General features: G+C 60.3%; 57 protein-coding genes and 2 pseudogenes (1 of these 59 only partly in view). 50 read left to right on the top strand and 9 right to left on the bottom strand.

Annotation, left to right across the window (positions count from 1 at the left end):
- The 12 genes and pseudogenes from ACTHXA_RS11620 to ACTHXA_RS11675 all read left to right on the top strand — a co-directional run.
- Positions 1-2294, top strand: a pseudogene (locus ACTHXA_RS11620) (DNA-directed RNA polymerase subunit beta'); the annotation flags it as partial.
- A gap of 128 nt (positions 2295-2422) precedes the next feature.
- Positions 2423-3925: a hypothetical protein gene (locus tag ACTHXA_RS11625; protein WP_441672530.1), complete on the top strand. Its 1503-nt coding sequence runs from the start codon at positions 2423-2425 to the stop codon at positions 3923-3925.
- A 2-nt stretch (positions 3926-3927) separates the two neighbouring features.
- Positions 3928-4383 (top strand): hypothetical protein, encoded by a 456-nt coding sequence (locus ACTHXA_RS11630; protein WP_441672532.1) that lies wholly within the window; start codon positions 3928-3930, stop codon positions 4381-4383.
- A gap of 256 nt (positions 4384-4639) precedes the next feature.
- Complete coding sequence (gene rpsL, locus ACTHXA_RS11635) at positions 4640-5011, top strand: 30S ribosomal protein S12 (protein ID WP_026937634.1); 372 nt, start codon at positions 4640-4642, stop codon at positions 5009-5011.
- Entirely contained in the window at positions 5011-5481 is a 471-nt protein-coding gene (rpsG, locus tag ACTHXA_RS11640) for a 30S ribosomal protein S7 (protein WP_441672534.1), read from the top strand. Before rpsL ends, rpsG begins: the two co-directional genes overlap by 1 nt.
- Before the next feature lie 120 nt (positions 5482-5601).
- Entirely contained in the window at positions 5602-7716 is a 2115-nt protein-coding gene (gene fusA / locus ACTHXA_RS11645) for an elongation factor G (RefSeq protein ID WP_441672536.1), read from the top strand.
- A 129-nt stretch (positions 7717-7845) separates the two neighbouring features.
- The gene (gene tuf, locus ACTHXA_RS11650; RefSeq protein ID WP_441672538.1) at positions 7846-9036 is read left to right on the top strand and encodes an elongation factor Tu; all 1191 of its coding nucleotides are present in this window, start codon (positions 7846-7848) and stop codon (positions 9034-9036) included.
- Between the two features lie 745 nt (positions 9037-9781).
- Complete coding sequence (locus ACTHXA_RS11655) at positions 9782-12367, top strand: SpaA isopeptide-forming pilin-related protein (RefSeq protein ID WP_441672540.1); 2586 nt, start codon at positions 9782-9784, stop codon at positions 12365-12367.
- Between the two features lie 72 nt (positions 12368-12439).
- Positions 12440-13912 (top strand): SpaH/EbpB family LPXTG-anchored major pilin, encoded by a 1473-nt coding sequence (locus ACTHXA_RS11660; RefSeq protein WP_441672542.1) that lies wholly within the window; start codon positions 12440-12442, stop codon positions 13910-13912.
- A gap of 107 nt (positions 13913-14019) precedes the next feature.
- Positions 14020-14235: a hypothetical protein gene (locus ACTHXA_RS11665; RefSeq protein WP_441672544.1), complete on the top strand. Its 216-nt coding sequence runs from the start codon at positions 14020-14022 to the stop codon at positions 14233-14235.
- Positions 14236-14303: 68 nt separating this feature from the next.
- On the top strand, positions 14304-15188 hold the full coding sequence (locus ACTHXA_RS11670) for a class C sortase (RefSeq protein WP_441672650.1): 885 nt from the start codon (positions 14304-14306) through the stop codon (positions 15186-15188).
- Between the two features lie 139 nt (positions 15189-15327).
- Positions 15328-15534, top strand: coding sequence for an Rv0909 family putative TA system antitoxin (locus ACTHXA_RS11675; protein WP_441672546.1), 207 nt, complete (start codon positions 15328-15330; stop codon positions 15532-15534).
- Positions 15535-15710: 176 nt separating this feature from the next.
- On the opposite strand, the gene ACTHXA_RS11680 is transcribed toward ACTHXA_RS11675, so the two are convergent.
- Positions 15711-16481 carry an isocitrate lyase/PEP mutase family protein gene (locus ACTHXA_RS11680; RefSeq protein WP_441672548.1) on the bottom strand — a complete coding sequence of 257 codons (771 nt, stop codon included), beginning with the start codon at positions 16479-16481 and terminating at the stop codon, positions 15711-15713.
- Between the two features lie 176 nt (positions 16482-16657).
- On the opposite strand from ACTHXA_RS11680, the gene ACTHXA_RS11685 reads away from it, so the two are divergent.
- The gene (locus ACTHXA_RS11685) at positions 16658-16864 is read left to right on the top strand and encodes an Rv0909 family putative TA system antitoxin (RefSeq protein ID WP_441672550.1); all 207 of its coding nucleotides are present in this window, start codon (positions 16658-16660) and stop codon (positions 16862-16864) included.
- A gap of 176 nt (positions 16865-17040) precedes the next feature.
- A complete protein-coding gene (locus ACTHXA_RS11690) occupies positions 17041-18894 on the top strand; it encodes a hypothetical protein (protein WP_441672552.1) in 1854 nt (617 codons plus the stop codon).
- A gap of 118 nt (positions 18895-19012) precedes the next feature.
- Here ACTHXA_RS11690 and ACTHXA_RS11695 read toward each other — a convergent pair whose 3' ends face one another.
- Positions 19013-19648 (bottom strand): TetR family transcriptional regulator C-terminal domain-containing protein, encoded by a 636-nt coding sequence (locus ACTHXA_RS11695; protein WP_441672554.1) that lies wholly within the window; start codon positions 19646-19648, stop codon positions 19013-19015.
- Between the two features lie 145 nt (positions 19649-19793).
- On the opposite strand from ACTHXA_RS11695, the gene ACTHXA_RS11700 reads away from it, so the two are divergent.
- The 29 genes and pseudogenes from ACTHXA_RS11700 to ACTHXA_RS11840 all read left to right on the top strand — a co-directional run bounded on the left by ACTHXA_RS11700 (position 19794) and on the right by ACTHXA_RS11840 (position 40722).
- On the top strand, positions 19794-20837 hold the full coding sequence (locus tag ACTHXA_RS11700; RefSeq protein WP_441672556.1) for an agmatine deiminase family protein: 1044 nt from the start codon (positions 19794-19796) through the stop codon (positions 20835-20837).
- Positions 20834-22582 carry an amidase gene (locus ACTHXA_RS11705; protein WP_441672558.1) on the top strand — a complete coding sequence of 583 codons (1749 nt, stop codon included), beginning with the start codon at positions 20834-20836 and terminating at the stop codon, positions 22580-22582. The genes ACTHXA_RS11700 and ACTHXA_RS11705 overlap by 4 nt, the downstream gene beginning before the upstream one ends.
- A gap of 127 nt (positions 22583-22709) precedes the next feature.
- The gene (locus ACTHXA_RS11710; protein WP_441672560.1) at positions 22710-24113 is read left to right on the top strand and encodes an APC family permease; all 1404 of its coding nucleotides are present in this window, start codon (positions 22710-22712) and stop codon (positions 24111-24113) included.
- Between the two features lie 410 nt (positions 24114-24523).
- Positions 24524-24832: a 30S ribosomal protein S10 gene (gene rpsJ, locus ACTHXA_RS11715; RefSeq protein WP_026935977.1), complete on the top strand. Its 309-nt coding sequence runs from the start codon at positions 24524-24526 to the stop codon at positions 24830-24832.
- A gap of 8 nt (positions 24833-24840) precedes the next feature.
- The gene (gene rplC / locus ACTHXA_RS11720; protein ID WP_441672562.1) at positions 24841-25494 is read left to right on the top strand and encodes a 50S ribosomal protein L3; all 654 of its coding nucleotides are present in this window, start codon (positions 24841-24843) and stop codon (positions 25492-25494) included.
- Between the two features lie 4 nt (positions 25495-25498).
- Positions 25499-26149: a 50S ribosomal protein L4 gene (gene rplD, locus ACTHXA_RS11725; RefSeq protein WP_441672564.1), complete on the top strand. Its 651-nt coding sequence runs from the start codon at positions 25499-25501 to the stop codon at positions 26147-26149.
- Entirely contained in the window at positions 26146-26445 is a 300-nt protein-coding gene (gene rplW / locus ACTHXA_RS11730; protein WP_441672566.1) for a 50S ribosomal protein L23, read from the top strand. Before rplD ends, rplW begins: the two co-directional genes overlap by 4 nt.
- 20 nt (positions 26446-26465) lie before the next feature.
- Positions 26466-27305, top strand: a complete 840-nt coding sequence (gene rplB, locus ACTHXA_RS11735; protein ID WP_441672568.1) for a 50S ribosomal protein L2 — start codon at positions 26466-26468, stop codon at positions 27303-27305.
- A 15-nt stretch (positions 27306-27320) separates the two neighbouring features.
- Complete coding sequence (gene rpsS / locus ACTHXA_RS11740; RefSeq protein WP_026935972.1) at positions 27321-27602, top strand: 30S ribosomal protein S19; 282 nt, start codon at positions 27321-27323, stop codon at positions 27600-27602.
- Between the two features lie 24 nt (positions 27603-27626).
- Positions 27627-28010 (top strand): 50S ribosomal protein L22, encoded by a 384-nt coding sequence (gene rplV, locus ACTHXA_RS11745; RefSeq protein ID WP_441672570.1) that lies wholly within the window; start codon positions 27627-27629, stop codon positions 28008-28010.
- Positions 28010-28759, top strand: a complete 750-nt coding sequence (rpsC, locus tag ACTHXA_RS11750) for a 30S ribosomal protein S3 (protein ID WP_441672572.1) — start codon at positions 28010-28012, stop codon at positions 28757-28759. Before rplV ends, rpsC begins: the two co-directional genes overlap by 1 nt.
- Before the next feature lie 2 nt (positions 28760-28761).
- On the top strand, positions 28762-29178 hold the full coding sequence (gene rplP / locus ACTHXA_RS11755) for a 50S ribosomal protein L16 (RefSeq protein WP_441672574.1): 417 nt from the start codon (positions 28762-28764) through the stop codon (positions 29176-29178).
- Positions 29179-29181: 3 nt separating this feature from the next.
- Positions 29182-29484: a 50S ribosomal protein L29 gene (gene rpmC / locus ACTHXA_RS11760; RefSeq protein WP_441672576.1), complete on the top strand. Its 303-nt coding sequence runs from the start codon at positions 29182-29184 to the stop codon at positions 29482-29484.
- Entirely contained in the window at positions 29484-29789 is a 306-nt protein-coding gene (gene rpsQ / locus ACTHXA_RS11765; protein WP_441672578.1) for a 30S ribosomal protein S17, read from the top strand. The genes rpmC and rpsQ overlap by 1 nt, the downstream gene beginning before the upstream one ends.
- A gap of 42 nt (positions 29790-29831) precedes the next feature.
- Entirely contained in the window at positions 29832-30200 is a 369-nt protein-coding gene (rplN, locus tag ACTHXA_RS11770; RefSeq protein ID WP_441672580.1) for a 50S ribosomal protein L14, read from the top strand.
- Between the two features lie 2 nt (positions 30201-30202).
- Positions 30203-30547 (top strand): annotated as a pseudogene (rplX, locus tag ACTHXA_RS11775) (50S ribosomal protein L24); the annotation flags it as partial.
- A gap of 93 nt (positions 30548-30640) precedes the next feature.
- Positions 30641-31225, top strand: coding sequence for a 50S ribosomal protein L5 (rplE, locus tag ACTHXA_RS11780; RefSeq protein ID WP_441672582.1), 585 nt, complete (start codon positions 30641-30643; stop codon positions 31223-31225).
- Positions 31226-31327: 102 nt separating this feature from the next.
- Entirely contained in the window at positions 31328-31726 is a 399-nt protein-coding gene (gene rpsH / locus ACTHXA_RS11785; RefSeq protein WP_441672584.1) for a 30S ribosomal protein S8, read from the top strand.
- Between the two features lie 6 nt (positions 31727-31732).
- Positions 31733-32269 (top strand): 50S ribosomal protein L6, encoded by a 537-nt coding sequence (gene rplF, locus ACTHXA_RS11790; RefSeq protein ID WP_441672586.1) that lies wholly within the window; start codon positions 31733-31735, stop codon positions 32267-32269.
- A 2-nt stretch (positions 32270-32271) separates the two neighbouring features.
- Entirely contained in the window at positions 32272-32631 is a 360-nt protein-coding gene (gene rplR, locus ACTHXA_RS11795; RefSeq protein ID WP_441672588.1) for a 50S ribosomal protein L18, read from the top strand.
- On the top strand, positions 32628-33368 hold the full coding sequence (rpsE, locus tag ACTHXA_RS11800; RefSeq protein ID WP_441672590.1) for a 30S ribosomal protein S5: 741 nt from the start codon (positions 32628-32630) through the stop codon (positions 33366-33368). The genes rplR and rpsE overlap by 4 nt, the downstream gene beginning before the upstream one ends.
- Positions 33368-33556 carry a 50S ribosomal protein L30 gene (gene rpmD / locus ACTHXA_RS11805; protein ID WP_441672592.1) on the top strand — a complete coding sequence of 63 codons (189 nt, stop codon included), beginning with the start codon at positions 33368-33370 and terminating at the stop codon, positions 33554-33556. The genes rpsE and rpmD overlap by 1 nt, the downstream gene beginning before the upstream one ends.
- Positions 33556-34026, top strand: a complete 471-nt coding sequence (gene rplO / locus ACTHXA_RS11810) for a 50S ribosomal protein L15 (RefSeq protein WP_441672594.1) — start codon at positions 33556-33558, stop codon at positions 34024-34026. The genes rpmD and rplO overlap by 1 nt, the downstream gene beginning before the upstream one ends.
- Before the next feature lie 74 nt (positions 34027-34100).
- Positions 34101-35462 (top strand): preprotein translocase subunit SecY, encoded by a 1362-nt coding sequence (gene secY / locus ACTHXA_RS11815; protein ID WP_441672596.1) that lies wholly within the window; start codon positions 34101-34103, stop codon positions 35460-35462.
- A complete protein-coding gene (locus tag ACTHXA_RS11820; protein ID WP_441672598.1) occupies positions 35459-36061 on the top strand; it encodes an adenylate kinase in 603 nt (200 codons plus the stop codon). Before secY ends, ACTHXA_RS11820 begins: the two co-directional genes overlap by 4 nt.
- A gap of 425 nt (positions 36062-36486) precedes the next feature.
- Entirely contained in the window at positions 36487-37737 is a 1251-nt protein-coding gene (locus ACTHXA_RS11825) for a hypothetical protein (protein WP_441672600.1), read from the top strand.
- A gap of 50 nt (positions 37738-37787) precedes the next feature.
- Entirely contained in the window at positions 37788-38366 is a 579-nt protein-coding gene (locus ACTHXA_RS11830; RefSeq protein ID WP_441672602.1) for a sugar transferase, read from the top strand.
- Between the two features lie 118 nt (positions 38367-38484).
- Complete coding sequence (locus ACTHXA_RS11835) at positions 38485-39624, top strand: hypothetical protein (RefSeq protein ID WP_441672652.1); 1140 nt, start codon at positions 38485-38487, stop codon at positions 39622-39624.
- 57 nt (positions 39625-39681) lie between these two features.
- A complete protein-coding gene (locus tag ACTHXA_RS11840) occupies positions 39682-40722 on the top strand; it encodes an ATP-grasp domain-containing protein (RefSeq protein WP_441672603.1) in 1041 nt (346 codons plus the stop codon).
- Between the two features lie 62 nt (positions 40723-40784).
- Here the strand turns inward: ACTHXA_RS11840 and ACTHXA_RS11845 are convergent, their stop codons facing one another.
- Together ACTHXA_RS11845 and ACTHXA_RS11850 are read right to left on the bottom strand one after the other, a co-directional pair.
- Positions 40785-41945 carry an acyl-CoA dehydrogenase family protein gene (locus tag ACTHXA_RS11845; RefSeq protein ID WP_441672606.1) on the bottom strand — a complete coding sequence of 387 codons (1161 nt, stop codon included), beginning with the start codon at positions 41943-41945 and terminating at the stop codon, positions 40785-40787.
- 51 nt (positions 41946-41996) lie between these two features.
- Positions 41997-43178, bottom strand: coding sequence for a CaiB/BaiF CoA transferase family protein (locus ACTHXA_RS11850; protein ID WP_441672608.1), 1182 nt, complete (start codon positions 43176-43178; stop codon positions 41997-41999).
- Between the two features lie 506 nt (positions 43179-43684).
- On the opposite strand from ACTHXA_RS11850, the gene ACTHXA_RS11855 reads away from it, so the two are divergent.
- Entirely contained in the window at positions 43685-45274 is a 1590-nt protein-coding gene (locus tag ACTHXA_RS11855; RefSeq protein WP_441672610.1) for an APC family permease, read from the top strand.
- A 137-nt stretch (positions 45275-45411) separates the two neighbouring features.
- On the opposite strand, the gene ACTHXA_RS11860 is transcribed toward ACTHXA_RS11855, so the two are convergent.
- The 4 genes from ACTHXA_RS11860 to ACTHXA_RS11875 form a co-directional block, all read right to left on the bottom strand.
- A complete protein-coding gene (locus ACTHXA_RS11860) occupies positions 45412-46122 on the bottom strand; it encodes a cache domain-containing protein (protein WP_441672612.1) in 711 nt (236 codons plus the stop codon).
- A 47-nt stretch (positions 46123-46169) separates the two neighbouring features.
- Entirely contained in the window at positions 46170-46919 is a 750-nt protein-coding gene (locus ACTHXA_RS11865) for a FadR/GntR family transcriptional regulator (RefSeq protein ID WP_441672614.1), read from the bottom strand.
- Positions 46920-46986: 67 nt separating this feature from the next.
- Positions 46987-47460, bottom strand: a complete 474-nt coding sequence (locus ACTHXA_RS11870; protein ID WP_441672616.1) for a flavodoxin domain-containing protein — start codon at positions 47458-47460, stop codon at positions 46987-46989.
- A gap of 82 nt (positions 47461-47542) precedes the next feature.
- Positions 47543-48832: an FAD-dependent oxidoreductase gene (locus ACTHXA_RS11875; RefSeq protein ID WP_441672618.1), complete on the bottom strand. Its 1290-nt coding sequence runs from the start codon at positions 48830-48832 to the stop codon at positions 47543-47545.
- A gap of 278 nt (positions 48833-49110) precedes the next feature.
- Here ACTHXA_RS11875 and ACTHXA_RS11880 point away from each other — a divergent pair, with 278 nt between their 5' ends.
- From ACTHXA_RS11880 to ACTHXA_RS11905, 6 genes are all read left to right on the top strand, one after another.
- Positions 49111-50319: a cytochrome P450 gene (locus tag ACTHXA_RS11880; RefSeq protein ID WP_441672620.1), complete on the top strand. Its 1209-nt coding sequence runs from the start codon at positions 49111-49113 to the stop codon at positions 50317-50319.
- A 78-nt stretch (positions 50320-50397) separates the two neighbouring features.
- The gene (locus tag ACTHXA_RS11885) at positions 50398-51891 is read left to right on the top strand and encodes a glutamine synthetase family protein (protein ID WP_441672622.1); all 1494 of its coding nucleotides are present in this window, start codon (positions 50398-50400) and stop codon (positions 51889-51891) included.
- Between the two features lie 29 nt (positions 51892-51920).
- Entirely contained in the window at positions 51921-52640 is a 720-nt protein-coding gene (locus ACTHXA_RS11890; RefSeq protein ID WP_441672624.1) for a substrate-binding periplasmic protein, read from the top strand.
- The gene (locus ACTHXA_RS11895) at positions 52637-53371 is read left to right on the top strand and encodes a gamma-glutamyl-gamma-aminobutyrate hydrolase family protein (RefSeq protein WP_441672626.1); all 735 of its coding nucleotides are present in this window, start codon (positions 52637-52639) and stop codon (positions 53369-53371) included. The genes ACTHXA_RS11890 and ACTHXA_RS11895 overlap by 4 nt, the downstream gene beginning before the upstream one ends.
- Before the next feature lie 34 nt (positions 53372-53405).
- Positions 53406-54272 carry a gamma-glutamyl-gamma-aminobutyrate hydrolase family protein gene (locus tag ACTHXA_RS11900; protein ID WP_441672628.1) on the top strand — a complete coding sequence of 289 codons (867 nt, stop codon included), beginning with the start codon at positions 53406-53408 and terminating at the stop codon, positions 54270-54272.
- 6 nt (positions 54273-54278) lie between these two features.
- Positions 54279-55652 carry an NAD-dependent succinate-semialdehyde dehydrogenase gene (locus ACTHXA_RS11905; RefSeq protein ID WP_441672630.1) on the top strand — a complete coding sequence of 458 codons (1374 nt, stop codon included), beginning with the start codon at positions 54279-54281 and terminating at the stop codon, positions 55650-55652.
- 170 nt (positions 55653-55822) lie between these two features.
- Here the strand turns inward: ACTHXA_RS11905 and ACTHXA_RS11910 are convergent, their stop codons facing one another.
- A protein-coding gene (locus tag ACTHXA_RS11910) for an APC family permease (RefSeq protein WP_441672632.1) crosses the window boundary here: on the bottom strand, positions 55823-56799 show its 3' portion. The gene runs 511 nt beyond the window's last position; the window shows 977 of its 1488 coding nt (coding positions 512-1488); the start codon falls outside the window, past its right edge — the gene reads right to left on this strand; the stop codon is at positions 55823-55825.

Consider the following 56799-nt stretch of genomic DNA (forward strand, 5'->3'; position numbering starts at 1 on the left):
GCTCGGCGTTCAACGCTGACTTCGACGGTGACCAGATGGCTGTGCACCTGCCGCTCTCGGTTGAGGCACAGGCTGAGGCCCGCGTGCTCATGCTCGCGTCGAACAACATCCTCAAGCCTTCGGACGGTCGCCCGGTGACCCTGCCCTCGCAGGACATGGTCGCGGGTCTGTACCACCTCACCTTCGAGCTTCCGGATGCCGTGGGTGCCGGTCGTGCCTTCGCGTCGATTGCCGAGGCGATCATGGCTCAGGATGAAGGCTCGCTGCACCTCAACGCACCCATCACGGTGCGTGTGGAGAACGTCACGCCGCAGCGCGGTCAGGAGCCGGAAGGCTTCGAGCTGGGCCAGGCGCTCACGCTCAAGACCACGCTTGGTCGCGCACTGTTCAACGAGTTGCTGCCGACCGAGTACCCCTACCTTGAAGACACGATGACCAAGGGTCGGCTGTCGGATGTCGTGAACTACCTTGCCGAGCGTTTCGACAAGGATGTGGTGGCCGCCACCCTCGACAAGATCAAGGACGCCGGTTTCTACTGGGCAACTCGCTCGGGAATTTCGCTTTCGGTTGCGGACGTCATCGTCCCCGACACGAAGGATGCGATCATCGCCGAGACCGAGACCAAGGTCGCGGAGCTCCGTGAGGACTACGCGATGGGTCTGTCCACGCAGCAGGAATACCGCGAGAAGACGATCGCGCTGTGGGAAGCGGCAACCGACCGGGTTGCTGAAGACACCCGCGAGCAGTTCCCCGAGAGCAACTCGATTCACCGCATGGTGACCGCAGGTGCAAACGGTAACTGGCTGCAGGTTCGTCAGATCGCCGGTATGCGAGGCATCGTGGCAAACCCGAAGGGTGAGAAGATCGCTCGTCCGATCATCCACTCCTACCGTGAGGGCCTCACGGTGCTCGAGTACTTCTCATCCACGCACGGTGCCCGTAAGGGTCTTGCTGACACCGCTCTGAAGACCGCCGACTCGGGTTACCTGACCCGTCGTCTGGTGGACGTCTCGCAGGATGTCATCATCCGCGAGGAAGACTGCGGTACTCGCAAGGGCCTCAAGCTGCCGATCGCACAGACCAACGCTGCCGGTGAGCGCGAGCTCGCCGAAAACGTGGAGAACTCGGTCTACGCGCGTACCCTCGCAACCGACGTGACCGACGCATCCGGTGAGGTGCTCGGCCAGGCTGGTGAGCCAGTGGGTGACGTACTTATTGAGCGCCTCTACAACGCCGGTGTCTCGGAAGTGCTGATCCGTTCGGTACTGACCTGTGAATCGCAGGTCGGTGTCTGCTCGAAGTGCTACGGCCGCTCGATGGCGTCCAGCCACCTTGCGGACATGGGTGAGGCTGTCGGTATTATCGCCGCGCAGTCCATCGGTGAGCCCGGTACCCAGCTGACGATGCGTACCTTCCACACCGGTGGTGTGGCTTCGGGTACCGACATCACGCAGGGTCTGCCGCGTGTGCAGGAGCTCTTCGAGGCACGTACCCCTAAGGGTGCTGCGAGCCTCGCGAAGTTTGCCGGTACCATCTCGATCCAGGACACCGAGCGGTCGCGCAAGATTGTGCTGACCCCGGATGCTGAGGATGAAGAGGTACTCACGTACCCCGTTTCGAAGCGTGCAGAACTGTACGTTGAGGACGGCGAACGCGTGGAGCCGGGCACCCAGCTCGTTGAAGGTCCGCTCGACCCGAAGGAGGTGCTCGAGGTTCTCGGTACCACCGCGGTCCAGAAGTACCTCGTCAAGGGCGTGCAGGAGGTTTACAACAGCCAGGGTGTGCCGATCCACGACAAGCACATCGAGGTCATCGTTCGCCAGATGCTCCGCAAGGTCACCATCAACGACTCCGGTGAAACTGTGATGCTCCCAGGTGAGCTGGTCGACCGCCAGCGCTTCCAAGCACAGAACCGTCAGGCAGTGCAGGAGGGGCAGCGCCCCGCATCCGGTCGCCCCGAGGTCATGGGTATTACCAAGGCGTCGCTCGCTACCGAGTCGTGGCTGTCGGCCGCTTCGTTCCAGGAAACCACCCGCGTTCTCACGCAGGCGGCTATGGAACAGAAGACCGACCCGCTGCTCGGCCTCAAGGAGAACGTCATCATCGGTCGCCTCATCACCGCGGGTACCGGGCTCCCGAGCTACGGCAACCAGGTCGTGGAACCGACCGAAGAGGCAATCGCCGAGCGGTACCCCTACGTCGAGTCAACGGAAGAGTTCGGGGAGACCCTCTCCTTCGCGGACTTCGACAGCTACAGCCAGGGTGAAGACTTCGGTCTCGACCTGAGCAACTAGCAACATTCCATAACTCACTGGCTGGGTAGCCGCCGATCGCGGCTACCCAGCCAGTTTTTGGTTTCCGCAATGCCGCGCGCGCCGTGTGAATGCCAAGGATCGGCCAGATTCTCTCTTACAGTGACCGTATGAACGATCAGCAGCGCTCGACTCCGCAGCCATTCGATGACGGACCACGGATGGACGTGGACCCGCACCTGCTGCCGCCTGCAGCAAGGAAACCGCGCCCGGCCGCGACCGGTACCGCTACGCCCGAATCTGATCGACAAGATTCCGCCGCCCCCGAATACACGCGTGATCATGCGGCAGTGCACGACACCGATGCGATCGACACGAGCGAATTCGAGCACGCTGATGCTCACGCGGGGGCCCATGCCGATCGCGGTGCTCCTATCGAGCGTGAAATCCCCGTCGATCGCGGTGCTAACGCCGAGGCCCCCGGTGCCTTCAGCGCATCCGCACCCGAGCAGCCGGTACCGGCCACCGATATTCCGCCCGAGCCGGGGGAGCAGGATGCGGTGCATCACGAACCCGAGGTCCAGGCCGCTGAGAGCCAAGCGGCCGACCCCAATTACATTGCCGAATCGGATGTCGCCGAGGAACCTGCGGCGGATGCATCCGCGGATACCGCAGTTGCCGGTGCGGCAGCCGCCGGTGCCGCGGGAGCAGCGGGCTCGCAAAGTCGGCTAGACGAAGCAGTCCAGCGCTCGCGCGCGATTCCGTATGAGGAACGCGCAACGCGAGAGCGGACCACGGACACTAACGAGTCCGTCTCGGACGTGGCAGCCACCGATACCGACGCACTCGATGACCAGGACGCAGCCACCCGTGACGGTCACCGCCACGATACGGATGCTGACGGCGCAGCGCTGGTGACTGCAGACGGCACCGACGCGGACCGCACCGACCGCGCGGATGCTGACACCGCGGAAGCCGAAGACCCCACCGCGGTCTACTCCACGGTCACCGAAGAAGAACTGCGCGAGGACGAACGCCGTCGCGAAGACGATGAGTTTAGCGAAACGATGCTCGGCAGTACCTCGACCGAGGGGCTCATCATTCCGCCCCAAAAGCGTGGCAACCGCACGTTCGCGCTCATCGGGGCCGTGATCACGACAATCATCTTTGCCGTGCTCTACGCCCTGGTATTTGCCGGTGCCCGATTCCTCGTCACCTCGGGAGCTGATTTCCTCGGTGATGCCTGGGCCTTCGTTGGCACGGCGGCGTTCTACGTACCAGTCGCGTTCTTTGGCATCGTGATGATTCTCTGGTCTGTACTCTCCAACCGCGCCGGCTGGTGGTCGTTTATCCTCGCCAGCTTCTTCCTCGCAGTCATCGCATTCGGCGGACACTATGTGGGACTCGCCGGGCAAGAAGTTATCAACGGACAGCCCTGGTCAAATGAACACTTTCTTAACTTGTTGACCTCGCCCGAGCACCTGCCGGGGGCACTGATCGCCTTCATTACCGCACGCGAGTCGGCGAACTGGGTTGGTGGCCTGATCGCAGCGCGCGGGCGTCGCGTCAAACGCCTGAACCAGCGCGACCAGGATGAGTATGATCGTCGTGTTGAAGAAGAACGCAAGGCAAGCGCCATCGCCAACAATGAACCGATCGAAGTTGAGCGCTAGACATGACCACAGGTCCGCAGATCCGAGCCACCTTTGATCTCCCCACCAATTGGGAAAATTTCGATTGGGAAAACACCATCGGGGGAGCACGCCACACGGTAAGCTCCCACGGTTTCGTGCCGAATATCCTGGTCACCCTGGATAAATGGCCAGGGAACGTGAGCCCCGACGAAGCGATTGAAATCGTCGCGGCACAACTCAAGAACGCTGGCGCACGCATCCTCACTAGCAGTGACTTGGGCGGCGAGCCCCCGCAGGTAGAACTCCAGAGCGAGACCACCGATGAGAACGGGATGCTCATGCGCACCCGCTATCGACTGCAGTTGCTCGCGGTTGCGGAGAACACGCTCGTGGCCACCGCGATCGCGACCTATCTCAAAATTCAGGAACCCGCGATCGAGAGTGACCTTGACCGCATCCTTGATTCGACCACGTTGAGCACAAGCTCGGGCAAGTAGAGCTTGACCGCATTTTGCTCTATGGGTAAGCTGGTTCGGTACATCAATTATCGGCGTGCCTGAAACGCGCGCGGTCGTCGCTCTCGTGCGAGTCTGCGTGAGCCGGAGCTACGGAGAAATTTCCGAAGCCGCGGGCGTTACCCGATTCACAGAATCACATTATGGATGTGATTCTTGAATTCTGGGTGAGGGCACCTGCCGCCGCTGCAAATGCAGCATTGCGAGAAGCACCAAATAACCCAAGGAGATCAAACAAGTGCCAACGATTCAGCAGTTGGTCCGAAAGGGCCGCAAGCCCAAGGTATCGGGCTCGAAGTCGCCCGCCCTTAAGGCAAACCCGCAGCAGCGCGGAGTGTGCACGCGCGTCTACACCACCACGCCCAAGAAGCCGAACTCGGCGCTGCGTAAGGTAGCTCGCGTGAAGCTGTCGAACGGCACTGAGGTCACCGCATACATCCCCGGTGAGGGTCACAACCTCCAGGAGCACTCGATGGTGCTCGTGCGTGGCGGTCGTGTGAAGGACCTCCCCGGTGTTCGTTACCACATCGTCCGTGGCGCACTGGACACCCAGGCAGTCAAGGACCGCAAGCAGGCCCGTAGCCACTACGGCGCGAAGAAGGAGAAGTAATGCCTCGTAAGGGTCCAGCACCCAAGCGCCCGGTCGTCACCGACCCGGTATACGGTTCACCCATCGTTACGCAGCTCATCAACAAGGTGCTCGTACACGGCAAGAAGTCCCAGGCTGAGCGCATCGTTTACGGTGCACTCGAGGCTGTTGCTGCCAAGAACGGTGAGGATGCAGTTGCAACCCTCAAGAAGGCACTCGACAACGTTCGCCCGACGCTCGAGGTTCGCTCGCGTCGTGTGGGTGGTTCGACCTACCAGGTTCCGGTTGAAGTAAAGCCGGTTCGTGCGAACACCCTCGCGCTTCGCTGGCTCACCTCGTACGCGCAGGCTCGTCGTGAGAAGACCATGACCGAGCGTCTCACCAACGAGATTCTCGATGCCTCCAACGGCCTCGGTGCCGCGGTGAAGCGTCGCGAAGACATGCACAAGATGGCCGAATCCAACAAGGCCTTCGCCCACTACCGCTGGTAGTACACAAACCGGTCAACACGAGCAGTTAAAAATCCTGCGTAATAATGCGTGTTGGCCGGTCGGTTGTTTCGACTCGATCGCATCCCCTCATCCAGAAGCTACAAGTAACGGGAGATATCCGTGGCACAGGACGTGCAAACTAACCTCAAGAAGGTTCGCAATATCGGCATCATGGCCCACATTGATGCCGGTAAGACCACAACTACAGAGCGCATCCTGTTCTACACGGGCGTCAACCACAAGATTGGTGAAAGCCACGACGGTGCGGCCACCATGGACTGGATGGAGCAGGAGCAGGAGCGTGGTATCACCATTACCTCGGCTGCGACCACCTGTTTCTGGAACGACACGCAGATCAACATCATTGACACCCCCGGTCACGTTGACTTCACCGTTGAGGTAGAGCGCTCGCTGCGCGTGCTCGACGGTGCGGTCGCAGTGTTCGACGGCAAGGAGGGCGTTGAGCCCCAGTCGGAGACCGTGTGGCGTCAGGCTGACAAGTACGAAGTTCCGCGCATGTGCTTCATCAACAAGATGGACAAGCTCGGCGCTGACTTCTACTACTCGGTTGACACGATCAAGTCGCGCCTCGGCATCAAGCCGCTCGTGCTGCAGCTGCCGATCGGTGTTGAGAACGACTTCGTCGGTGTGGTTGACCTCATCAAGATGGAAGCGCTCACCTGGCGCGGTGACGCCAAGGGCGTCGTTGCTCCCGGTGCAGATGCCGTTGTTGAAGAGATCCCCGCCGACCTCAAGGAGCGTGCGGAGGAATACCGTGCCGAGCTCCTCGAGTCGGTCGCCGAAGCGAATGACGAACTGCTCGAGAAGTACCTCGGTGGCGAAGAGCTCACCGAAGAAGAAATCTACGCCGGAATCCGCGAGCTGACGATCAGCACGCAGGCCTTCCCCGTGATGTGCGGTACCGCGTTCAAGAACCGCGGCATCCAGCCCATGCTCGACAACGTGGTTCGCTTCCTGCCTTCGCCCCTCGACGTGCCGCCGATGATCGGTCACGACGTCAAGGACGAAGAGATCGAGATCACTCGCGAGCCATCAGAGGATGCTCCATTCTCCGCTCTCGCGTTCAAGGTCGCGGTGCACCCGTTCTACGGTCGTCTCACCTACATCCGTGTGTACTCCGGTCACGTCGGTGCGGGTACCCAGGTACTCAACTCGACCAAGGGTAAGAAGGAGCGCATCGGAAAGCTCTTCCAGATGCACTCGAACAAGGAAAACCCGGTTGAAGCAGTTCACGCGGGGCACATCTACGCGGCGATCGGTCTGAAGGACACCACCACCGGTGACACCCTCTCGGCACTCGACCAGCCCGTCATCCTTGAGTCGATGACCTTCCCCGAGCCCGTAATCTCGGTTGCTATCGAGCCAAACTCGAAGGCTGACCAGGAGAAGCTCGGTACCGCGATCCAGAAGCTCGCTGAAGAAGACCCGACGTTCCGCGTCGAGCTCAATCCGGAGACTGGCCAGACCACGATCTCGGGTATGGGTGAGCTGCACCTCGACGTGCTCGTTGACCGCATGAAGCGCGAGTTCAAGGTTGAGGCGAGCATCGGTAAGCCGCAGGTTGCCTACCGTGAAACCTTGCGCCGTACCGTCGAGAAGTTCGACTACACGCACAAGAAGCAGACCGGTGGTTCCGGTCAGTTCGCGAAGGTCCAGATCAAGCTCGAACCCATGGAGGTTGAGGGCGACAAGATCTACGAGTTCGACAACGCCGTTACCGGTGGTCGCGTTCCTCGCGAGTACATTCCTTCCGTCGACGCAGGTATCCAGGATGCGATGCGCGTCGGCATTCTGGCTGGCTACCCGCTGGTCGGTGTCAAGGCAACCCTCCTTGATGGTCAGTACCACGATGTTGACTCGTCTGAAATGGCGTTCAAGATTGCTGGATCCATGGCCTTCCGGGAAGCTGCTCCTAAGGCAAGCCCCGCGCTGCTCGAACCGCTGATGAAGGTCGAGGTGCGCACGCCTGAGGAGTACATGGGTGATGTGATCGGCGACCTGAACTCACGTCGTGGTCAGATCCAGTCGATGGAGGATGCTTCCGGCGTCAAGCTGGTGAGCGCACTGGTTCCGCTGTCCGAAATGTTCGGCTACATCGGCGACCTTCGCAGCAAGACCTCCGGTCGTGCTGTGTACTCGATGGAGTTTGACTCCTATGCGGAGGTCCCGAAGGCTGTTGCCGACGAGATCATCCAGAAGAGCAAGGGCGAATAAGCTCAAGCTCAATCGCCCGGAGATTCGCCAGTGAATCGCCAGGTAACATAATCATCTGTCCAATTTCCAAGACTCGTTTCACGCTACCGCGTGAGTCGAATCCAAGAAACTGTCCTGAGGAGGACCACAGTGGCCAAGGCCAAGTTCGAGCGGACCAAGCCGCACGTAAACATCGGAACCATCGGTCACGTTGACCACGGTAAGACGACGCTGTCCGCAGCGATCTCGAAGGTACTTGCTGACAAGTACCCTTCGGAAACCAACGTCCAGCGTGACTTCGGCACCATTGACTCGGCTCCGGAAGAGCGCCAGCGTGGTATCACGATCAACATCTCGCACATCGAGTACGAGACTGAGAAGCGTCACTACGCACACGTTGACGCTCCTGGTCACGCCGACTACGTGAAGAACATGATCACCGGTGCCGCACAGATGGACGGCGCAATCCTCGTTGTTGCCGCCACTGACGGCCCGATGGCGCAGACCCGTGAGCACGTTCTGCTCGCAAAGCAGGTTGGCGTTCCTTACCTGCTCGCAGCGCTGAACAAGTCGGATGCAGTTGACGACGAAGAGATCCTTGAGCTCGTTGAGCTCGAGGTTCAGGAGCTCCTCGCTTCGCAGGGCTTTGACGAAGAGGCTCCGATCGTTCGCGTATCGGCACTCAAGGCACTCGAAGGCGAAGAGAAGTGGGTCAACTCGATCCTCGAGCTCATGGACGCAGTCGACGAGAACGTACCCGACCCGGTACGTGACCGCGACCAGCCATTCCTCATGCCTGTTGAGGACGTCTTCACGATCACCGGTCGTGGAACCGTTGTAACCGGTCGCGCCGAGCGCGGTACCCTCAAGATCAACTCTGACGTTGAGATCGTTGGTATCCGCCCCACGCAGAAGACCACCGTTACCGGTATCGAGATGTTCCACAAGCAGCTCGACGAGGCATGGGCCGGCGAGAACTGTGGTCTCCTCCTCCGCGGTCTCAAGCGTGAAGACGTAGAGCGCGGCCAGGTTGTTGTTGAGCCGGGAACCACCACCCCGCACACCAACTTCGAGGGCACCGCGTACATCCTCTCGAAGGAAGAGGGTGGCCGTCACAACCCGTTCTACTCGAACTACCGCCCGCAGTTCTACTTCCGCACCACGGACGTAACCGGCGTTATCACCCTTCCTGCTGACAAGGAAATGGTTATGCCTGGTGACACCGTTGACATGACGGTTGAGCTCATCCAGCCAATCGCTATGGAAGAGGGCCTCGGCTTCGCTATCCGTGAGGGTGGCCGCACCGTAGGCGCCGGTACCGTGACCAAGGTCACCAAGTAGTCTTCGTGACTCTGTAGCTTCCAGCTACACACTCTTCGGGGTCGAGCAGTTTTACTGCTCGGCCCCGTTTTTGGTTTCCACAGCGGGGTGGGCGGGTGGGTGTGTGGGTGTGGTCGGGGAGCGTGCCTGCCAGGTGGTTGCTCGTGGATGCGCTTCGATGGTCGCACGGTTCACTGTGGACGAATACTGACGCGTCTTATGACAAGCCGTCCTAGGTAAACCTATTAATTAAACAGAGAGAACCTATAAGAAATACTGGTTATACCCAATACATTAATCAATGGAACTACTAGGTAATTCGAATACCAATTGGGATAAAGGCTATGACTGTCCATATTCTTGGAACACAAAAGCCAATAGTTTCTTCTCTGCATCTTGGGTGAAATTTGCGCCACAGAGAAAGGCCACCTTCGGTCATTCTGTGAAAAACGCCCACACTCGTCATGGTGCACATAGCAGCAAAGCGACTTTCCGCGCCGCGACAGATCGAGTCCAACCACTGATCTGACCAAAAAGTGTGAACAAACGGCATGAAACTTGTAGAACAGCGCAATAAATTCCAATAAGTACAACATTCATTTACATACATGGAACTCACACGCTACGCTCATGGTTGTGTCGAGTTGATAACGGATCTGACGGCCGGATTAACAAAAATTACTGGCCAGCCTGGGTTCGTGGCTTAACAAATAGGCCCTCTACTCGGCCGTAATTGTGGCGCCCTTTTGAATCACAGGAGCTTTTTATGCGCGTTTCGCTCAGTCGCTGGTGGAGGCCCGTCGCGGCCGCAGCGGCAATGGTGCTCGCTTCAACGATCGCCGTGCCGGCGACGGCGCTGGCAACGGAAACTGAACCTCCCGAAATTGACGAAACTTCCACGCAGGCTCCGGTCGAGAAGACGGAAACAGAGACTCCAACGCCTGAAGAGGGATCTGTTGACCCTCAAGCTGAAGACGACTTCGAGGTAGAAATCACCCCATTCAGCGTCCCGCAGCCGAATAACAGCCAGTCAGTCGTGACTGTCAAAGTCGGTAGTCACAGGACCGGTACAGACAACGGGACGATTCAACCGTTGGCCGGCGCCACTCTGGGACTTTTCTCATCCCAGAACGCGAACTCGCCAGTCAGCGACACCTGGGCAAGGTGTACCTCTGATGCGGACGGGGACTGCAGCTTCACCATTCCAAACACAAATAGCGGCGGTACCAATCGTGACAGGGCACTGTACGTAAAGGCCATCGAGGCTCCCGAGGGATATCACATTGCTGGAAGTAACCGTTTAGGGACGGGAAACCCACCGAGCGCGGACGGCAGTACCTATAGCTTCCGTGTTGGTGAGCCAGGTGGGTTTTTTCAACCGGATTGGATCCTCCGCGGGGGGCAAACATACAGGTCAACACAGCATTTCATGATCAGTAGTGACAACGGTTCGAACACAGCCTCGAACGGCGTCTTTCAATTTGTGAAAGACAACCCGGTCATTAAACAGTGCGGTATCGATGTAGCGCTCATCTTCGACCTGTCTGGTTCTGTAGCTGGAAGCCAAAATCAGTTGGTCCAGGCATCAAACACCTTCGTTGATGCTCTGACCGGCACGGACTCAAGCGTCTCGCTTTACACCTTCAGTACTCTCTCGCCGGCAACTGCCTGGGGCAGCAATAGCAATACTGATACCGTCCTAGTGCCGAACCACCCTGTACAGCAAAGCGTGTCCACCACAAGTGGAGCAGACGAAGTCAAGGCCTGGTACACCAACAACAACGGCAATGCGAACTTCACGCCGAGCGGTGGAACGAACTGGGACCGAGGCCTTTATCAACCTGTTCAATCGAATAATGACTACGACGTGGCTATCGTGCTCACCGACGGTAACCCTACATTCCACGGTACGAACCACGCGGGCAATGGAAACCTTACGCGCTTCACTGAGGTGGAAGAGGGTATTTTTTCCGCAAACGCCTTGAAAGAGAAGGGCACACGAGTTGTCGCAGTCGGAGTTGGGGGAGGTGTAACGTCAGCCGCTTCAGGACTCAACCTTTCTTCTATCTCTGGCCCGAACAAGGGTAGTGACTACTTCCAAACTCAGAACTATGCCGAGGCAGCGGCCGCATTGCAAGCAATGATCGCGGAAAGCTGCGCTGGCAACATCACAGTGGTCAAGCAGGTCGTCGACTCAAACACAACAGGTGAAGACATCACGGGTGCAACGCCCGCTGCGGGCTGGGAGTTCTCCGCTGAGTCTTCGAATTCATCCGTAACATTCGATCCCAATTCTGCGCAGTCGACGACGGGCGAAACATCCGAGACAGGTGCGGTTGAATTTAGCCTCGATTTCAGCAACCCGTCGGACCTCACTGATGTAACGATAGAGGAGACGATAAGGGACGACTACTCGCTCGTTACACAGGATGGTCAGAATGCTGTTTGCGTAGATATTTCGAACGGCAACGCCCCGGTTGAAGTGCAGAACGACGGTGAATTTGGATTCACGCTTGCAGACATTGCCAGTTCAGCCAATATATCCTGCACGGTCTACAATCGGCCACCGGTCCCACACGGTTCGTTGACTCTAATCAAGGACTTCGACATCAACTACGGCGGATCTGACAGCACTGATCCTTGGACACTGACTGCAACGAAATCGGACGAAGACATCGCTCTCCAGTTTGAGAGTGGCGAAACCAACGAGCAAGTTGAACCGGGCGACTACGTCATCGGTGAATTCTATGGCGAGGGAAGCGAAGGCTCTGTCGCCAATGCAGGTTACGAGCATCGATCGACTGTGTGCACTGTTGACGGCAACGACGCGGAAATCAGTGACGATAGTTCTGTCACTGTTGCCGCCGGCACCGATGTGGTTTGTACACTCACCAACGCAGATCTCCCGGGAAGTGTGGAGTGGCTCAAGGTAGCGGATAACGGTTCGGCGCTGAACGGTTCGGTCTGGCTGCTACAAGGGCCCGGGCTTCCCGACGGTGGCGTCGAGATCGGTGACGATCACGAGCGAAACAACGGGACCGAGACCGGTGTGTTCATTATCGACGAGCTTTGGTGGGGCGACTACAAGCTCACCGAAGTCCAGGCGCCGGCTGGCTTCGTGAAGAGTGATGCTGAGTACACCTTCACAATCTCAGGCGAGGAACTGCACTGGGCCTTCGACGAGAACTTCGTCAACAAGCCTGTGCAACCCGGCACGTTGCCGCTAACCGGTGCGTTTGGAGGGGGACTGCCTTACATCGCTGGTGCCGCCGCGATTATTGCACTCATCGCGGTCGGTTGGTACACGCTACGACGCAAGCGTGCGACCGGCGATACGCTCCTCGATTCCTAGCCATCATTCTTCCACGTCACTTAACCAACTCGACAAGCAACACTCCTCACAAAAATTGAAAGGGAACAAACCATGGGTGTAACACCACTCGCGCTGGGCAAGCGCATCCTTGCCGGGCTTGGCGCGGTAGCACTTGCATCGGCGGGCCTCTTCGGAGCCGCGACCGCTGCAAACGCCGACGACCTGCCTGATCTTGGCAACATCAACTTCGAAGCGACAGGCTCGATCACCATCCACAAGCACGCCCAGCCCGAGACTGATGGGCCCGTCGGTGACGGCTCGGTCTTGGACCCGGCACCGGGTAACCCACTGCAGGGCGTCCAGTTCTCGGTGCAACCGGTCACGAGCATCGACCTCACGGATCCTGCGGTTTGGGATACTCTCGAGAATCTTGACCCGAATGACAGCACTCTTACCTTTGGTGAGACCGTTGGGCCGCAGGTGACCGGGGCCCAAGGTACAACCACTTTCGACAATCTCGGCGTGGGTGTGTACCTAGTCACTGAAGGTGAGAACACCGGTGAGAGCCACATCGTGAAGAAGGCCGAGCCATTCTTCGTGGTGATACCGTCGAATATCAACAACCAATGGGTTTACGGCATTCACGCGTATCCGAAGAACTCGGTTGCAACACTCGAGAAGACGGTTGAAGATGCCGACGCTCGTGTGCCAGGCGACCTCATCACCTGGCCGATCGCCGCAACAATGCCGACGCTCGCCGAAGGCGACTCGATTGACGCAGTGTCAATCGAAGACACAATTGATGACCGTCTTGCTTTCCTTGCGTTCGATGGCGGAGCAATCGAAAGCGCAGTCCAGAACGTGACATACGACGGCACGGCGCTAGCTGCAGGCGACTATAACGTCGACATCACTGGTCAGAAATTGACGTTCTCGCTGACCGACAATGGTCTCGGCAAGGTTAAGGCTAACTCCGGTGGCATTCTTGCATTGGATGTGCGTACCACGATCAAAGCGGGCGCAGACATTGACAATGGCATCATCCCGAACCAGGCCTTCCTCAACACCACGATCAATGACAACGAAACAAGTCGTATTCCTTCAACAGAGCCAGAGACATACTGGGGCCACGCAAAGGTGATCAAGGTTGACGGCACAAACGATGAGACGCTGGAAGGCGCAAAATTCCGGATCTATGACAATGAGACGGACGCATTGGCTGACAATGACGACAATGCACTTGTTGTCCCGGGCGCTGCGGCTGACAAGACCCTCACAACTGGTGCAAATGGCGAACTCACGTTTGGTCCTCTGAACGCGACCGAGGCGGGCAAGACCTACTACCTCGTTGAGGTGCAGGCGCCCGCTGGCTACCAGCTTCCTGAAGCAGCTGCCGACCGAGTCCACGAAGCAAAAGTCACCGCGGGCACGACGATTGCAGTAACAGTCGACAACAACAAGCAGCCGAACTTCGAGCTGCCACTCACCGGTGCTGGTGGTACCACGATGTTCATTCTTGGTGGCCTTGCGCTCGTTGCCATTGCTGTCGGTGCGGTGCTCCGCAATCGCCGCGCACACGCTTAGTCGGGACAACGCTAGCGTTGCTTGCTAACGGCAACGCCGAGGAGTGACACCACGCGGGGTACGCCATCGAGGATGGCGTACCCCGCGCTCCCATTAACACGAATGGCATGTCGCGCTATTCCGACCATGCTGTAGAGGAGACCGCCATGTTCCCACTCGGGCAACGCATCCACTCGTTTCTGCCGAATGGCACACAAACCGTCATTGACCAGGCTCCGAACTACGGAGGGCCGACCGCACTCGCCTTCTACGTGGGCGGTGCCGTTCTAGTGCTTGGAGTCGCGACGCTCTGGATTGTGTTAAATCGAAGAGGACGGCAGTGACTGAAAGATTGCAAGTCGCGCACCTGCGCCGTCAAGGAACGCCGTTGCGAAGCAGAATTTTGCTCGCGGTGATTGCGGTTCTTGGGATATTCATTATGTTGTATCCGATGACCGCACGCTGGGTGTCGCAGTTGAACCAGTCTTCGATGATCGACAATTACAGTGCCGAAGTTGACGAGATCGCGCTTGCCGAGCGAACCAAGGCGCTTGAAGACGCCCGCGAATACAACGATTCGCTACAGGCTGGGGCTGCTTTCGATCCATTCACTCAGAGCATTGCCGACATCGACAGCGCGCAGTATGACGAATATCTCAGCACGCTTGAGGGCGTGCCCACTGGGGTAATGGCTCGAATTCGCATTCCTAAGATCGATGTCGATTTGCCGATCTATCACGGCACAACAGAAGATACTCTCGAGGACGGAGTCGGTCACCTATATGGCACCGCGCTGCCAGTCGGCGGGGTCGGCACCCATTCCGTACTCACTGCGCATTCAGGGCTCGCCGACGCCGTTCTTTTCACATTCCTCGACCGCCTCGTGCCCGGGGACACCTTCGAGATCGAGGTGTACGGCGAGCGACTGACCTATGAAGTGCAAGAAATGCGGACGGTGCTGCCACACGAAACCGAATCACTGGTACCCGACCCGCTGCTCGACCAGATGACGCTCGTGACCTGCGCACCTATCGGGATCAACAGCCATCGGTTGCTCGTGACTGCTGAACGGATCCCCACGCCCATTGAAAGTGAAGGAGAAGATTACCCCGCAAAGGTCGATCTTCCAGGATTCCCTTGGTGGGCCGTCTGGGCTGGCACCGCGGTGTTGCTTGCCGTGACATACGTATTATTCAGCGGTGGTGCGCGAGGACGCCACGTGTCACAACCGAATTTGGAAGTAAGTTCGGCACCCGTCGAAGACTCCACAGTTCTTGAACCGACGCAATCTGGGTAGTGGGTGCCATGCGAGCCTCACCTGAACCAGGGCACTAGACGCCGCAATAAGCGAGTATGGCCGATCTGCAGCGAATAGAAAACTCCGCTGCCTAATGTCAACTACAGGCTCAAGTGCAGCCGCAAGGAAAGGAACACCAATGGTAGATTTCGGCAAGCTCGGCGAGCAACTCGGCGACGCGATGAAGAACGTAGACCCCAAGCAGGCTGACCAGGCGATCGACCAGGTTGCGGGCGGTGCGAAGAAGGTCACCGGTGGCAAGTTCGATGAGCAGATCGACACGGCCGCCGACAAGGTCTCGGACCTCTTCGACAAGAACGACGGCGACGCAAAGAACGCGAAATAGCCACACCGCAGCGAACATTCACGCTGCGCCCACCCCAACCTCAGTTGGGGACCACCGAAAACGCGGTTTACTACTTTCGTGAAAGTAGTAAACCGCGTTTTCGGTGGTAGCCGGCGTGCAGCGCTGAAATGCCCGCGGCGGATGCAGCTCAGGCGGTACCTATTCCCGCCGATGAGCTAATTCAGCGCCGGGGTGTCTTCGGGAATCACACCATTGCCGTAGAGATCGGTCGCGAGATCGCGGTAAGCACGCAGAGCAACGCGCTGCGTGGTCGGGCCGTAGGAAATCCGCGCGACACCGAGCGACTCGTATTCCGCGGCGGAGAGCGCTCCCGGTAGCCCGATCACGCTGAGCTTACCGCGGCCAAGACCGGCCACCAGCGTCTCGGTCGCTTCCCGGTCGAGCACTCCCGGCACAAACACGAGCGAGGCGCCCGCATCCAAGAACGCCTTGCCGCGTTCGATCGCATCCGCGAGGCTCTCGCTCAGTGGCCGGTCACCACCTCGGACAATCGCATCGGTACGGGCATTGAGCTGGAACTCGACACCCTCCGCCTCACCTGCGGCGACGATCGCCTGCACATTTGCGACGGCTTCTTCGAGCGGCACCAGTCGGTCTTCGACATTCGCACCGACCACGCCCACGCCGATCGCGCGACGAATTGTCTCGCCGGGGTTGCCGAACCCGGCGTCGAGGTCCGCGGTCACCGGCAGGTCGGTGGCCTGCACGATTCGCTCCACGGCGGCAAGGGCGAGGTCCAGGGGAATCTCGCCGTCGGCGAATCCGTGGGATGCGGCGATCGAGTGGCCCGCAGTCGCGATCGCCTTGGTCTCGGGGAGGTCTGAGACGACCTTGGTGGTGATCGCATCCCACACGTTGACCACGCGCAGGATGGTCTCGGATTCGTGGAGCTGTTTGAGGGTCTGTGCCTTATCGGATGTGCTCATGGCAGCGACCGTACGGAGCGAGCATCATAGTTGTCTGGATAGCCGGGATTGTGTGTGGATGCACGGGGAATACGAACGGGACGCCAAAAGTCCTGCTCAATACTGTTCCAGGTGTGGGTGGTCCCGCCCGCAGCAAAGAAGTGGTCAGTCGGCCACAGACGAAAGGAACCAGATTCATGGCAGATTTCGGCAACATCGGCGACAACATTTCCAACGCAGCAAAGAACATCGATGGCGAGCAGGCGGGTGAGTTCATCGACAAGTCGAGCGAGCGCGCCAAGGACGCCACCGGCAACAAGTATGACGAGCAGATCGACGGCGCCGCGGACAAGGCTTCGGGCTTCTTTGACAAGGGCGGTCAGCAGGACGACCAGCAGCGTTAATCACTACGCTGCAGCGAAAAGGGTGGAGGGGCCGAGTCTCAGTACTCGGCCCCTCCACCCTTGAGTGGATTAAGCAGGCCTAGGCGTACACCTCGGGTATAAAACGGCCCTGCAGCGCCCCCTTTCGTTGCTAAGGTCAGGAAATCGTCGGCGCATTCTGACTGAAATGGGGACCCATGACCAACGACCCGAATAATCCGCAGCAACCTGGATTCCCCGAACAGTCTGGGCAATCTTGGCAGTCCGGATCGCAAGGAGGCGATCAGTACGGCGCCGAGTCCGGCGGCGGCGCATACGGCAGTGGCACTTACGGCCAAGGTTCGTACGGCCAGGATGCTTCGGGTCAGGGTGTCTACGGGCAGGATACGTCCGGACAATCGAGTTACGGGCAGGGCAATCAGAGCCAAAGCAACTATGGCCAGGGCGACCAAGGCGAAGGCAACTACGGACAAGGGACCAACGGCCAAGGCTCCCAGGGACAGGGCTCCCAGGGCCAGGGCACTTACGGTCAGGGAACCTATGGACAAGGTACTTATGGGCAGCAAGCAGAGGCCCAAGGTGCTTACAACCAGGGCCCGTACAACCAAGGCACGTACGGGCAGAGTCATCCCGATCAGGGGCAATCCGGTCAGGGCGAGACCAACCAGGGTCAACCCAGCCAGGGGCAATACGGCCAGCCGCCAACAGCCACCTACGGTCAGGGTTATGCACCCGGCGGCCAACCACCGCAAAAGAAGTCGGGCCGCAAAAAGTGGTGGATTATCGGCGTGGTCGGTGTCGTGGTTATCGGGCTCCTCGCCTGGGGCGGCATCGCACTCTTTGGCAAATTTGGGGGCGCGAATAGCCCCGAAGCTGCCGTCGAGAACTACCTGACCTCGGCCGCATCCTTTAACATCATCGACACCGCGCTGAGTACGGCACCGAGTGAGCGGGCGATTATTCAGGATGCGGCGATGCAGCTTCGTGACGCCGACCTCGGCAAATCGAGTGGCGATGAAGACTCGGAAATCCCCTCCATCTTCGAATCTCTTGAGGACCTCGAAGCCGCGATCGACGTATCCCGTGACAACTTTGAATACGAAACGGAAGAGATTGTCGAAGGGGTTGAAGTCGTGACGATCACCGAGGGTGTGATCACCTTCGACGGCGACGAAGAAGCCTTCAAAGAAGCAATGGTCAACCTCGCGCGAGGGTTGCGCTACGAAGCTGAAGTTTCCAGCGGAATGAGTGAGGAAGAAGCACTTGAGCTCGCCTTCGAAGTCACCGATGAGGACCTCGACGTCGAGTTCCCCTACGAATACGACCTCGTCAACGGTGGCGATGACATGGAACCGCTGCCCGACTGGTTCGGCATCGTGACCGTTAAAGAAGGTAATGGCTGGTACATCAGCCAGTTCATGACCGGTGCACATTTCGCTGCGGCAGCCTTTGCCAACGGCATGGGTACGGGCACTGTTGACGTGAATATCGGGGATGAGGTGCTTGAGTCGGCACCGGCCGACAGTCCCGAAGCCGCAGGACTGCAGTTCACCGAGGGACTCATGGAATTCGTCTCGCTCGTCAACGGGCAGACCGACGTGGATGTCGAACTCGGTGTGAGCACCCTCACCGAAGCCGAGCGAACCCTCGTATCCCTGTTCCTGCTCCCGATTGTTGATGAAATGTCCGGTGGCTCGTCCGGGCCTGCATGGGGCGAGTTCGAGTTTGAAATCTCCGGTGGATTTGAGGAATTTGAGTATGGCGGTAAGACGATGATTCTTCCCGACGGGCTCCAACTCAGCGTCGAAGGCGATGACAGCGTCGAACTGGACGGCTATTGCGCCTCGATCATGGGGGAGGAGCCGGCGTGCCTCACCGACTGGGCGCCGTATTCAGAGCTCGGCTTTGACGAGCTCGGCCTCGTCGTTGTCCAGGAAGACGGCGGTTGGCTGGTGAGCCCGTACCAGACGGTCGAAATCTTCCTCGAGACCGCGACCGAGCGCTACCTCGAGCTGCGCGAAGAGGGCAATCTGGATGTCCTGTACGGCTGAGGCGGTCGGCTAGCGGTTTTCGCGATAAAAGGGGCGGCTTCGGTCGCCCCTTTTTCGTGTCTTCGGATGCGTCGAGGCGTGATGCCCGGGCGCATCGAAGAGGGGCGAAAGGATGCGGTCAGGACGCAAGCCAGCTGACGATCGTTTCGGCTTCGGCGCCCACGAGCGTTTCTGAGGCCTGCGCTAATCGCTTTGCGAAGAGCGCTGCATCGGTGCCGCGAGTCAGGGCGTGGGCGGCGATTCCATCGAGCATCGCGAGGAGTTGCCAGGCCACTGCGGCGGCATCATCCACCCGAAAGATGCCTTCGGCCTGACCCTGCCGGATGATCTCGGTGATGCAGTCCTGCCACGCCGCCATCTGTTCCTCAATCGCCGCGGCAAGCGCCGGGTTATTGCGGCCGAGTGACCAGGCGTCGACCCACACGAGTGTGATGTCGTTGTGGTCCCGGCGCAGCACCGTTGCGATCATCCGTGCGAGGCGCGCCGCCGCCCCGTCTTCGCTCTCGATTTCGGCACGGACTTCGGCAAGTTCGGCGCCGACGAGGTCGTGGAATGTTCGTGCGACCAGCTCATCCATGCTGCTGGCGTAATGCGCGACAAGCCCCGAGGCCACACCGGCTCGCGCTGCCACCGCGCGCAAGGTGAGGGCGGATAAGCCCGCTTCGCGCGCCAGGGAAGTGGCTGCGTCGTGTATTTCCTCGGAGCGCTGTTCGGGACTCTTGCGGACGCGTGGTCGGGAAGGGGCTGTTGACATGGTGCCTCCAGTGTAAGATCATAGTTATTGATCGAGTGATCAATAACTTGAAATCAGGATGGAATTCACGGGACAGCGACGTTCCGATTTCGAACCCGGATCGCCGCCACTCAGCAACAAGCAACCCAGTGACAAAGGAGACGACATGGCCTGGCAGATGCCACACGAAGCGGATGCGCACGAGCGCACCTGGATGGCCTTCCCTCGGGCGGGCAAGACGCTCGGCGAAGGTGCCGAGTATCAGGAGACCGCGTACCGCGCGTGGAGTGAGACAGCGCTTGCAATTGCCGAGTTTGAGCCGGTCACGATGGTGGTCGATCCGACTGAGATGACTCGCGCGAAGAATATGCTCGGCGGGGCGATTGAGATCTTCGAGGCTCCGCTCGATGAATTTTGGATGCGCGACTTCGGCCCGACATTCGTGCTCGACGAACAGCGCCCCGGCGTCCTCGGCGCGGTCGACTGGATCTTCAACGGCTGGGGAGCACCCGCCTGGGCCGAGTGGCAGGTCTCCGCCCAGATCGCGCGGATCATCACGGAACACCTTGGCGCACAGCTCGTGAGCTCTGTGCTGGTGAATGAGGGCGGTGGCATCCACGTGGACGGGGAAGGCACGGTGCTGCTCACCGACACGGTACAGCTCGACCCGAATCGCAACCCCTTCGCGGACAAGCCCCGAGTCGAAGCCGAAATGGCCCGCACCCTCGGAACTGAAAAAGCGATCTGGCTGCCTCGCGGACTCACCCGCGACTATGACGAGTACGGTACAAACGGCCACGTCGACATCGTTGCCGCCTTCGCGTCACCGGGACAGGTGCTGTTGCACCAGCAAAATGACCCCGCGCATCCCGACTTCGAGGTAACCCGCGAGCTCAAAGCGCAACTCCAGGCCGAGACCGATGCCGCCGGACGACAGCTTGAAGTGATCGATGTCCCCGCACCGACGACGCTGCGCGACGACGAAGGCTTCGTTGACTGGAGCTATCTCAACCACCTCGTGGTCAATGACGGCATCGTCGTCTGCGGCTTCGGGGAAGATGAAGCGGATGCTCGCGCCAGAGAGATCTTGGAGGGCGCCTACCCGGGTCGTCGGGCAGTGACCGTGGATGCGCGGCCCATCTTCGATCGCGGTGGTGGCATTCACTGCATCACGCAGCAGCAGCCACGGGTGACGGGAGCTGCGCAATGAACGATGCAGCGCGCAATCCGGCGCGAGATGAAGTAACCAGCAGCACGGACGACACGTTCGACGTGGTGGAAACCTCGATCGCCGACCTCCGAGCCGCACTCGAAGCAGGCGCCGTGACGAGCGTTGAGCTCGTGCGTGCCTACCTCGCGCGCATCGACGCCTACGACGGGCCCAAAACCGAAACCGCGTTGAACTCCGTGATCGTGCGAAATCCCGCGGCGCTCGCGGAAGCCGAGGCCGCCGATGCGCGTCGTGAGGCTGGGGAGGTGCTCGGACCGCTGGACGGCATCCCTTATACGGCGAAGGACAGCTACCTCGTCGAAGGCCTCACCGCTGCCGCCGGTTCACCCGCGTTCGCGGAGCTTGTCGCGCAACGCGACGCGTTTACGATCGAGCGACTTCGCGCGGGTGGTGCGATTTGCCTGGGGCTCACGAATATGCCGCCGATGGCGAATGGCGGGATGCAGCGCGGCGTCTACGGTCGAGCAGAAAGTCCGTACAGTGCCGAATGGCTCACCAGCGCATTTGCCTCCGGTTCCTCAAACGGATCCGGCACCGCAACCGCGGCAAGCTTCGCGGCATTTGGACTGGGGGAGGAAACCTGGTCGAGTGGCCGGGCCCCCGCATCCTGCAACGCGCTCTGTGCATACACCCCGAGCCGCGGCGTGATTTCCGTGCGCGGCAACTGGTCGCTCGTGCCAACGATGGATGTCGTCGTGCCGCACACGCGCACGATGGCGGACCTCCTCGAGGTGCTCGAGGTCATCGTTGCCGATGACCCGGATACCCGCGGTGACTTCTGGCGCGCTCAGCCGTGGGTTGCGGTGCCGCAGGCCTCCGAGGTTCGTCCCGAGTCGTACACCGCCCTCGAGTCAGCCGACTTGCGCGGCAAGCGACTGGGCGTGCCGCGGATGTACATCAACGCCGACCCGGATGCGGGCACCGGCACCACGATCGGTGGCCCCACCGGGAGGCGTATCGAGACCCGCGACTCAGTCATCCAGCTGTGGGAGGAGGCACGCCGCGACCTCGAAGCTGCGGGTGCCGAGGTTATCGAAGTCGACTTCCCGGTGGTCTCGAATTACGAGGGCGACCGTGCCGGCGCACCGACGCTTGCCACACGAGGGCTTGTCTCACCCGAGTTCTTGCGCCGCGAGATCATCGATCTCTCGGCCTGGTTCTGGGACGACTTCCTTCGCGCCAACGGTGATTCGCGCATCCCTTCGCTCGCGGGAGTAAACGGTGCGGAGATCTTCCCGGCGCCGGCAGGCGCACTGCCTGACCGCTATACCGGATTCGACGACGATATTGCGACCTACCCGGCTCAGGTGCGCGAGCATCCTTATGAGCAATTCACCGACATCCCGCACCTCGAGGAGGGCGCCCGCGGTCTCGAGGAGACGCGCCGCGTCGATCTCGAAGAGTGGATGGACGACCTCGGACTCGACGCCGTTGTCTTTCCCACGATGGCCGATATCGGTCGGGCTGACATGGACGTCAACCCGGAATCGGCGGAAGCGGGCTGGCGCAACGGTGTCTGGGTTGCCAACGGCAACCTCGTGCCGCGTCACCTTGGGGTTCCCACGGTCACCGTTCCGATGGGCACGCTCACGGATATTGCCATGCCCGTGGGGCTCACCATCGCCGGTCGTGCCTACGACGACTCGGCGGTGCTTGCGCTCGGGCTCGCGTTCGAAGCCACGGGCAGTCGCCGCACCGAGCCACCGCGCACGCCTCGGCTCTAGGGGCTCGGCTCACCCCGCGCCACCGCCACAGCGTCGGCTCACACCGCGTCGACTCACCCCGCGCCAGAGCACCACACCGCTGCACCGACGCATCAACACCCCATCAGGATTTACAAGGACGTAACTCATGACTTCCACCGCACCGGCGACCCCTCGCCGCAGCCTCAAACAGCGCCACGTCGTCTTTATCGGACTGGCCTATATGTCACCGTTCGCCGTGTTCGACACCTTCGGCATCGTCTCCGAAATCACTCGCGGGCACGTGCCGATGTCGTACATCATCATCACGATTGCGGTGCTCTTTACCGCCTTCAGCTACGCGAAGATGGTGCGCGTCTATCCCTCGGCCGGTTCTGCCTATACTTACGCGCGACGCACCATGTCGGCGCCGGTTGGCTTCCTCGTCGGCTGGGTCGCGCTACTCGACTACCTCTTCCTGCCGATGATCAACGCGCTACTCGCGAAGATCTACCTCTCGGCACAGTTCCCGGATGTGCCGGGTTGGTTGTGGATCGTCGGGCTACTCGTGATCATCACCGCGCTGAACATCATTGGCGTGCGCGTGAGCGCCTCGGCAAACATGATCATGGTCGTTTTCCAAGCCCTACTTGCCATCGTGTTTGCAGTGCTGGCAGTGCAGGCGATCCTCGCCGACGACCTGCTCAGTTTTACCTTTGCGCCGTTCTACTCGGTATCGGCCGACATGCTGAGCCTCATCGGCGGCGCCTCGGTGCTCGCGCTGGCATTCCTCGGCTTCGATGCGGTGACCACGCTGTCGGAAGAGACCGTCGACCCGCGTCGCACAGTGCCACGGGCAATCATGTGGATCGCGGGGCTGGGCGCAGCCTTCTTCGTAGCGATTACCTACATCATGCAGACCTTCGTGCCCGACCTCGAATCCTTGCAGGCCATCGCGGATGACATCGAAGGCGCTTCCCCTTATATCGCGCTCGCCATCGGTGGCATTGTCTTTCAGACGATCTTCCTTGCCGGAGCGACCATCTCGGTATTGTCCTCCGGTCTCGCATCGCAGCTCAGCGCATCCCGCCTGCTCTATGCCATGGGGCGCGACGGCATCCTCGCGCGCAAGCTATTCGGATACGTACACCCGAAACTCGGCACGCCAGTGTTCAATATCGTGCTGATCGCCGTCATCTCGCTCGTCGCGCTCGGTCTCGATTTGAATGCCGCGACGTCGCTGATCAACTTCGGCGCCTTCACCGCATTCGCATTCGTCAACCTCTCGGTGATCGCGTTCTGGCTACGGCACCGTGGTACGGAGCACGTCGTGGGCACCGGCGGTCGAGCATCGGTACTCACTTGGACAGTGGTGCCTGCGATCGGATTCCTTATTAATGCTGCGCTGTGGGTGAGCCTCGACCAGCTCGCGATGACGGTGGGGCTCATCTGGGCCGGTGTGGGCGTGCTGTACCTCACGTGGCTCACGCGAATGTTCCGCCGCCCGACGCCTGATTTGGCCTTCGATGAAGCTGAAGAACTGCCCACCGGGGTAGTGCGGACCGAAGAGTAGGCGTTAAAGTAGTCGAGCCTTGCATGGGGGAGCATAGGAAAATGCGCTCCCCAAAGGAATTGAGAAAATTCCGACACGCCCGGGTTGCACGAACTTCAACTCGCGGTCTACACTTGCATAGTTCAACATTTCGAGCGCGCTTTTAGGCAGGCGCTCGAATCACTGTCGCGATTGTGATGTATCGCCCGCCTCTGCGGAGCAGGTACTTCCTCCGGCAGCAGAGCACGGCTCCGGTATCACCGGGGAAGGCCCACGGGCCTTGTCCAATGATGCCGTACATCAGCCTGAGCGTACGCGCTTACGGGCCGGTGAACTTGACAGAAAAACAGTGGTGCACGCCAAAACTGCTAGCGCAGTCCGGGTAATGCATGTGAGGCCAGTTAACAGCCCCAACGAATTAGGAGTAGGACATGGCGGGACAAAAGATCCGCATCCGACTGAAGTCGTATGACCACGAGGTCATCGATAACTCCGCGCGCAAAATCGTCGACACCGTAACGCGCGCTGGTGCATCCGTCATCGGGCCCGTCCCGCTGCCGACGGAGAAGAACGTGGTAACGGTTATCCGTTCGCCCCACAAGTACAAGGACAGCCGCGAGCAGTTTGAGAAGCGCACCCACAAGCGTCTGATCGACATCGTCGACCCCACGCCGAAGGCTGTCGACTCGCTCATGCGTCTCGACCTTCCGGCAGACGTCAACATCGAGATCAAGCTCTAGAGGAACTCATGCCTACCGCTACTAAGACCTACAAGGGGCTGCTCGGCACCAAGCTGGGCATGACCCAGCAGTGGGACTCCGAAAACCGGATGATCCCCGTCACCGTCATCCAGGTGAGCCCGAACGTTGTCACGCAGATCCTGAACAACGAAAAGAACGGCTACGAAGCGATCCAGATCGCTGCCGGCGCCATCGACCCCCGCAAGGTGAACCAGCCCGCTGCCGGTCACTTCAAGGCTGCCGGTGTCACCCCGCGTCGCCACCTCACCGAGATCCGTACCGCCGATGCTTCGGACTACGAGCTCGGCCAGGAACTTACCGTCGAGCTCTTCGAAGCCGGCCAGCTGGTCGACGTCGTTGGTACCTCGAAGGGTAAGGGTTTCGCTGGAACCATGAAGCGCCACAACTTCAAGGGTGTGGGCGCATCGCACGGTCAGCACAAGAACCACCGTAAGCCCGGTTCGATCGGTGCATCCGCGACCCCCAGCCGTGTCTTCAAGGGCACGCGCATGGCCGGCCGCATGGGTGGCGACCGCGTTACCGTCCAGAACCTCACGGTTCACGGCGTTGACGTCGAGCGCAACCTGCTCCTGATCAAGGGTGCCGTTCCCGGCGCCAAGGGTCGACTCGTATTCGTCCGCAACGCAGTGAAGGGGGCCTAGCCAAATGGCTGCCAACACCATTGACGTCCTCGACGCAACCGGCAAGAAGTCCGGCACCGTTGAGCTTCCCGAGTCGATCTTCGGTCTCGAAGCCAACGTCGCCCTGATCCACCAGGTTGTTGTCGCCCAGCAGGCTGCTGCCCGCCAGGGAACCCACAAGACCAAGAACCGCGGCGAGCGCTCGGGCGCCGGCCGCAAGCCGTTCAAGCAGAAGGGCACCGGTAACGCCCGTCAGGGTTCGATCCGCATGCCGCAGCACCGCGGCGGTGGTATCGTCCACGGCCCCACGCCCCGCAACTACGCGCAGCGCACCCCCAAGAAGATGATTGCTGCAGCACTCCTGCAGACTCTCTCGGACCGCGCACGCAACGGCCAGATCCACGTCTTCACCGAGCTCGTCTCGGGTGACGTCCCCTCGACCCGCAGCGCGATCACCGCATTCCGTACCGCAGCGCAGGGCCGCAATGTCCTCGTTGTCGTTGGCCAGGATGACCAGATCACCCGCAAGTCAGTCCGCAACGTTGAGTACGCACACGTGCTCACCCAGGACCAGCTCAACGCCTACGACGTGCTGAACGCGGACGACGTTGTATTCCTCAAGGATGCCTTCGACGGCTTCGTTGAGTCCAAGACCAGCAAGGAGTTGCAGGCATGAGCGCCATCAACAAGGACCCGCGCGATGTCATCATCCGCCCGGTGATCTCGGAGAAGAGCTATGCACTCATCGACCAGGGTCAGTACACCTTCGAGGTGGCACCCGAGTCGAACCGCGCCGAGGTGAAGTTCGCTATTGAGCAGATCTTCAACGTCGACGTCGCACGCGTAAACATCATGAACCGACAGGGCAAGACGCGTCGTACCCGCTTCGGTACTGGCAAGCGCAAAGACATCAAGCGCGCCATCGTCACCCTGAAGTCCGGCACCATCGACATCTTCACGAACGTCGGCTAACCGGAGGACTGAGATAAATAATGGCGATTCGCAATTTTAAGCCCACGACCCCTGGTCGCCGCGCCGGTTCGGTTTCGGAATTCACCGAGATCACCCGCAAGACCCCGGAGAAGTCGCTGCTCAAGCCACTTCCCAAGACCGGTGGCCGCAACAACCAGGGACGCATCACCACCCGCCACATCGGCGGTGGCCACAAGCGTCAGTACCGTGTCATCGACTTCACCCGTAACGACAAAGACGGCGTGAACGCGAAGGTTGCACACATTGAGTACGACCCGAACCGCACCGCGCGCATCGCGCTGCTGCACTTCGTGGACGGCACCAAGCGTTACATCCTCGCGCCAAACCGCCTCAAGCAGGGCGACATCGTGGAGTCGGGCGCACAGGCCGACATCAAGCCGGGCAACAACCTGCCGCTGCGCAACATCCCCACGGGTACCGTTGTGCACGCCGTTGAGCTCCGCCCCGGTGGCGGTGCCAAGATGGCACGTTCGGCCGGTGCTTCGGTACGTCTCGTTGCTAAGGACGGCCCCTACGCACAGCTCCGTCTGCCCTCGGGTGAGGTCCGCAACGTGGATGCACGCTGCCGCGCCACCGTTGGTGAAGTCGGTAATGCCGAGCAGGCCAACATCGACCTCGGTAAGGCCGGCCGCAAGCGTTGGAAGGGCGTTCGCCCAACCGTCCGCGGTGTCGTGATGAACCCGGTCGACCACCCACACGGTGGTGGTGAGGGCCGCACATCCGGTGGTCGTCACCCCGTCAGCCCGTGGGGCCAGAAGGAAGGCCGCACTCGCAAGCCGAACCTCGAGTCTGACAAGTACATCGTCCGCCGCCGTCCGTCCGGCAAGAAGCGCAAGTAGTAGGAGTTCAAGAAGATGCCTCGCAGTCTTAAGAAGGGCCCCTTCGTAGACGAGCACCTGCTACAGAAGGTGCTTAAGCAGAACGAAGCCGGTTCGAACAACGTCATCAAGACCTGGTCACGCCGCTCGATGATTGTGCCCGACATGCTCGGTCACACCATCGCGGTTCACGATGGTCGCAAGCACATCCCGGTGTTCGTCACCGAATCGATGATTGGCCACAAGCTCGGCGAATTTGCGCCGACCCGCACCTTCCGCGGTCACGAGAAGGACGACAAGAAGGGTCGCCGCCGCTAACGCGGTGGCTAGAAGGAGGAAATTATGGTGGAGTCGATCGCCCGCGCGCGACACATCCGCGTTACCCCTCAGAAGGCTCGCCGCGTCGTCGACCTGATCCGCGGTAAGCAGGCGCTTGAAGCGCTAGCCATTCTGAAGTTTGCACCCCAGGGTGCGTCAGAGCCTGTATACAAGGCCGTTGCTTCGGCAATCGCGAACGCGCGAGTCAAAGCAGACAATGACAATGAGTACCTCGATGAGCGCGACCTGTACGTCAGCACCGTGTTCGTAGACGAGGGAGCAACGCTGAAGCGCTTCCGTCCGCGTGCCCAGGGCCGTGCAGGACGCATCAACAAGCGCACCAGCCACATCACCGTAGTGGTGTCGACCCCCGCGGTTGACGCTGTTGAGCAGGAGGCGGCGAACTAATGGGCCAGAAAATCAATCCGTACGGTTTCCGCCTCGGTATCACCACCGACCACCGGTCGCGTTGGTACGCGGACTCCACGAAGCCGGGTCAGCGCTACGCCGACTACGTCAAGGAAGACATCCAAATCCGGAGCTTCCTCACCGAGTCGCTCGACCGCGCTGGTATCTCGTACATCGAAATCGAGCGCACCCGTGACCGCGTCCGCGTCGACATTCACACCGCCCGCCCGGGCATCGTGATCGGTCGCCGTGGTGCCGAAGCAGAGCGCATCCGTACCGAGCTCGAGAAGCGCACCGGTAAGCAGATCCAGCTGAACATCCTCGAGGTGAAGAACCCCGACCAGGAAGCACAGCTCGTCGCTCAGGGAATCGCAGAGCAGCTCGCCGCACGTGTGGCATTCCGCCGCGCAATGCGTAAGGGCCTCCAGGGAGCACAGCGCGCTGGCGCCAAGGGTATTCGTATCCAGGTGTCGGGCCGTCTCGGCGGTGCTGAAATGAGCCGCTCGGAGTTCTACCGCGAGGGCCGCGTGCCCCTGCACACCCTTCGCGCCAACATCGACTACGGCTTCTATGAAGCGAAGACCACTTACGGTCGCATCGGTGTCAAGGTGTGGATCTACAAGGGTGACCTGACCAATAAGGAGCTTGCTCGCGAGCAGGCCAATCAGAAGTCGTCGCGCGACAACCGCGGCGACCGTCCGCGCCGCAACCGTCGTAACGAGCAGGTTGCCGCGGGAGCGGAGGGCTAAGAATGCTGATTCCACGTCGAGTAAAGCACCGTAAGCAGCACCACCCGGGTCGTTCCGGCCAGGCTACCGGTGGCACCAAGGTGTCGTTCGGTGAGTACGGCATCCAGGCGCTGACCCCGGCCTACCTGACCAACCGTCAGATCGAGGCTGCACGTATTGCCATGACCCGTCACATCAAGCGTGGTGGAAAGGTCTGGATCAACGTATTCCCGGACCGCCCGCTCACCAAGAAGCCCGCTGAAACCCGCATGGGTTCCGGTAAGGGTTCCCCCGAGTGGTGGGTTGCCAACATCAAGCCCGGCCGTGTCCTCTTCGAGGTCGGCGGTATTGATGAGGAACTGGCTCGTGAAGCACTCACCCGTGCAATTCACAAGCTGCCACTCAAGGCACGCATCATTACCCGTGAGGAAGGCGAGTAAGACATGGCGATTGGATCGAAAGAGCTCGCCATTAACGAGCTCGACACAATGGAGAACGGCCGTCTTGCAGACGAGCTGAAGAAGGCCAAGGAAGAGCTGTTCAACCTGCGCTTCCAGGCCGCAACCGGCCAGGCCGAAGAGCGTGGACGCATCCGCGCCGTCAAGCGTGACATCGCTCGCATCTACACGGTGCTCCGTGAGCGCGAGCTCGGTATCCGTGCGACTCCGACCCCCGCCGAAAAGCCTGCGAAGAAGACTCGCGGCAAGAAGGCAGAGGCCGCTGCGACTAACGAGGAGACCAACTAATGGCTGACACCACAACTAACTCGGCTGCAGCTGAGGTCACCGGCGAGACGCTTCAGCGCAACTACCGCAAGACCCGCCGTGGCTACGTCACCAGCGACAAGATGGAAAAGACCATCGTCGTCATGGTTGAGGACCGCGTGAAGCACCCCCTTTACGGCAAGGTGATTCGACGCTCCACCAAGATCAAGGTGCACGACGAGAACAACACCGCCGGTATCGGCGACCTCGTCCGCATCGCAGAGACCCGTCCCCTCAGCGCCACCAAGCGCTGGCGGCTGGTCGAGATCCTCGAGAAGGCGAAGTAGGCCCTCGGCCACTTCGCTGTACACAGCCAAGGAGACTGACACATGATTCAGCAGGAATCCCGACTCCGTGTCGCCGATAACTCAGGCGCCAAGGAGCTGCTCACCATCCGCGTGCTCGGAGGATCGGGTCGTCGCTACGCCGGCCTCGGTGACACCATCGTCGCAACGGTCAAGGACGCAATCCCCGGTGGCAACGTGAAGAAGGGTGACATCGTAAAGGCTGTCATCGTTCGCACGAAGAAGCCCACCCGCCGCGTTGACGGTTCGTACATTAAGTTCGACGAGAACGCAGCCGTCATTCTGAAGACTGACGGCGACCCCCGCGGTACCCGCATCTTCGGCCCAGTGGGCCGTGAGCTGCGTGACAAGCGGTTCATGAAGATTATTTCGCTCGCTCCGGAGGTGCTCTAACCATGGCGAAGATTCGCAAGGACGACCTTGTAGAGGTCATCACGGGCACCTCGCAGGACCGAGGCGGCGACCGCGGCAAGCAGGGCAAGGTACTCGAAGTACTCGTTGCCGAGCAGCGCGTGATCGTTGAAGGCGTCAACTACGTCACCAAGCACGTGCGCGAGGGTCAGACCCAGCGCGGCACGAAGACCGGTGGCCGCGAGACCGTGGAAGCACCCATCCACGTTTCGAACGTTGCCCTCGTCGACCCTGAGACCGGCCGCGGCGCACGCACCGGAATCAAGGAAGAAGTTGAAGACCGGGACGGCGTCAGCAAAACGGTACGTACCCGCGTCTTCAAGCCTTCGCGCCGCGCAGCTAAGCCTGCCGAAAAGGCAGAGAAGAAGACCACCAAGAAGGCCTCCGCTAAGAAGGCCGATGCAAAGGACAGCGAGTAGCGCATGACTGACACTGCCACGGGAGCTGGCAAAATCCAGCCCCGACTCAAGGTGAAGTACCGCGAGGAAATCAAGGCGAAGCTCCAGGAAGAGCTCGGCGTCAAGAACATCAACCAGGTTCCTACCCTCGAAAAGATCGTAGTGAACATGGGTGTTGGTCGCGCCGCGCAGGATGGCAAGCTGATTGAGGGTGCAATCAACGACCTCACCCTCATCACCGGTCAGAAGCCAAAGGTCACTCGCGCACGCAAGTCGATCGCACAGTTCAAGCTTCGTGAGGGCCAGCCCATTGGCGCTCACGTCACGCTGCGCGGCGACCGCATGTGGGAGTTCCTCGACCGCCTGCTCTCGCTCGCACTGCCCCGCATCCGCGACTTCCGCGGACTCTCGGACAAGCAGTTCGACGGCCAGGGTAACTACACCTTCGGTCTCACCGAACAGGTGATGTTCCACGAGATCGATCCTGATAAGATCGACCGCCCCCGCGGTATGGACATCACTGTTGTTACGACCGCGCAGGACGACGAATCCGGCCGTGCACTTCTGCGCACGCTCGGCTTCCCGTACCACGCAGGGCTCAGCCAGTAGGTTTAGCCCACCTGCCCACCCGCAACCGCGGGTGGGCATTCCACCAAAGGTCGGCGCTCCGTGTACGGGGCGTCGAAACCAGGCGAAAGGAAACACCGCGTCATGACTATGACCGACCCCGTCGCAGATATGCTCACGCGTCTGCGTAACGCGAGTAAGGCACACCACGATTCAGTGGCAATGCCGAGCTCGAAGCTCAAGAAGAGCATTGCTGACATCCTCAAGCGCGAGGGTTACATCACCGAGTGGAACGCAGATACTGCCCGCGTCGGTGAGACCCTCAACATTTCGCTGAAGTTTGGCCAGGACCGCCGCCCCGCACTCTCGGGGATCAAGCGCGTGTCAAAGCCGGGACTTCGCGTATACGCAAAGTCGACCGAGCTGCCCACCGTTCTCGGTGGCCTCGGCATTGCGATCCTGTCCACTTCCTCCGGAATCCTCACGGACCGCGAGGCCGATGCGAAGGGCGTAGGTGGGGAAGTCCTCGCTTACGTATGGTGATTCCACATGTCGCGTATTGGTCGTCTACCCATTCAGATTCCCAGTGGCGTTGAAGTAAAAATCAACGGCGCTGACGTCGCGGTCAAGGGCCCCAAGGGTGAGCTTGCGCTCACCATCGCCGAGCCGATCGAAGCTTCGATCGAAGACGGACAGGTGCTCGTCACCCGTCCGAACGACGAACGTGAATCACGTTCGCTGCACGGCCTGACCCGTACCCTCATCTTCAACAACATCGTCGGTGTGACCGAGGGCTACAAGAAGTCGCTCGAGGTCGTCGGTACCGGTTACCGCGTCCAGGCCAAGGGCAACTCGCTTGAGTTCGCACTCGGCTTCTCGCACCCCGTGTCCTTCAACCCGCCCGAGGGCATCACCCTCGCGGTAGAAGGTCAGAACAAGATCACGATCAGCGGAATCAGCAAGCAGCAGGTCGGCGAGACCGCTGCGAACATCCGCAAGATCCGTCCCCCCGAGCCGTACAAGGGCAAGGGCATCCGTTACGAAGGCGAACACGTCCGCCGCAAGGCCGGAAAGGCTGGTAAGTAAGCATGTCTCAATCGAGCAAGCAAGCAGCCCGTGGCCGTCGCCACGCACGGTTGCGCAAGAAGATCACCGGAAACGCGCAGCGCCCGCGTCTGGTTGTTACTCGTTCGGCGCGTCACGTATTCGTCCAGCTCATCGACGATGTGCAGGGCCACACCGTCGCATCGGCATCCACGATGGAAGCCGACCTGCGTCAGCTCGACGGTGACAAGACCGCAAAGGCACGTCGCGTTGGTGAACTGCTTGGCGAGCGCGCCAAGCAGGCTGGCGTCGACACCGCAGTATTCGACCGCGGCGGCAACAAGTACGCCGGTCGCGTTGCGGCCATCGCCGATGGAGCACGAGAGGCAGGGCTGAACCTGTGAGCGAAAACATCGAAAACAAGATTCCCGACAGCGTTCCCGACAACATTGCTGACAAGCCGGTAGAAACCGCCGCTGCCAGCGAGTCGAGCCGGGATGCAGGCGACGACCGTCGTCAGCGTCGCGGTGGCAACCGTGACCGTCAGCAGGGCGGCGGCCGCGGTGGACGCGGTGGCCGTGACAACGCCGCTGAGAAGAACGAGTTCCTCGAGCGTGTCGTCACCATCAACCGCGTCTCCAAGGTCGTCAAGGGTGGTCGTCGTTTCAGCTTCACCGCACTCGTCGTCGTGGGTGACGGAAACGGACTCGTTGGTGTCGGCTACGGCAAGGCACGTGAGGTTCCCCTCGCAATTGCGAAGGGTGTCGAGGAAGCGAAGAAGAACTTCTTCCGCGTCCCTCGCGTCCTCAACACCATTCCGCACCCCGTTCAGGGTGAGTCTGCTGCCGGTGTAGTGCTCCTGCGTCCGGCTGCCGAGGGTACCGGTGTTATCGCCGGTGGTCCGGTTCGTGCAGTACTCGAGTGCGCTGGCATCCACGACGTGCTGAGCAAGTCGCTCGGTTCGTCGAACACCATCAACATCGTTCACGCGACGGTGACCGCACTGAAGATGCTCGAAGAGCCTCGTGCAGTTGCTGCTCGTCGCGGTCTCGCCGTCGAGCACGTGGTACCGGAGCGCATCCTCCGTGACCAGGCACGTGCTGCTGACGAGGCTGCCAAGGCTGCAAAGGTTGGTTCCTAATGGCTACTTCCTTCAAGGTAACGCAGATCAAGTCGGTTATCAGCGAGAAGCAGAACCAGCGCGATACGCTTCGCTCGCTCGGTCTTAAGCGAGTCGGCCAGTCGGTCGTTCGTGAAGACTCGCAGCAGCTCCAGGGCTACCTGCGTGCGGTCGCTCACCTCGTCAAGGTTGAGGAGATCAACGAATAATGACTAACAACGAAAACGCCAATGAGCAGGAAGAGCGTGCGCTGAAGCTGCACGACCTTCGCCCCGCTCCCGGCGCGAAGAAGTCGCGTACCCGCAAGGGCCGCGGTGAAGCATCCAAAGGTAAGACCGCTGGTCGCGGTACCAAGGGCACGCGGGCACGGACCACCGTGCCACTCGGGTTCGAGGGTGGCCAGATGCCACAGCACATGCGTACTCCGAAGCTGCGCGGGTTCAAGAACCCGTTCCGCAAGGAATACCAGGTTGTGAACCTGTACACGCTTGCCGAGCTCTACCCGGAGGGCGGCGACGTCACTACCGAAGACCTCGTCAAGAAGGGTGCCGTTCGCAAGAACGAACTCGTCAAGGTACTCGGTACCGGAGAAATTACGGTTAAGCTGAACATTGCGGTTGATAAGGTCTCAAGCTCTGCAGAGCAGAAGATCGTAGCCGCAGGCGGCTCCGTCGAGTAAAATTCCCAAATGCGGGGTCGGCTGCGTCCGACCCCGCATTTGTTACGTCACCAACGCGAAAGCAGGATGCAAGCGTGTTCAGCGCCATTTCCCGGGTGTTTAAGACCCCCGACCTTCGTCGGAAGATTCTGTTCACCCTCGCCATGATCGCGATTTACCGCATGGGTACCGCGATCCCGGCGCCGTTCGTCAACTACAACAATGTGCAGCAGTGTGTGGCGGGCATTGGCGTAGGCGACCAAAACAACCTGTTCAATATGCTGAACATGTTCTCGGGTGGGGCGCTCATGCAGCTGTCCATCTTTGCGCTCGGCATCATGCCCTACATCACGGCATCGATCATCGTGCAGCTTCTGCGCGTGGTCATCCCGCACTTCGAATCGCTGCACAAAGAGGGGCAGTCGGGCCAGGCAACGCTGACGCAGTACACGCGTTACCTCACCATCGGGCTCGCCGTCCTGCAGTCCACCACGCTCCTCACCACCGCACGCACCGGTGCGCTCTTCGGAGTCTCCGGAAACGCGGCGTGTGAGAACGTCCTCAACTTCGTTACCGAGGCCACCGGCCTTGACGTCACCACCAATGTGCTGCGCATGCTCATGATGATCATTGCACTCACCGCCGGCACCGCAGTCATCATGTGGTTCGGCGAGCTCATCACCGAGCGCGGCATCGGTAACGGAATGTCGCTACTCATCTTCACCTCGATCGCCGCGAGCTTCCCCTCCGGTATGTGGTCGCTTATCTCGGGTGCCGGTGGCGTCTTCACCTTCGTCGTCATCATCCTGCTCGCCTTTGGCGTGCTCGTCGCGGTGGTCTTCGTTGAGCAGTCACAGCGTCGCATCCCGGTGCAATACGCACGAAGGATGGTGGGCAAGCGCACCTACGGTGGCCAGTCCACCTACATCCCGATCAAGGTCAACCAGGCCGGTGTGATCCCGGTGATCTTCGCTTCCTCGCTGCTGATGATTCCGGCGCTGATCGCCCAGTTCAACCAGCCCGCGCCCGGTGAGTCACCTGCCGAGTGGGTCGTGTGGATCCAGAACAACTTCATGACCGGTGACACACCGCTCTACATGCTCGTGTACTTCCTGCTCACGATCGGGTTTGCGTACTTCTACGTCTACATCGCGTTCAACCCGGATGAAGTGGCCGAGAACATGCGTAAGCAGGGCGGCTTCGTGCCGGGTATCCGTGCCGGACAGCCCACCGCCGACTACCTCAGCCACGTGCTGAACCGCATCACCTTCCCGGGTTCGATCTACCTCGGTATCGTCGCGCTGCTGCCGCTCATTGCGCTTGCAACCGTCGGTGCCAACGCGAACTTCCCCTTCGGTGGTGCCTCCATCCTGATCCTCGTGGGCGTCGGTCTCGAGACCGTCAAGCAAATCGACGCTCAACTCCAGCAACGCAACTATGAAGGACTGCTTCGATGACGAACACCGCTGCCATCCGTCTGCTGATCGTTGGTGCCCCCGGCGCCGGCAAGGGAACGCAGGCCACCGGCCTCGCCGAGGCTTACGGCATCCCCGCTATTTCGACCGGCGACATCTTCCGCGCGAATATCAAGAACGGCACCGAACTCGGTAAGCGCGTGCAGGAAATCACCGCACAGGGTCAGCTCGTTCCCGACTCGCTGACGAACGATCTCATTGCCGACCGGCTCACCGAAGACGATGTTGCTCCGGGGTTCCTGCTTGACGGATACCCGCGCACCGTCGGCCAGGTCGAGTTCTTGACCGAACTGCTCGCTCGTGACGACGCGAAGCTCGACGCCGTCGTGAAGCTCGAGACCGACACGGATGCGGTGGTCCAACGACTGCTCAAGCGTGCGGAAGAGCAGGGTCGCGTTGACGACACTGAAGACGTGATCCGTCACCGCCAGGAGGTCTACCAGGCTGAGACGGCGCGCGTGATTGATGCTTACGCTGAACAGGGCGTTGTCGTCGAGGTCGACGGTATGGGAACCGTCGACGAGGTGGCACAGCGCATCCTCGACGGCCTCAAGGCTCGAGGGCTCGAACCCCGTAAGTAGCTCTCGGGCTGCGTCTGCTCCCCAGCATCCGGAATTTTGCCGGAGCCTGGGGAGTATTTCGTTTTCCGTGCGGTCTGGTTCTGTCTCGGTATAGGTCGCCTCTCTGAAAAAGTGCCACGGATGGATGCGACACGCGACGACACGCCGGGAAATGGCCCTCTCGCGGCACTTTTTCAGATGGTGAGGGCTGCGGGTAGGGGTGCGGAGGGCTGCGGAGTGAGGGCTGAAGTTGAGAACTGCCGGAGAGGGATGAAAGGAAGGAATGCGGGGAATGTGTAGAACCGTGCACTGCCAGGAATATGAACTTCCGCCCGGTTGACTACCGTAAAGAGGAGTGTCTGACGCAACCGACAAAAATGAGGCTTCGACTCGTAAATGTCGGAAGGAACTGCGGAATTGAAGCGATCTGAGAAGGAATTTCTAGCATGGAAGCACTGAAGGACTCGCCAGATTTCCTCCCGCCCACACCCGCATACGTGCTGGACGTCCCACTCCTGGACCGCCTCGTTACTAGCTTTGAAGAGGCTCTCGAGAATCACTGGCCGAATTACGTGCTCTCATATTCGGTAAAGACCAATTCTCTGCCGTGGCTCTTGGCATATATGCGTCAGCGCGGAGTCTGGGCAGAGGTCGTCTCCGACACTGAGTACGAACTGGCACTCGAAACCGGCCATCACGCCGACCGCATCGTCTACAACGGGCCCATCAAGGGCCGCGAGAGACTGCGCGCGGCGCTGCTTGAATGTTCCATCGTCAACCTTGATGCCAAACGTGAAGTTGAATGGGCTGCGGAACTCGCTGCCGAGCGCCCCGACGTAATGTTCAAGATCGGACTCCGAGTCAATTGGGACCTTGAATCCCGCGTTCCTGGCGAGAGCACCGCGGGCGACGAGGGAAGCCGGTTCGGTTTCAACGCGGAGAACGGTGAACTCGATCAAGCCATTGCAAGGCTCACTGCGGCCGGGGCGAGCGTCGCCGGATTACATATGCACCGCAACTCCGTGTCGCAGAGTCTGGCGGTGTATCGCGCCGCTGCTGCCGTTGCTGCGGAAATTATCACGACACGAAACCTTGACTTGGAATGGCTCGATATCGGGGGAGGGTTTTTCGGAAACTTGGAAGGGAGTCCAACCTTCGACGAGTATGTTTCAGTCATAAGAGCGGGAATAGAACATGTGGTGGATCCGGATCGGACAAGACTCATCGTTGAGCCTGGCGGTTCACTCGTCGCGATTCCTCTCGAATTCCACGCCAGCGTTATCGATGTGAAAAAGGTTGATACGCGAACATTCGTCGTCACGAATGCTAGCCGCATTAATATCGATCCGAACTTTCGTCGCATTCGCCCATACAAAGTCACTTCCGATGCTCGATCTGATGAGGTTCTTTCGGAACAAATCATCAGCGGATTCACCTGTATCGAGGAAGACCGCATCATGCGGCTGAAGGATGCTGTCGCGCTTCAACCTGAAGATCGAATCGTGTTCTATCGAGTCGGCGGCTACACGATGTCTCATCAACAGCTATTTATCGAGTATCTCCCCGCCGTGTATGTGCGTGATGAAGATTCACTGACGCTGGTGCGAAGCAAATGGGGCGTGCGGGAGTTCCTGCAAGGGAACCAATGGACTGCTGGCGGCGGGCTCGTCGCGGCTACTGCTGGAGACTCGAACTAAGCATGGGACAGCGAAGATTTCGAAAACGGTACGACCTCGTCAAACGTGTCTTGGACGTCGTCGGAGCTACTTCCGGGCTGATCATCCTGTCGCCGGTTCTCGGAGCAACGGCGCTCGCCGTGAGAATCAACCTCGGAAAACCCGTGTTGTTTAAACAAAAGCGTCCTGGTCGTGATGGCCGAATATTCACACTCCTCAAGTTTCGTACGATGCTGGATGCTCCGCCAACACCGATCGAGGTCGATGATGACGCGGAACGAATGACACCATTCGGGACGAAACTGCGAGCATTGAGCTTGGACGAACTTCCCTCGCTCTGGAATGTTCTCAGGGGGGACATGAGCATAGTTGGCCCACGGCCGCTAGTAGTCGAATATCTGCCTCTGTATTCGGCTGAGCAGGCGCGTCGGCATGAAGTCCGTCCCGGAGTCACCGGTCTTGCGCAAGTAAATGGCCGCAATGATCTGAATTGGGTAGAGAGATTTCGCATGGACGTCGACTATGTGGATCGACGTAGTTTCTGGCTTGACCTGACTATCGTATTGAGTACTTTTGCGGCGGTGTTCGGACGCAAGGGCATTTCTGCTGATGACCACGTAAGCGTCCAGCCATTTACGGGCACACCGTGACCAAAAACCCATTCAGCTGCAATCTCGATCAGGTAATCAGAAAGTGAATACGATGGGTTCTCCTGAAGGCAAAACACCACTGGCACCAACGACTCCTGCCTTTGTGATCGACGAATCGATGCTTGAGACACTCGTCCGGCGCTTCGAGGATGCGTTAGCGGTCCATTGGCCGAATTCCATACTTTCGTACTCGTTCAAAACAAACTCATTGCCATGGTTGATTTCTTACATGCGTAAACGCAACGTATGGGCAGAAGTGGTGTCGGACACTGAATACGAACTCGCACTGGCATTGGAATACGGTGCCGATCGCATTATCTACAACGGTCCAATAAAGAGCCGTGAGCGACTACGATTCGCACTCAGAAACGGATCGATCACCAACCTGGATGCCAAACGGGAAGTGTCTTGGGCCGCAGAACTGGCCCGTGAATACCCAGAAACTAAATTCGTCGTTGGTCTACGAGTGAACTGGGACCTTGAAAACTACGTTCCGGAAGAGAGTACGGCCGGCATTGAAGGCAGCCGCTTCGGATTCAACGCGAATAACGGTGACTTGGATCGGGCAATTCAGGAACTCACAGCAGCTGGGGTCCGGGTTGCCGGGCTCCACATGCACCGTAATTCCCGGACCCAAAGTCTCGAGGTATTCCGCACCGCTGGCAGATTGGCGGCGGAGCTCGTGGCAAGTCGGGGATTGCAGCTCGACTGGCTTGATATCGGGGGAGGGTTCTTTGGAAGCATCGATGGCACGCCGACCTTTGATGATTACGTTCGCGTAATCCTCGAGTCTGTGGGGCAGGTCATTGACCCGAACCAAACCCGCCTCATTGTTGAGCCCGGTGGTTCGTTGATTGCCGTGCCAGTTGAGTTTCACGCGAGCGTCGTCGACGTAAAGGACTTGAGGCAGAGCCGCTTTGTAGTTACTGATGCGAGCCGAACCGATATCGACCCGCTATTCCGACGACGCGGTCGGTTCCAATTCGAGCTCGCGACGAATACCGTGCAGACACATCCGGAACAAATTATTAGTGGCTTTACCTGCATGGAGGATGACCGGTTAATCAACCTTGTCGGGTCGCCTGAACTAAAAGTCGACGACCGTATTGTTTTTCATAAAGTTGGTGCATACACAATGTCGTTCCAGTCCACATTCATTGAGTTCCTCCCTCCGGTTTATGTCCGTGGGCACGACTCGTTCACGTTGGTTCGACGCAAGTGGGAAGTGAATGACTATCTGCAGGGTAACGAGTGGTGACCAACCAAAAGCCATCCAGGACGCAATACCTAACTCGTGGCCATTAGGAGGATCACAGTGAACAACCCCCACGGCCTCAAAATCGTAATTGCCTCCGCGGGACGACGCGCTCACTACATCGAATGGTTCAAGAAGGCCCTCCGCAACCAAGACCTGCACGGAGAGATTATTGCGATGGAGTTTCGGGAGACCAGTCCTACGTTTGCAATTGCCGATCGTGCAGTCCAAACACCGGCATATAACAGTGCGGAGTATGCAGAAACATTACTGAGTTGGTTCGCTGTTGAACGTCCGACTCTTTTCCTCTGTTTGAATGACTACGAAATGCAGATGTTGTCGGGACACCTCTCGGATCGCCTACGAAGCCTGGGATGCACGGTGGCCGTGCTTGCACCTGCTGGGCAAGATGTCGTCATCGACAAACTGCAAATGTCGAAGGTACTGCGTGAACGAGGCATACCGACGCCCAACACATACTCGGGCGCCGACCTCGATGCGGTGGCAGCATCCGTGGCTGCGGAAACCAAGTTCATCGTCAAGCATCGTTTTGGAAGCGGTTCGGTCGGCCTGCAGATTGCGACAGCGCGAACACTCCCGGAAGCGGTTGCCACGACTGCCGCTACCGCGCTCACGGAAGACGGTCACTCTGCGGAGAGCAGCCCAGAGGCAGTAGTAGTTCAGGACTATCTGCCCGGTTCCGAATTTGGCGTCGACGGTGTCTTTTCGCTCGATGGGCGATCTGAACTGCTGGGCGTGGTTGCTCGGTGTACCGAACAAATCAGGGATGGCGACCCAGAAGTGGCTACTTCCGTGCATGCAAACAGATTCCACGACGATATGGCTGCGATTGGGAAACTGCTCAACCCGACCGGCCCCATTAATGTGGATTTCCGCGAAACACACACTGGTGAACCACAAGTGATCGATATCAATCCTCGATTGGGCGGTGGCTATCCCTTTAATCACCGAGCAGGCGCGAATCTCCCTGCAGCGCTGGTACGGCTAGCCGCGGGGCTTGACCACGATCCGAAGCTGCTTGAATACGAACTTGACGTGACGACAGCGAGACGCGAGGAATTTACGGTTATTAGCCGCTAACGGTCTTTGTCGGGTGCGCCCAGACGCGCCTGCTGTCGTCACGCCACATCGGTGCGAAGCGCCTACACGAACGCGTTCTCACCCGTGATGTGCTGTCCCAGGATGAGCGTGTGCACCTCATCGGTACCCTCGTAGGTCCGCACCGACTCGAGGTTATTGGCGTGCCGCATGATCGACTGATCGAGCAGGATGCCGTTGCCGCCGAGGATCGTGCGTGCCTCGCGGCAGATGTCGATCGCGATCCGACAGTTGTTGAGCTTACCCACCGAGATCATGTGCCGCTCCAGCTCGCCGGAGTCTTTGAGGCGGCCGATTCGTAGCGCGAGCAGCTGGCCCTTGTTCAGCTCGAGTGCCATGTTCACGAGCTTCTGCTGGGTGATTTGGAATGCCGACAGCGGCTTGTTGAACTGCTTGCGCTCACCCGCGTAGTTCGCCGCGATCTCGAAGGAATCACGGCCGGCGCCGAGTGCACCCCAGACGATACCGAAGCGTGCTTCATTGAGGCATTCAAACGGTGCGCGCAGCGAGGTCGCTCCCGGCAGCCGGTCGGCTTCGGTGAGGCGGATGTTGTCGAAGGTCAGTTCGCACTGAATGGATGCGCGCATCGACATTTTCGGTTCGAGCGCCTCGGCTTTGAAGCCTTCCGCGTCGGTGGGGACGATGAAACCGCGGACACCCTCGTCGGTGCGGGCCCAGACAATCGCGATGTTCGCGATCGTGCCAAGGCCAATCCAGCGCTTCGCACCGTTGAGCACCCAGCCGTCGCCGTCACGCACGGCCGTGGTCTCCATCCCCGCGGGATCGCTACCGGCGTTTGGCTCGGTCAGGCCGAAGCATCCGATGACGCGACCGGCGGCCATCTCGGGCAGCCACTTCTGCTTCTGCTCCTCGGAACCGTGCTTCGCGATCGCGCTCATCGCGAGCGAACCCTGCACCGACACGAAGGTGCGAAGCCCCGAGTCACCCGCTTCGAGCTCCTGCATGGCGATGCCGTACTCGACCGAGCTGCGTCCCGCGCAGCCATACCCCTTAATATGCATGCCGAGCAGGCCGAGTTCCGCCATTTCGGGGATGATCTCGGTGGGGAACACCGCCCGCTCGTACCAGTCGGCGATGTTGGGGCGGATGCGACGGTCGACGAACTCGCGCACGGTGTCGCGAACCTGGAGCTCTTCGGGAGAGAACTCAGCCTCGATATTCAGCAGGTCACTGAGATCCGACATGAAGGTACCTTTCGATGCGATTGTGGGTGCTGCATGGCACAGCGGAGAACTTTAGAGGGAATCAAACTCGGCACGGATTGCCGCGCCATCGGCGTCAAGCGGTGGCGGCCCCACCGTGGGCATCTCGAACGCGGGGGAGTAGCGCACCGGGTGACGGATTCCCTTCGAGGCAACTCCGTCACGGTCGAGGTCGATCACGGGATCGATGTCGAGTTCGCGCGCCAGCTCGATACCCTCACCGATGGTGTTGACCTTGCCAACGGCGAGCCCCGCGGCCACGAGTCGATCCTGCCAGGCTTCGGCGGTGTCGCGCGCGAGCGCTGCGGACAGCAATTCGCGAAGTTCGGGGCGGTGCTGCACGCGGTCAGGATTCGTCGCGAATCGGGGATCGTCAGCGAGCTGCGGCTGACCGAGCTGTGTCACGAACTCCCGAAACTGGGTGTCATTGCCGATCGCGACGGCGAGCTGGCCCTCGCGGGTGGGCAGCGACTCGTACGGCATGATCGATGGATGCACATTGCCAAGCCGCGTGGGCTCGACACCTGCGCCGATGGTTGCCTGAATCTGGTTCGCCAGCGCTGACTGCAGGCTCGAGAGCAGATTGACTTCCACGTGCGTGCCTTCGCCGGTTTGGTCGCGGTGGCGGAGGGCAGCAAGCACGCCGGTGGTGAGATCCTTGGATGCGAGGACATCGACGAGCGCGACGCCCACCTTCATTGCTTCGCTCGGATGATCGGCATCGACGCTGCGCTCGCCGGTGATGTGCATGAGCCCGCCGAGGGCCTGCGCTACGAAGTCATAGCCCGGTCGGCTGGCACCGCCCGCAGCGCCAAAGCCGGTCACGCTCGCAATAATAAGGCGCGGATATTCCTGCCGCAGGGCCTCGAGGTCGATGCCGGCACGCTTGAGGGCGCCGGGTAAGTAGTTCTCGACCACCACATCCGCCTTCGCGACGAGCGCCAGCGCGATGCGAAGGTCGTCTGGATTACGGAAATCGAGTGCGATAGACCGTTTGTTTCGGTTCGCCGTCTGGAAGTACGTGGACATCCCGTCTGCGGCGAAAGGTGGTCCCCAGGAACGGGTGTCGTCACCGGAACCGGGGCGCTCAACCTTAATGACCTCGGCGCCGAGATCGGCGAGCGTCATCGTCACGAGCGGCCCAGCCAATACCCGAGATAAATCTAGGACCCGGACATCACTGAGCGGGCCGAGCCGTGTCGCAGCGTCGGTCAAGAAAGTCTCCTCATCACGCGTGTGGACAGCGGTGCAACGTCCGCAGCAGTGCGCAGCGTCGCGCTGTCCGGTTCGAGTCTACGCTGCTGAACTCAAAGTGGTCAATCGATTTTGCACGGGCGCGACGGTGGACGCTTTCCTTGCAGCGCTGCGCGTGCTTTTCCTTCAGGGATGCGTCATTTGCTCAAGTTTCAGCACTGTTCACGCAGTCAGGTTGGCATAAACATCTAGAATTGCTAGTATTCCGAACAGGCCGAAGCGCGTGGAACTTCAGAGTAGAAGCAGTAATCGGCACATCAACCTCGACCGTGATCCGTGATGATCTCGCGGAGAGTGGCCACAATCAGGTAGTTCCGGACTCGCAAACCGCGTGCCTGGCACCTGCAAGCAGATAAAAATTAATCATCAATTAGGTTAAGAACGAAATCAGGGCTGGGCGAGACAAAGCATCGCTGCTTTCACTCGCTGAGCGTCCCTACAACCCTTTGCACAAAGGAATGAAGTGTATGGAGACCAATAAGGAAGTTGCATCGCCAACTTCGAACGATCACGAAGCGCCCGCAACCGAATTCAAGCGCGATATGGGCTTCTGGGGCAACCTTGCTCTGGGCTTCACCTATCTTTCACCCGTGGTGGGTATTTACGCCACGTTCACGGCCTCGATGGCGCTCGCGGGCCCGCCCGCATTTTGGATGCTCATCATTGCCGGTGCCGGCCAGCTCCTCGTCGCCACCGTATTCGGTGAGGTCGTCTCGCAATACCCGATCGCCGGCGGCATCTACCCGTGGAACCGACGCCTCTGGGGTAAGAAGTGGGGCTGGATCAGCGGCTGGATCTACATGATCGCGATCAACGCGACCATCGCATCCGTCGCCTACGGTGCCGGGCCGTTCCTTGGCGCACTGCTCGGAATCGAGATGAATGCCTCGGCGAACGTCCTACTCGCGTTGCTGATCATCCTGCTCGCAACCCTCGCGAACCTCGGCGGCACGAAGTTCCTCGCCAAGGTCGCCTTCGTTGGGTTCGTCCTCGAGATCATCGCTTCGGCAGCAATCGGTATTTGGTTGCTCATCAGCGTTCGCAAGCACGACCTCACGGTGCTGTTCCAAGACTTCCGGCCCGCCGAAATGCAAGACAGCACTCCGTTCATCGTCGCCTTCCTCGGCGCCGCAATCATGGGTATCTACCTTTATTACGGGTTCGAAGCGAACGGTGACGTTGCAGAAGAGGTACGTAATCCAGGCCGCGTGATCCCCAAGGCCATGCGCATGACCATCTACGTCGGTGGTGTCGCCTCAATGTTCATTGCACTCGGCCTCATCCTCGCCGTGGGAAGCTTTGAAGACATCATCAACGGCACGATCCCAGACCCGATCAACGCGATCTTCCTGGAGGCCTTTGGCCCGGTTGGCTTCAATATCGTGATGGCGATCGTGCTCGTATCCTTCCTCTCGTGCACGATCTCGCTGCAGGCCGCGGCCTCGCGACTGATGTTCTCGATGGGCCGCGACAACCAGCTGCCCGGTGCGAAGTACCTCAAGCGCTTCAGCCCGAAGCGTGCGGTGCCGCCATACGCCCTCATTACGGCGGGTGTGCTCCCGGCGATCGTGGTGGTCATCTCACTGCTCAGTGAGAACGCCCTCATCGCGATCATCTCCTTCGCATCGTTTGGTGTCTACCTCGCGTTCTCTTCGGTGGTCCTCGCCGCCATTCGAGCTCGATTCAAGGGCTGGCGCCCGAGTGGTGAATTCCAGCTCGGAAATTGGGGCTGGATCGTCTCAATCGCCGCGTTTGTGTATCAGCTATTTGCCATGGTGATCGTGGTGTGGCCGGTCGCAGACGTCCCCTGGTATGAAGCCTGGCTCGTGGGCCTCATGGGCTTGGTCGTGGTCGGGGTCGGTGTGATCTACCTCTTCACCGCGCGGCCCCACGAAAACGGCGGCGGTATCGCGGGTGATGCCGTGACCGGCGTGGTGAACACTCACCACATCACCCCGATAGCCCCAACCGAGGAGATCGTGGACATGGCGGTTCGCCTCGACGGTGGCAAGCCGCACATCTACCCTGACAATCAGCGCAAGCGCGACGAAGAGTAATGCTCCGCTGGGCTCACGTCATGTGAGCGCAATACCGCGAAGGAGGGGGTGGGGCCGATCACAGATCGGCCCCACCCCCTCCTTCATTCGTGTGCGAGCGCCCGCAGCCACTTTCGGCGACGCCGCGAGATCGCGACCTACACGCGGTACAGCAGGCTCAGCCCGAGCTTCTCGACCTGAATCGGGCTGCGCGCGTATCCTGCTGGAATCTCGGAAACGCGAATGCCCGAGGTGAACTCACCCGAGCTGCCAACGAGCACTTGGCCGTGACGACCGAGCACGGCGGCACCGTGACCGAGCGGAGCGAGCAAGCGCAGCAATTCCGCTTCGACGTCGCGCATGAGCATGTCCATCCCGGTCACACCGACCTTTCGACCGTTCACATACGCGGGCACGGTCATCGTCGCGATGTATTCATCTACGCCGAGGTGGTCAATGTACGGACCTGCGATTGTCGGGGACTCGGCATAAAAGCCGCCACGAAACCATTCGAGGTATTCGTAGTCGTAGAACCGCTCCGATGCCGGGTCGAGGATGAAATCGCGGCGCGCGTAGCCGGTTCCGTCACGCATCCACCACTCGAGTTTGGCGTGCTCAGGGTCGAGCAGTTCCATTGCGAAGATGAGCCCAGCACCATCGAGTTGAGGATGCACGCGGAGATACTCGGTGACTGTTCCCTCGAGGTCCTTGCTCACGGCCGTCGACACTTGAAACGGTGGCTCACCGACAAATGCGGATGCAAGCTGCAGCGAGAGTTGTTCCTGGAGCGTGTGCAGGTCGTTGAACAGCGAGTCAAACCAAGAAGCGATGTCTTGAGCGACGGTAACTGCGTTGTTATTCTGCGCCACAATTGGCCCTTTCTACTCGCATGCCATTATTGCGCACCCCGGAGGTGTCACTGCTGATCGATGGTGTCGAGCGTGAGCTTCACATCGATGAGCCGGTACACCGTACCCTTAATAGACGACGCAATTGCCTGTTCCGCTCGCGCGGCGTCGCGCGCTTCGATTGCGTCGACGATCTCGAGGCATTCTTTGTGGGTTTCTTCGCGAGATGCCGCGGCAGCGGCGGGGGACCATTTCAGCGCCAGGATTTCGCTCTGGAGCCGCATTTCGTTGCGCAGGAGCCGAGGCGATTGCGAGGTGATCGCAAGCTGCTGGTGGAAGCGGCTGTCGGCGCTCGAACAAGCGGCGAAGGTCTGAGCGACCAGGATACGGTCGGCCGCGTGCCGGAGCTCGATGATCGATTGTTCGTAGGAGCGTTGGCACGCAAGGCGTGCGATTCCGGTCGCGATCGCCATGTGTTCGTCGCCGTAATCGCGAATTTGCACAATCGTCAATCGCGCCAGATAGGTGCGAATTTCGTCTTCGGAGGGGAAAGGGACGCTCACGACAAAGGTGCCGCCGCCGCGGCCACGGCGTGTCTCCACAATGCCGTGTTCGCGCAGGATTGCGAGACTCTTCCGCAGGGTCGCGACGGCGACACCGAATTCGGCGGCGAGCTCAATTTCGGAGGGGAGCCGTTCCCCGACAGAGATTGAGCCGAGGGAAATCGCCGAGACGATTTGATCGGCGAGAACGTCGCCGTAGCCGAAGGGGTCGCGGTGACCCGGGGCGGCCGGCACAAACGAGAAGGGCTTGCGCATAGACAGTTCCTCCTCGACAAGCTTCGATGCGATCCTATTCGATGATCGCACCTCGCTTGCTATTGACTCAGTTGCTACCACCAGCGGTCTCGAGATTCTCGGCAGCGTCCAGCACACCGGGGAGCCATTCGAGCGCGACGTCGCTGGGCAGATCCCATGAGGATGCGTCGTGACGGCCGTATTCGCCGACCCGCGTTGCGCCCAGCTCGGTCAGGCGGCGGTCGATGTGTTCGCTGCCCTGGCTGTAGGTCTCCTCGTAGAAGGTGTCGCCGAGGCCAAACATCGCGTAGCGAAGACCGCTGAGGTCACCCGAGAAGTTCTGCAGCTTCTCCTGAAAATCAATTGCGGTGTTGGGGAGGTCCCCTTCGCCGTGCGTGGAGCAGACAATGACGTAAAACGTATCGCTCGTGAGCTGCTCGGGCTCGTATTCCTGCAGATCAAAAACATCTGACTCGTGGTTGTTTTGCAGCTCGGTATTGAGGTCCTGCGCGATGAGTTCGGAGTTACCGGATTCGGTTCCGTAGAGCACGGTGATTCGCATGGGTGGGTCTACTTTCGTCTTGGGGTCTGGCGGTCAACTGTGACGGTGATTGTGGATGCTACGACGAGGGCTGGCGCGGGCACTAACCGTGTGCGATCGCCAGCATGTCCTCGTGATGGGTGATTTTTTGGCGGATGCGGTCTGGACCGGCAGCGGCGGTTTCGGCTTCGTCGATTTTCTGCCACTGCTCGAAGGATACGGACTGCTCGCGCAGCGCCTCGGGAAGCGCGTCGAAACCACGTTTGCCGCTGCCAGCCGCCGCGATCGACAGCACACCCGACTCGACGTCGCCGATGATTTCCTTGGCGACTTCGTTGGAGTCGGCGCGGTTTGCGGGAATGGCCCCGACGGGGCCGCGCTTGAGCCAACCGACTCGGTACAGCGCCGTGTCAATCTTGCCGGTGCTCTCCGAGGGTGTGAAGTCGATCTCTTCGGCGTAGTGGGAATGGCCCGGAACATTGACGTCGAAACCGATGGCCGAGATCACCGTGTCCGCGGGAATTACGCTTGATTCGCCGGCGGGCGCTGCGGCGAGGTGCATTTCACTGACGCTGTCGGTACCGGTGATCTTGCTCGGCACCGCACCGAATACGAAGTGAACTTGGACGCGCGGCTCTTCCGTTGCATCCAACTCAGCGAGGGCCGCGAAGGCGTCCTCGCGCTTGCGGCCGAGCGTGTTGTCCTCGGTCGCGGGGCTCGAATTGGCGAAGGTGTATCGGACGCCGGGGATTTTGCCGAGTTCTTTGACCATGGCGACATCCGATTTTGCGGATGCGATGGGGGAGCGGCTGAGGACGGTGACCGATTTGGCGGGCGACTTGAGGTACTGGTTGAGCACTTCGGGAGAGACGTCGCTGCCCACATAGTCATCGGCGGTCTTCACGAGGAAACGCACCATATCGATCGCGACATTGCCACCCCCAACGACGACCACGCGCTCGCCGATCTCGGGGAGGGGGAGGTTTGGTCGTGGCACCGTGTTGAGGGCGTTGATGATGTCCCCGGAGGGCACGATGCCCTCGAGGCGCGAACCGGGAATGGTCAGTGCGCGGTCGCGCCAGCGGCCACTGGCGAGAATCACCAGGTCAAAGTGTTCGCGCAGTGCTTCGAGGCTGATGTCGGTACCGACCTCGATATTGCCCGCAAAACGAATCGCGCCGCTGGCGAAGGCGCGATCGAACTGGCGGGTGATGGCCTTGGTGTGCTGGTGGTCGGCCGCCACGCCATATCGAATCAGCCCGTAGGGGACTGCGAGGCGGTCGAAGATTGTAATCTCCGCATCCTTCCATACACGCTGCAGGGATTGCGCGACGAAACATCCGCTCGGGCCGCAGCCAATGATGGCGATGTGCTTCGGAGTGGGGTTGCTCATGTGCGATTCCTTCCGGTCGTCTCGGGGTCGCGGCATTGCGGATCCGAGAGCGATCGCTAAAGATTTGTTTTTCAATCATTCCGCAAGATGCGCGGTTCGACAAGTCAAATGCCGGAAACTCGCCGTTTTCCCGCGTGTTTCTGCGGTAGGTGCTCAGCTTTCCACACCTAAAGGACTTGCAATGAACATCCACATGTGATTTTATTCATTCACCAATGAAGGTTTAGGCGATTTTAGCCTGAGCGCTGATCAACGATGATGAGCCTGAAAGGGAAACGATGAGCGTCACCTCCTCAACCACTGACATGCCGTACTTCGATATCTCGGACCCCTCGTTTGCGATGCAGTCGGAGGCCGTTCGAGATGCACGAGAACAATCGTGGATCGCGCGAACCAACTACGGCTACGCCGTACTGCGATACAACGAGGTCGCAGACCTGCTGAAGAACCCGAAGCTCTCGCAAGGAAGCGCCAAGTGGCCCGAACACCACGGCGTCCACTCGGGAATGTTCTACGACTGGTGGAGCAAAAACCTGCTGGTGCTCGAAGGCGATGAGCACCACCGCATCCGCCGACTGCTGAACCCCGCGTTCTCGCCGTCAATGGCACGGAAGCTCGAGCCGGAGTTCAAGGCGCTCGCGGAAGAGCTGCTCGCAAACATCATTGACCGCGGCGAATGCGAATTTGTTGCGGACTTCGCCGAGCCCTTTGCGACCCGAGCGCTGTGCATCATGATGGGCCTCGACCACAAGCACTGGCAATTCATCGCCGATCGCGCGAACACCGTCGGCTACGCGCTGAGCGTGAGCATCAAGGAAGACATCGACCAGATCGATGTTGCGGTGCAGGAACTCTATGACTTCGTGGAAGAACTCATTCAAGAGCGCCAGGCAAACCCCGGCAAGGATGTGGTTTCTCGCCTCGTCCAGTTCTCCGAGGGCGGCGACAAGCTCAGCGGCGAAGAGCTCCGCAACGCGCTCGTGCTCATGCTGTTCGGCGGCATGGACACGACCCGCAACCAGCTCGGTCTCGCGATCCAGACCTTCGTCCGCAACCCGGAAGAGTGGGAGAAGCTCGCCGCCAATCCGGAGCTCGCAACGCCAGCGCTCGAGGAAGTCCTGCGCGTAAACCCGACCACTCGCTGGGTCACTCGCGAAGCGATTGAAGACTTCGAGTACAACGGCATCCACTTCGAAGCGGGCACCACGGTGCACCTCTTCACCCACGCCTCGGGTAATGACCCGGAGGCGTACCCGGAGCCGGATGTTGACATCACCGCCGAGGGCCGCAAGCCGCACTTCACTTTCGGTGGCGGCGTCCACCACTGCCTCGGGCACTACATCGCCCGCGCGGACATGAGCGAAGCTCTCCCGGTACTGGCCGCGGGGATCACCAATATGCAGTGCCCCGGTGGCGACGAATGGCTCCCCGACTCGGGGAATACCGGTCCCATCCGCTACCCCATCACCTTCGACAAGCGCGCCTAGTTCGGAACTCGGCCACCCCTAGACCTTCATGAGTGCCCACCAACGAGGCTGGGCGCCACGACACCAGAAAGCGCAATTATGACTACGATCAACGACCCCCAGATCCATCTGCCCGAGACCCGCGACCCCTATGTCGAGAAGATTGAAACCCAGTCGATCTCGCTCGGTGGCAACCTCGCAGACATCTACCAGGAGCGCACCGACGCCGAACTCCACGACAACAATGCGCTCTCGCGTCACCGCGAACGCAATATGGACAACGACACCGTCGAAGAACTCAAAGAGAAGATCGAACGCTCGGGCGTCGAGTACCTCTACTACATGGTTCCGACCCTGCGCTCGCGCACGGTCGCGAAGATGGTGCCCGCCAAGCACGTGGTCCGCAACCTCGAAAACGGCGTGAAGTTCACCCGTAACGCACTCATGGACTTCCAAACCGATGTCTTCGGCAACCCGATTGGTGCCGACATCCACTCGAAGGAATTCCTGGCCATGCCGGATCCGGAGAGCTTCAACGCACTGCCTTGGGACACCTCGGTTGGCCGAATCTTCTCCACTGCCTATGAGCCCGACCACCTCACCGAGGTCGGTGGCCGGCCGAACGCACACGACTCGCGCGCAAATATGAAGCGCACCCACCAGCTCATGAAGGATGTCTTTGGCCTCACTATGAAGTCGGGCCTCGAACCCGAAATGGTGTGGGTCGGCGATTCCATCACCCCCAAGACCATCCCCGGCTACAACCCGGCCTACCAGGTCGAGTACCTCGAGGGGATGCGCCCCATTTACAAGCGCATCCACGAGTACGCTAACCAGCTCGGCTTCGACATGATCGAGGGTGACTACGAAGACAAGGGCCAGATCGAGTTGAACTGGATGTTCGACGAAATCGAGTGGACCGCCGACCGCATGGTCACCTACCGCCAGATCTGCTCGCAGGTTGCGCGCGAATTCGAAGTCGAAGCATCGTTCATGCCCAAGCCCTTCCTCGGCGAAATGGGTGCCGGTTGCCACCACAACATCTCGCTGTGGGACGTCGACAACAACAACACGCTCGAGATTCCGGGCGTCTCCGAACTCCACCTCTCGCAGCTGGGGCGCTGGGCAGTGGGCGGTATCCTCAAGCACGCTCCCGGCATGATGCTCGTAATGGCTTCCACCGTGAACTCCTACAAGCGCTTCTGGGACCCGGGCCAGTTCGCTCCCGCCCGCGCCGACTGGGGCCTCGACGACCGCGCCTCGATGGTTCGCATCTCGGCAAATGGCCGTGCCGAGGTTCGCGTACCCGACGCATCCGTCAACCCCTACCTCTCGCACTCACTGCTCATCGCTGCGATTGCCGACGGTATCGGCAACAAGATCGAGCCCGTTGGCCCGGGTGAGGCCGGCCCCGACCTGCCGCGCACGCTGGGTGAAGCGGTGGAAGCCTTCCGCGAAAGCGACTTCGTCCAGCGCAGTCTTCCCGATCTGCTCGCGGAGACCTACCTCGAAATGAAGTCGAATGAGTGGGCCGAATACTGCGGCATCGTCTCGCAGTGGGAGTTCGACCAGTACTGGCAGGCGATCCCCTAATGACGGCAGCAACTTCAACGGAAAACGGCATGACTAAGATCCGTTTCGCGTGCATCGATTCCGAGGCACCACCGCTCTTCGACCTCTCGCAGGACGGCGGCAAGACGCGCACCGGTTTTGAACCGGAAGTTGCGCAGCTGGTTGCCGATGAGCTCGGTCTCGAACTCGAGTGGGTCGTGCTGCCCTGGGATGACATGATCCCGGCCGTGCAGCGCGGCGACGCCGAAGGCGTGTGGTGCGGCCAGGGCATCATTCCCTCGCGACAGGAGCAGGTGAACTTCACCCGCCCCTACACCGTGTTCAACGAATCCGTGTTGGTTCGCGCCGGTGACCCGGCCCGGAGCGCCGAAGCGCTCAGCGGCTACAAGGTTGCGGCGATTGCGGGGAGCGCCAATATGCGCCTTGCGGAAACCTTCCCCGGCGCCGAACTCGTGCCCTTTGGCGCCTCCGATGACGTCTTCGGCGACATGATTCAGGCCGTTCGCGACGGCACCGTCGACGCGATGGTTGACGACGACGTGGTCACGATTCCGCTCGGTGATGAACCCGAGTTCGATATCGCCTTCACCGCCGAGACCCGCAACCCCTGGGGAGTGGGAGTTTCGAAGGATCGCCAAGATCTGCTTGCGCTGATTGATGGCGCTATTGAGCGTGTCATTGCCGATGGCCGTCTCGAGACCGTGTGGCAGAAATGGATGCCCGGCTTGCCCTATCCGGAGCAGCCGCTTCGCGATGGGAGACCTTCGTGAACGACAAGCCGCTGATCGGCGTGCCGGCCATGTCCTCCGCAAAGATTACCGGACTGCGTTATTCGGGCAGTGTCGTGGCCAATGCGGTGCTCGAGGCCATTGCCCGGGCGGGCGGCGAACCGGTGATTATCTCGCCGGTGGTCGGCAGCGATATCTGGGGCCAGCTTGACGGCATTGTGTTGCCCGGCGGCTCGGACATCAACCCGGCTCGCTATGGCGAAGAAGCGGATGAATCCTACGCCGGCACCGATTTTGCGGGGCAGGATGACGCCGATAGCCGTGCGATTGCGGCGGCGGAGGAACTCGGATTGCCAACCCTGCTGATTTGTCGCGGTATGCAACTGTGGAACGTCGAGCGAGGCGGGACGATGATCCAGCACTGGCCCTCCGAACCGCAGCAGCACGTGGACACGATTCACGAGGTCGACGTCGAAGCGGATTCTCGTCTCGCTCAGGCACTCGCGCCCGTGCAAGATGGCGCGGGCGGCGGCGCGGTTTCCGTGTCAAGCTACCACCACCAAGCGGTCGGTCGCCTCGGTCGCGGCCTGCGGGTGGTCGCGCGAGGTCCCGACGATTGTGTCGAGGCGCTTGAGGATCCGGAACACAACATCGTCGCCGTGCAATGGCATCCTGAAGACCGTGCAGCTACGCTGCCAGTCGACCAGGCGCTCTTTGACTGGGTCGTGCGCGAAGCATCCCAGTTCAAAACCCAGCAGCTGGCACGAATCTAAACCGTCGCCAACCAACATCAAGGAGACCCAGGCGTTGTCACCGCGCACACGGTATGAAAAAGAGATGCGTTCCGAGGACGTACTCACCACATCGGCGCATCCTGATGCCGATGTCACGATCGCAGTGGTCGTACAGTTCAATACCCCGGACCAGTCGAAGTTCAGTTATGAATTGAATCAGGACCTCACCCGCACGGCGATCGCAGCGCTGCATGAGCTCGGCGCTCGCGTCGAACTCCACGATGTTGCACACGACCGGGATCCAAACTTCGCGGCAATTGCCGCAGCGGATGGGATCCTCGTGCTCGGTGGTGGGGATGTGGATGCGGCCCTCTACGGGCACTACGATCCGGTGCCGAATGAGGGTGGCAAGGACCGGCGCGCAGATGAACGCGAGATTCGCATCATCCAGTCGGGCATCGCTGCGGATGCAATCATGCTGCACCTGTGCCGCGGATCGCAGCTGCTCAATGTCGCCTGCGGTGGCTCGCTGATCCCGGACGTGGAGTCGGCAAACCTCAACCCGCCGAACCTGCACAAGGGACCGAAGGGTTCGCCGCTGTTCTTGGATGAAGAAGTGCAACTTGCCGAAGGCAGCATCGTTCGCGAGCTCTACGGCTCTGAGCGCCTCGTCGTTCGCAACGGACATCACCAGGCGGTGGACCGCGTGGGTGAGGGCCTTCGGGCGACCGCGATCGCGCATGACGGCGTCGTCGAGGGCACCGAGCGTATCGACAACACCTGGATCATCGGCGTGCAGTGGCACCCGGAGGAAGCTCAGGCTTCCCCGAAAGACCGAGAAATCCTGTTCGCAGCCTTCCTCGAGCAAGTCCGCGCGCGGGCTGCGAGCACAGAACACGAGACAACCGGCGCGACCTATGCGCATCCAACGATGGGGTAATACACAATGGCTGGCTATCAAGTACTCAACCCGGCGACCGGCAAGGTCGAATCCGAATTTCCACGTGCCACCGATGCCGAAGTGCTCGAGGCAGTTGCCCGCGCGGACGAGCGGTACGCGAGCTGGCGCGAGACTCCGCTCGAAGAGCGTGCCGCAATCATCCACCGCGTTGCCGAGCTCTACCGTGAACGCAGCGAAGAGCTCGCTGAAATCATCGCCCGCGAAATGGGTAAGCCCGTTCGCCAAGGTGCCGGTGAAGTGGGCATTTCCGCCGATATCTACGACTACTACGCGAACAACGCCGCGGAGTTCTTGAAAGAAGAAGAACTCAGCGTCGCATCCGGTGGCCGCGCGGTCGTGCGCATGGCGCCGACCGGTGTGATTCTCGGCATCATGCCGTGGAACTACCCGTACTACCAGGTGGCGCGCTTTGCGGCACCCAACCTGCTGCTGGGGAACACGATCGTGCTGAAGCACGCATCCAACTGCCCGGAATCGGCGCAGGCGATCGCGAATATCTTTGCTGAAGCAGGGCTCCCCGAGGGGGCCTACGTGAATATCTTCGCGTCGAGTTCGCAGGTGCCGAGCATCATCGAAGACCCGCGTGTGCAGGGTGTTTCGATCACCGGTTCGGAGCCTGCGGGCCGATCGGTTGCCGAGGTTGCGGGCCGTAATTTGAAGAAGTGCGTGCTCGAGCTGGGAGGGTCCGACCCGTTCCTGGTGCTTGACACCGAGGACCTGGATACGGCGGTCAAGATCGCGGTCGGTGGCCGGATGTCGAATGGTGGTCAGGCTTGCAACGCGTCGAAGCGAGTGATTGTCGTGGATGCGTACTACGAGACCTTCGTCGAAAAGTACGTTGAGCGGATGGCTCGGATTACGCCCGGCAACCCGCTCGAAGCCGGCACCCGGTTTGGCCCGCTTTCCTCTTCGGGCGCGGTCGACGAGCTCGTTGAACTGGTCGAAGATGCGGTTTCGAAGGGCGCCAATCTGCGCCTCGGTGGAAAGCGCATTGAGCAGGACGGCGCGTGGATGGAACCCACCGTGCTTACCGACATCACGAGCGATATGCGTCTCTATCGGGAAGAAGCGTTCGGGCCCGTGGCGTCGATTTACCGCGTTGCCGACGAGCAAGAAGCGATTCGCCTTGCGAATGACTCGACGTTCGGTCTCGGATCCTCGGTGATCACGACCGACGAAACGCAGGCCAACCGAGTCGCAGACCAGCTCGAAGCGGGCATGGTGTTCATCAACTCGGCCGGAGACACCGAACCGGACCTGCCCTTCGGCGGGGTGAAAGCATCCGGTATCGGCCGTGAACTCGGCCGCTTCGGTATGGAGGAATTCGCCAACCGGAAGCTCGTTCGCTGGACCGAGTAGTTGCGGGCTGAATCGCGTGGACTAAATAGCCGCTGATCCGCAGCATGAATTTGGGCCTGTCACCACGTTGGTGACAGGCCCAAATTCATTGTGCGCAGAGTTCCGCAGAGTGGTCACTCCTTGTTGCTATCCGAGGTTTTAACCCCAAGCATCGACCACTCTGCGGGAGGCTACTCGGCGCGCGAGGGGCGACGGTGCGGGTACTTCGCGTACACCTTCTCGAGCAGTTCTTCTTCAGCATCCGGCCCCGGCTTCACACCTGAGGGGATGCCAGCGAAGAACACTGCGCCGACAAGCCACCAGAGGCCGAAGATAATCCACGACGGAACGGTAATGCCCGCGGGCATCCCCGGAATGTAGAGGATGATCAGGAACGCGGTGATCGCGACCGACAGGCCACCAACGACGATGCCGAGCTTGCCGCGACCGCCAACGTGCAGCGGACGTTCCATGTTCGGCTCACGAACGCGCAGGATCACGAACGACACCGAGACGAGGAAGTACGCGATCACGATCAGCGGGGATCCCGCATCCACAATCCACGTCAGTGCCTTGTGGCCGAAGAACGGCGCGATCGTGGCCATACCGCCGAGGATGAGCAGCGCGTTAACTGGCGTGCCGAACTTCGGGTGCAGAGTGCCGAGCCACTTGGGCAGCATGCCACCCTGCGCGAGCGACCACATGAGGCGCGAGGCACCCATCTGCAGCGAGTTCCATGAGGTGACGATACCGGCGATACCACCGGCGACCATGATGTTGCCGAAGAGCTGCGAGTCGAAGAAGTGAGCCATCGCATCCGCGGCCGGAAGGGTCGAAGTCGCAAGCTGTTCCTGGGTGAGGCCCGAACCGACGGTGATGATGATCATGATGTACCAGGCCGCGGCGATGAAGACCGAGATGAAGGCGATCATGCCGGTCTTGCGCGGGGGAAGGTTGACTTCTTCGGCGGTCTGCGGGATGACGTCGAATCCGACGAAGAGGAACGGTACGACGATGAGCACCGCGAAGAAGCCCGCTGCGCCGCCGTTGAACAGCGGTTCCATGAGCTCGCGTGAACCACCGGTTGCCGAGCCGAAGATCTGCAGAATACCCACGGCGACGAGGAACACGACCACGAAGATCTGGACATTACCGGCGATCTTGACGC

This window comes from Gulosibacter sp. (assembly GCF_052090685.1).
In the GTDB taxonomy this organism is placed as follows: Bacteria; Actinomycetota; Actinomycetes; order Actinomycetales; family Microbacteriaceae; genus Gulosibacter.

What these genes read in the sequence shown, in the direction of transcription:
- ACTHXA_RS11625 (WP_441672530.1), top strand. Translation starts at nt 2,423, where the DNA reads ATGAACGATCAGCAGCGCTCGACTCCGCAGCCATTCGATGACGGACCA.
- ACTHXA_RS11630 (WP_441672532.1), top strand. Translation starts at nt 3,928, where the DNA reads ATGACCACAGGTCCGCAGATCCGAGCCACCTTTGATCTCCCCACCAAT.
- rpsG (WP_441672534.1), top strand. Translation starts at nt 5,011, where the DNA reads ATGCCTCGTAAGGGTCCAGCACCCAAGCGCCCGGTCGTCACCGACCCG.
- ACTHXA_RS11655 (WP_441672540.1), top strand. Translation starts at nt 9,782, where the DNA reads ATGCGCGTTTCGCTCAGTCGCTGGTGGAGGCCCGTCGCGGCCGCAGCG.
- ACTHXA_RS11660 (WP_441672542.1), top strand. Translation starts at nt 12,440, where the DNA reads ATGGGTGTAACACCACTCGCGCTGGGCAAGCGCATCCTTGCCGGGCTT.
- ACTHXA_RS11665 (WP_441672544.1), top strand. Translation starts at nt 14,020, where the DNA reads ATGTCGCGCTATTCCGACCATGCTGTAGAGGAGACCGCCATGTTCCCA.
- ACTHXA_RS11675 (WP_441672546.1), top strand. Translation starts at nt 15,328, where the DNA reads ATGGTAGATTTCGGCAAGCTCGGCGAGCAACTCGGCGACGCGATGAAG.
- ACTHXA_RS11680 (WP_441672548.1), bottom strand. Translation starts at nt 16,481, where the DNA reads ATGAGCACATCCGATAAGGCACAGACCCTCAAACAGCTCCACGAATCC.
- ACTHXA_RS11685 (WP_441672550.1), top strand. Translation starts at nt 16,658, where the DNA reads ATGGCAGATTTCGGCAACATCGGCGACAACATTTCCAACGCAGCAAAG.
- ACTHXA_RS11690 (WP_441672552.1), top strand. Translation starts at nt 17,041, where the DNA reads ATGACCAACGACCCGAATAATCCGCAGCAACCTGGATTCCCCGAACAG.
- ACTHXA_RS11695 (WP_441672554.1), bottom strand. Translation starts at nt 19,648, where the DNA reads ATGTCAACAGCCCCTTCCCGACCACGCGTCCGCAAGAGTCCCGAACAG.
- ACTHXA_RS11700 (WP_441672556.1), top strand. Translation starts at nt 19,794, where the DNA reads ATGGCCTGGCAGATGCCACACGAAGCGGATGCGCACGAGCGCACCTGG.
- ACTHXA_RS11705 (WP_441672558.1), top strand. Translation starts at nt 20,834, where the DNA reads ATGAACGATGCAGCGCGCAATCCGGCGCGAGATGAAGTAACCAGCAGC.
- ACTHXA_RS11710 (WP_441672560.1), top strand. Translation starts at nt 22,710, where the DNA reads ATGACTTCCACCGCACCGGCGACCCCTCGCCGCAGCCTCAAACAGCGC.
- rpsJ (WP_026935977.1), top strand. Translation starts at nt 24,524, where the DNA reads ATGGCGGGACAAAAGATCCGCATCCGACTGAAGTCGTATGACCACGAG.
- rplC (WP_441672562.1), top strand. Translation starts at nt 24,841, where the DNA reads ATGCCTACCGCTACTAAGACCTACAAGGGGCTGCTCGGCACCAAGCTG.
- rplD (WP_441672564.1), top strand. Translation starts at nt 25,499, where the DNA reads ATGGCTGCCAACACCATTGACGTCCTCGACGCAACCGGCAAGAAGTCC.
- rplW (WP_441672566.1), top strand. Translation starts at nt 26,146, where the DNA reads ATGAGCGCCATCAACAAGGACCCGCGCGATGTCATCATCCGCCCGGTG.
- rplB (WP_441672568.1), top strand. Translation starts at nt 26,466, where the DNA reads ATGGCGATTCGCAATTTTAAGCCCACGACCCCTGGTCGCCGCGCCGGT.
- rpsS (WP_026935972.1), top strand. Translation starts at nt 27,321, where the DNA reads ATGCCTCGCAGTCTTAAGAAGGGCCCCTTCGTAGACGAGCACCTGCTA.
- rplV (WP_441672570.1), top strand. Translation starts at nt 27,627, where the DNA reads ATGGTGGAGTCGATCGCCCGCGCGCGACACATCCGCGTTACCCCTCAG.
- rpsC (WP_441672572.1), top strand. Translation starts at nt 28,010, where the DNA reads ATGGGCCAGAAAATCAATCCGTACGGTTTCCGCCTCGGTATCACCACC.
- rplP (WP_441672574.1), top strand. Translation starts at nt 28,762, where the DNA reads ATGCTGATTCCACGTCGAGTAAAGCACCGTAAGCAGCACCACCCGGGT.
- rpmC (WP_441672576.1), top strand. Translation starts at nt 29,182, where the DNA reads ATGGCGATTGGATCGAAAGAGCTCGCCATTAACGAGCTCGACACAATG.
- rpsQ (WP_441672578.1), top strand. Translation starts at nt 29,484, where the DNA reads ATGGCTGACACCACAACTAACTCGGCTGCAGCTGAGGTCACCGGCGAG.
- rplN (WP_441672580.1), top strand. Translation starts at nt 29,832, where the DNA reads ATGATTCAGCAGGAATCCCGACTCCGTGTCGCCGATAACTCAGGCGCC.
- rplE (WP_441672582.1), top strand. Translation starts at nt 30,641, where the DNA reads ATGACTGACACTGCCACGGGAGCTGGCAAAATCCAGCCCCGACTCAAG.
- rpsH (WP_441672584.1), top strand. Translation starts at nt 31,328, where the DNA reads ATGACTATGACCGACCCCGTCGCAGATATGCTCACGCGTCTGCGTAAC.
- rplF (WP_441672586.1), top strand. Translation starts at nt 31,733, where the DNA reads ATGTCGCGTATTGGTCGTCTACCCATTCAGATTCCCAGTGGCGTTGAA.
- rplR (WP_441672588.1), top strand. Translation starts at nt 32,272, where the DNA reads ATGTCTCAATCGAGCAAGCAAGCAGCCCGTGGCCGTCGCCACGCACGG.
- rpmD (WP_441672592.1), top strand. Translation starts at nt 33,368, where the DNA reads ATGGCTACTTCCTTCAAGGTAACGCAGATCAAGTCGGTTATCAGCGAG.
- rplO (WP_441672594.1), top strand. Translation starts at nt 33,556, where the DNA reads ATGACTAACAACGAAAACGCCAATGAGCAGGAAGAGCGTGCGCTGAAG.
- ACTHXA_RS11820 (WP_441672598.1), top strand. Translation starts at nt 35,459, where the DNA reads ATGACGAACACCGCTGCCATCCGTCTGCTGATCGTTGGTGCCCCCGGC.
- ACTHXA_RS11825 (WP_441672600.1), top strand. Translation starts at nt 36,487, where the DNA reads ATGGAAGCACTGAAGGACTCGCCAGATTTCCTCCCGCCCACACCCGCA.
- ACTHXA_RS11835 (WP_441672652.1), top strand. Translation starts at nt 38,485, where the DNA reads ATGCTTGAGACACTCGTCCGGCGCTTCGAGGATGCGTTAGCGGTCCAT.
- ACTHXA_RS11845 (WP_441672606.1), bottom strand. Translation starts at nt 41,945, where the DNA reads ATGTCGGATCTCAGTGACCTGCTGAATATCGAGGCTGAGTTCTCTCCC.
- ACTHXA_RS11855 (WP_441672610.1), top strand. Translation starts at nt 43,685, where the DNA reads ATGGAGACCAATAAGGAAGTTGCATCGCCAACTTCGAACGATCACGAA.
- ACTHXA_RS11865 (WP_441672614.1), bottom strand. Translation starts at nt 46,919, where the DNA reads ATGCGCAAGCCCTTCTCGTTTGTGCCGGCCGCCCCGGGTCACCGCGAC.
- ACTHXA_RS11870 (WP_441672616.1), bottom strand. Translation starts at nt 47,460, where the DNA reads ATGCGAATCACCGTGCTCTACGGAACCGAATCCGGTAACTCCGAACTC.
- ACTHXA_RS11875 (WP_441672618.1), bottom strand. Translation starts at nt 48,832, where the DNA reads ATGAGCAACCCCACTCCGAAGCACATCGCCATCATTGGCTGCGGCCCG.
- ACTHXA_RS11880 (WP_441672620.1), top strand. Translation starts at nt 49,111, where the DNA reads ATGAGCGTCACCTCCTCAACCACTGACATGCCGTACTTCGATATCTCG.
- ACTHXA_RS11885 (WP_441672622.1), top strand. Translation starts at nt 50,398, where the DNA reads ATGACTACGATCAACGACCCCCAGATCCATCTGCCCGAGACCCGCGAC.
- ACTHXA_RS11890 (WP_441672624.1), top strand. Translation starts at nt 51,921, where the DNA reads ATGACTAAGATCCGTTTCGCGTGCATCGATTCCGAGGCACCACCGCTC.
- ACTHXA_RS11905 (WP_441672630.1), top strand. Translation starts at nt 54,279, where the DNA reads ATGGCTGGCTATCAAGTACTCAACCCGGCGACCGGCAAGGTCGAATCC.